General features: G+C 63.4%; 56 protein-coding genes, 1 pseudogene and 1 riboswitch (1 of these 58 only partly in view). Of the genes and pseudogenes, 15 read left to right on the forward strand and 42 right to left on the reverse strand.

Annotation, left to right across the window (positions count from 1 at the left end; all coding sequences use genetic code 11):
• The 6 genes and pseudogenes from NEK97_RS09980 to NEK97_RS10005 all read right to left on the reverse strand — a co-directional run.
• Nucleotides 1-818: serine dehydratase beta chain (locus tag NEK97_RS09980; protein WP_257369734.1), on the reverse strand; the 818-nt coding region annotated here is incomplete at its 3' end.
• Nucleotides 819-1,065: 247 nt separating this feature from the next.
• Nucleotides 1,066-2,385 carry a serine hydroxymethyltransferase gene (gene glyA, locus NEK97_RS09985; protein ID WP_257369735.1) on the reverse strand — a complete coding sequence of 440 codons (1,320 nt, stop codon included), beginning with the start codon at nt 2,383-2,385 and terminating at the stop codon, nt 1,066-1,068.
• Complete coding sequence (gcvH, locus tag NEK97_RS09990; protein WP_211711111.1) at nt 2,382-2,765, reverse strand: glycine cleavage system protein GcvH; 384 nt, start codon at nt 2,763-2,765, stop codon at nt 2,382-2,384. Before gcvH ends, glyA begins: the two co-directional genes overlap by 4 nt.
• Before the next feature lie 207 nt (nt 2,766-2,972).
• On the reverse strand, nt 2,973-4,109 hold the full coding sequence (gene gcvT, locus NEK97_RS09995; protein WP_257369738.1) for a glycine cleavage system aminomethyltransferase GcvT: 1,137 nt from the start codon (nt 4,107-4,109) through the stop codon (nt 2,973-2,975).
• 12 nt (nt 4,110-4,121) lie between these two features.
• Nucleotides 4,122-6,968 carry an aminomethyl-transferring glycine dehydrogenase gene (gene gcvP, locus NEK97_RS10000; RefSeq protein WP_257369740.1) on the reverse strand — a complete coding sequence of 949 codons (2,847 nt, stop codon included), beginning with the start codon at nt 6,966-6,968 and terminating at the stop codon, nt 4,122-4,124.
• Nucleotides 6,969-7,116: 148 nt separating this feature from the next.
• Nucleotides 7,117-7,215: riboswitch (glycine riboswitch) on the reverse strand.
• Nucleotides 7,216-7,289: 74 nt separating this feature from the next.
• Nucleotides 7,290-7,550: pseudogene (locus NEK97_RS10005) on the reverse strand (helix-turn-helix domain-containing protein); the annotation flags it as partial.
• 48 nt (nt 7,551-7,598) lie between these two features.
• Between NEK97_RS10005 and NEK97_RS10010 the strand changes: the two are divergent.
• The 4 genes from NEK97_RS10010 to NEK97_RS10025 all read left to right on the forward strand — a co-directional run bounded on the left by NEK97_RS10010 (nt 7,599) and on the right by NEK97_RS10025 (nt 10,847).
• Nucleotides 7,599-7,718, forward strand: coding sequence for a D-arabinono-1,4-lactone oxidase (locus NEK97_RS10010; RefSeq protein WP_257369743.1), 120 nt, complete (start codon nt 7,599-7,601; stop codon nt 7,716-7,718).
• A 124-nt stretch (nt 7,719-7,842) separates the two neighbouring features.
• The gene (gene mscL / locus NEK97_RS10015; protein ID WP_235518457.1) at nt 7,843-8,307 is read left to right on the forward strand and encodes a large conductance mechanosensitive channel protein MscL; all 465 of its coding nucleotides are present in this window, start codon (nt 7,843-7,845) and stop codon (nt 8,305-8,307) included.
• Between the two features lie 123 nt (nt 8,308-8,430).
• Entirely contained in the window at nt 8,431-9,030 is a 600-nt protein-coding gene (locus NEK97_RS10020; RefSeq protein ID WP_257369747.1) for a TetR/AcrR family transcriptional regulator, read from the forward strand.
• On the forward strand, nt 9,027-10,847 hold the full coding sequence (locus NEK97_RS10025; RefSeq protein WP_257369749.1) for an alpha/beta fold hydrolase: 1,821 nt from the start codon (nt 9,027-9,029) through the stop codon (nt 10,845-10,847). The genes NEK97_RS10020 and NEK97_RS10025 overlap by 4 nt, the downstream gene beginning before the upstream one ends.
• Before the next feature lie 157 nt (nt 10,848-11,004).
• On the opposite strand, the gene NEK97_RS10030 is transcribed toward NEK97_RS10025, so the two are convergent.
• From NEK97_RS10030 to NEK97_RS10050, 5 genes are all read right to left on the reverse strand, one after another.
• The gene (locus NEK97_RS10030; RefSeq protein WP_257369751.1) at nt 11,005-11,352 is read right to left on the reverse strand and encodes a hypothetical protein; all 348 of its coding nucleotides are present in this window, start codon (nt 11,350-11,352) and stop codon (nt 11,005-11,007) included.
• 105 nt (nt 11,353-11,457) lie between these two features.
• Nucleotides 11,458-11,712, reverse strand: coding sequence for a hypothetical protein (locus tag NEK97_RS10035; RefSeq protein ID WP_257369753.1), 255 nt, complete (start codon nt 11,710-11,712; stop codon nt 11,458-11,460).
• 91 nt (nt 11,713-11,803) lie between these two features.
• Nucleotides 11,804-13,177, reverse strand: a complete 1,374-nt coding sequence (locus tag NEK97_RS10040; RefSeq protein WP_257369754.1) for an NAD(P)(+) transhydrogenase (Re/Si-specific) subunit beta — start codon at nt 13,175-13,177, stop codon at nt 11,804-11,806.
• Nucleotides 13,174-13,506, reverse strand: a complete 333-nt coding sequence (locus NEK97_RS10045; protein ID WP_257369756.1) for an NAD(P) transhydrogenase subunit alpha — start codon at nt 13,504-13,506, stop codon at nt 13,174-13,176. The genes NEK97_RS10040 and NEK97_RS10045 overlap by 4 nt, the downstream gene beginning before the upstream one ends.
• Nucleotides 13,506-14,672, reverse strand: coding sequence for a Re/Si-specific NAD(P)(+) transhydrogenase subunit alpha (locus tag NEK97_RS10050; RefSeq protein ID WP_257369758.1), 1,167 nt, complete (start codon nt 14,670-14,672; stop codon nt 13,506-13,508). The genes NEK97_RS10045 and NEK97_RS10050 overlap by 1 nt, the downstream gene beginning before the upstream one ends.
• A gap of 185 nt (nt 14,673-14,857) precedes the next feature.
• Here NEK97_RS10050 and NEK97_RS10055 point away from each other — a divergent pair, with 185 nt between their 5' ends.
• Nucleotides 14,858-15,469 (forward strand): NADPH-dependent FMN reductase, encoded by a 612-nt coding sequence (locus NEK97_RS10055; RefSeq protein ID WP_257369760.1) that lies wholly within the window; start codon nt 14,858-14,860, stop codon nt 15,467-15,469.
• 123 nt (nt 15,470-15,592) lie between these two features.
• Nucleotides 15,593-15,982, forward strand: coding sequence for a hypothetical protein (locus NEK97_RS10060; protein ID WP_257369761.1), 390 nt, complete (start codon nt 15,593-15,595; stop codon nt 15,980-15,982).
• A 79-nt stretch (nt 15,983-16,061) separates the two neighbouring features.
• Here the strand turns inward: NEK97_RS10060 and NEK97_RS10065 are convergent, their stop codons facing one another.
• Together NEK97_RS10065 and NEK97_RS10070 are read right to left on the reverse strand one after the other, a co-directional pair.
• The gene (locus NEK97_RS10065) at nt 16,062-16,760 is read right to left on the reverse strand and encodes an HAD family hydrolase (protein ID WP_257369763.1); all 699 of its coding nucleotides are present in this window, start codon (nt 16,758-16,760) and stop codon (nt 16,062-16,064) included.
• On the reverse strand, nt 16,750-17,061 hold the full coding sequence (locus NEK97_RS10070; protein ID WP_257369764.1) for a hypothetical protein: 312 nt from the start codon (nt 17,059-17,061) through the stop codon (nt 16,750-16,752). Before NEK97_RS10070 ends, NEK97_RS10065 begins: the two co-directional genes overlap by 11 nt.
• An 83-nt stretch (nt 17,062-17,144) precedes the next feature.
• On the opposite strand from NEK97_RS10070, the gene NEK97_RS10075 reads away from it, so the two are divergent.
• A complete protein-coding gene (locus NEK97_RS10075; protein WP_257369765.1) occupies nt 17,145-17,786 on the forward strand; it encodes an NADPH-dependent F420 reductase in 642 nt (213 codons plus the stop codon).
• 230 nt (nt 17,787-18,016) lie between these two features.
• Complete coding sequence (locus tag NEK97_RS10080; protein WP_257369767.1) at nt 18,017-18,799, forward strand: VOC family protein; 783 nt, start codon at nt 18,017-18,019, stop codon at nt 18,797-18,799.
• Here NEK97_RS10080 and NEK97_RS10085 read toward each other — a convergent pair whose 3' ends face one another.
• The gene (locus NEK97_RS10085; protein WP_257369768.1) at nt 18,800-19,699 is read right to left on the reverse strand and encodes a PaaX family transcriptional regulator C-terminal domain-containing protein; all 900 of its coding nucleotides are present in this window, start codon (nt 19,697-19,699) and stop codon (nt 18,800-18,802) included. It lies immediately after the preceding gene.
• Between the two features lie 165 nt (nt 19,700-19,864).
• Here NEK97_RS10085 and NEK97_RS10090 point away from each other — a divergent pair, with 165 nt between their 5' ends.
• On the forward strand, nt 19,865-20,398 hold the full coding sequence (locus NEK97_RS10090; protein WP_257369770.1) for a hypothetical protein: 534 nt from the start codon (nt 19,865-19,867) through the stop codon (nt 20,396-20,398).
• 60 nt (nt 20,399-20,458) lie between these two features.
• Here NEK97_RS10090 and NEK97_RS10095 read toward each other — a convergent pair whose 3' ends face one another.
• Genes NEK97_RS10095 through NEK97_RS10125 form a run of 7 tightly spaced genes read right to left on the reverse strand, consistent with a single transcriptional unit; the run spans nt 20,459 to nt 28,602 of the window.
• Nucleotides 20,459-20,863: an acyl-CoA thioesterase gene (locus NEK97_RS10095; protein ID WP_257369772.1), complete on the reverse strand. Its 405-nt coding sequence runs from the start codon at nt 20,861-20,863 to the stop codon at nt 20,459-20,461.
• 7 nt (nt 20,864-20,870) lie between these two features.
• Nucleotides 20,871-22,229, reverse strand: coding sequence for an aromatic acid/H+ symport family MFS transporter (locus NEK97_RS10100; protein ID WP_257369774.1), 1,359 nt, complete (start codon nt 22,227-22,229; stop codon nt 20,871-20,873).
• 2 nt (nt 22,230-22,231) lie between these two features.
• On the reverse strand, nt 22,232-24,622 hold the full coding sequence (locus NEK97_RS10105) for a bifunctional salicylyl-CoA 5-hydroxylase/oxidoreductase (protein ID WP_257369775.1): 2,391 nt from the start codon (nt 24,620-24,622) through the stop codon (nt 22,232-22,234).
• Nucleotides 24,623-24,636: 14 nt separating this feature from the next.
• Entirely contained in the window at nt 24,637-26,331 is a 1,695-nt protein-coding gene (locus tag NEK97_RS10110; protein ID WP_257369776.1) for an AMP-binding protein, read from the reverse strand.
• Between the two features lie 57 nt (nt 26,332-26,388).
• Complete coding sequence (locus tag NEK97_RS10115; protein ID WP_257369777.1) at nt 26,389-27,261, reverse strand: acyl-CoA thioesterase II; 873 nt, start codon at nt 27,259-27,261, stop codon at nt 26,389-26,391.
• Between the two features lie 3 nt (nt 27,262-27,264).
• Entirely contained in the window at nt 27,265-27,747 is a 483-nt protein-coding gene (locus tag NEK97_RS10120; protein WP_235518381.1) for a cupin domain-containing protein, read from the reverse strand.
• A gap of 18 nt (nt 27,748-27,765) precedes the next feature.
• A complete protein-coding gene (locus NEK97_RS10125; protein WP_257369778.1) occupies nt 27,766-28,602 on the reverse strand; it encodes a fumarylacetoacetate hydrolase family protein in 837 nt (278 codons plus the stop codon).
• A gap of 136 nt (nt 28,603-28,738) precedes the next feature.
• On the opposite strand from NEK97_RS10125, the gene NEK97_RS10130 reads away from it, so the two are divergent.
• Nucleotides 28,739-29,137: a RidA family protein gene (locus NEK97_RS10130; RefSeq protein ID WP_257369779.1), complete on the forward strand. Its 399-nt coding sequence runs from the start codon at nt 28,739-28,741 to the stop codon at nt 29,135-29,137.
• 33 nt (nt 29,138-29,170) lie between these two features.
• Here the strand turns inward: NEK97_RS10130 and NEK97_RS10135 are convergent, their stop codons facing one another.
• Nucleotides 29,171-30,577 (reverse strand): DUF2252 domain-containing protein, encoded by a 1,407-nt coding sequence (locus NEK97_RS10135; RefSeq protein WP_257369781.1) that lies wholly within the window; start codon nt 30,575-30,577, stop codon nt 29,171-29,173.
• 45 nt (nt 30,578-30,622) lie between these two features.
• On the opposite strand from NEK97_RS10135, the gene NEK97_RS10140 reads away from it, so the two are divergent.
• Nucleotides 30,623-30,967, forward strand: coding sequence for an iron chaperone (locus NEK97_RS10140; protein WP_257369782.1), 345 nt, complete (start codon nt 30,623-30,625; stop codon nt 30,965-30,967).
• Between the two features lie 2 nt (nt 30,968-30,969).
• Here NEK97_RS10140 and NEK97_RS10145 read toward each other — a convergent pair whose 3' ends face one another.
• The 12 genes from NEK97_RS10145 to NEK97_RS10200 all read right to left on the reverse strand — a co-directional run bounded on the left by NEK97_RS10145 (nt 30,970) and on the right by NEK97_RS10200 (nt 42,444).
• Complete coding sequence (locus NEK97_RS10145) at nt 30,970-31,773, reverse strand: IclR family transcriptional regulator C-terminal domain-containing protein (protein WP_257369784.1); 804 nt, start codon at nt 31,771-31,773, stop codon at nt 30,970-30,972.
• Between the two features lie 107 nt (nt 31,774-31,880).
• Entirely contained in the window at nt 31,881-32,546 is a 666-nt protein-coding gene (locus tag NEK97_RS10150; protein ID WP_257369785.1) for a 3-oxoacid CoA-transferase subunit B, read from the reverse strand.
• 2 nt (nt 32,547-32,548) lie between these two features.
• Nucleotides 32,549-33,232: a 3-oxoacid CoA-transferase subunit A gene (locus NEK97_RS10155; RefSeq protein ID WP_257369786.1), complete on the reverse strand. Its 684-nt coding sequence runs from the start codon at nt 33,230-33,232 to the stop codon at nt 32,549-32,551.
• Nucleotides 33,233-33,237: 5 nt separating this feature from the next.
• Nucleotides 33,238-34,458, reverse strand: coding sequence for a thiolase family protein (locus NEK97_RS10160; protein WP_257369787.1), 1,221 nt, complete (start codon nt 34,456-34,458; stop codon nt 33,238-33,240).
• A 31-nt stretch (nt 34,459-34,489) separates the two neighbouring features.
• Nucleotides 34,490-34,957 carry a 4-carboxymuconolactone decarboxylase gene (gene pcaC, locus NEK97_RS10165; RefSeq protein ID WP_257369789.1) on the reverse strand — a complete coding sequence of 156 codons (468 nt, stop codon included), beginning with the start codon at nt 34,955-34,957 and terminating at the stop codon, nt 34,490-34,492.
• A complete protein-coding gene (locus NEK97_RS10170) occupies nt 34,954-35,757 on the reverse strand; it encodes an alpha/beta hydrolase (RefSeq protein WP_257369790.1) in 804 nt (267 codons plus the stop codon). Before NEK97_RS10170 ends, pcaC begins: the two co-directional genes overlap by 4 nt.
• Entirely contained in the window at nt 35,750-37,165 is a 1,416-nt protein-coding gene (locus tag NEK97_RS10175) for a lyase family protein (protein ID WP_257369791.1), read from the reverse strand. The genes NEK97_RS10170 and NEK97_RS10175 overlap by 8 nt, the downstream gene beginning before the upstream one ends.
• The gene (pcaG, locus tag NEK97_RS10180) at nt 37,162-37,761 is read right to left on the reverse strand and encodes a protocatechuate 3,4-dioxygenase subunit alpha (RefSeq protein WP_257369792.1); all 600 of its coding nucleotides are present in this window, start codon (nt 37,759-37,761) and stop codon (nt 37,162-37,164) included. Before pcaG ends, NEK97_RS10175 begins: the two co-directional genes overlap by 4 nt.
• A gap of 4 nt (nt 37,762-37,765) precedes the next feature.
• Nucleotides 37,766-38,635, reverse strand: a complete 870-nt coding sequence (pcaH, locus tag NEK97_RS10185; protein WP_257369794.1) for a protocatechuate 3,4-dioxygenase subunit beta — start codon at nt 38,633-38,635, stop codon at nt 37,766-37,768.
• Between the two features lie 42 nt (nt 38,636-38,677).
• Nucleotides 38,678-40,549 carry a bifunctional sugar phosphate isomerase/epimerase/4-hydroxyphenylpyruvate dioxygenase family protein gene (locus NEK97_RS10190; RefSeq protein WP_257369796.1) on the reverse strand — a complete coding sequence of 624 codons (1,872 nt, stop codon included), beginning with the start codon at nt 40,547-40,549 and terminating at the stop codon, nt 38,678-38,680.
• Nucleotides 40,549-41,466, reverse strand: a complete 918-nt coding sequence (locus NEK97_RS10195) for a shikimate dehydrogenase (protein WP_257369798.1) — start codon at nt 41,464-41,466, stop codon at nt 40,549-40,551. Before NEK97_RS10195 ends, NEK97_RS10190 begins: the two co-directional genes overlap by 1 nt.
• 207 nt (nt 41,467-41,673) lie before the next feature.
• The gene (locus NEK97_RS10200) at nt 41,674-42,444 is read right to left on the reverse strand and encodes an IclR family transcriptional regulator (RefSeq protein ID WP_257369799.1); all 771 of its coding nucleotides are present in this window, start codon (nt 42,442-42,444) and stop codon (nt 41,674-41,676) included.
• 203 nt (nt 42,445-42,647) lie between these two features.
• Here NEK97_RS10200 and NEK97_RS10205 point away from each other — a divergent pair, with 203 nt between their 5' ends.
• The gene (locus NEK97_RS10205; protein ID WP_257369801.1) at nt 42,648-43,985 is read left to right on the forward strand and encodes an MFS transporter; all 1,338 of its coding nucleotides are present in this window, start codon (nt 42,648-42,650) and stop codon (nt 43,983-43,985) included.
• Between the two features lie 124 nt (nt 43,986-44,109).
• Here the strand turns inward: NEK97_RS10205 and NEK97_RS10210 are convergent, their stop codons facing one another.
• The gene (locus tag NEK97_RS10210) at nt 44,110-46,776 is read right to left on the reverse strand and encodes a VCBS repeat-containing protein (protein WP_257369802.1); all 2,667 of its coding nucleotides are present in this window, start codon (nt 46,774-46,776) and stop codon (nt 44,110-44,112) included.
• Between the two features lie 307 nt (nt 46,777-47,083).
• The gene (locus NEK97_RS10215; RefSeq protein ID WP_257369803.1) at nt 47,084-47,215 is read right to left on the reverse strand and encodes a hypothetical protein; all 132 of its coding nucleotides are present in this window, start codon (nt 47,213-47,215) and stop codon (nt 47,084-47,086) included.
• 323 nt (nt 47,216-47,538) lie between these two features.
• Between NEK97_RS10215 and NEK97_RS10220 the strand changes: the two genes are divergently transcribed.
• Nucleotides 47,539-47,901 carry an MEMO1 family protein gene (locus NEK97_RS10220; RefSeq protein WP_257369805.1) on the forward strand — a complete coding sequence of 121 codons (363 nt, stop codon included), beginning with the start codon at nt 47,539-47,541 and terminating at the stop codon, nt 47,899-47,901.
• 591 nt (nt 47,902-48,492) lie between these two features.
• Nucleotides 48,493-49,008, forward strand: coding sequence for a hypothetical protein (locus NEK97_RS10225; protein WP_257369807.1), 516 nt, complete (start codon nt 48,493-48,495; stop codon nt 49,006-49,008).
• Nucleotides 49,009-49,136: 128 nt separating this feature from the next.
• On the opposite strand, the gene NEK97_RS10230 is transcribed toward NEK97_RS10225, so the two are convergent.
• The 6 genes from NEK97_RS10230 to NEK97_RS10260 all read right to left on the reverse strand — a co-directional run bounded on the left by NEK97_RS10230 (nt 49,137) and on the right by NEK97_RS10260 (nt 55,033).
• Nucleotides 49,137-49,595 carry a GNAT family N-acetyltransferase gene (locus NEK97_RS10230; RefSeq protein WP_257369808.1) on the reverse strand — a complete coding sequence of 153 codons (459 nt, stop codon included), beginning with the start codon at nt 49,593-49,595 and terminating at the stop codon, nt 49,137-49,139.
• Between the two features lie 331 nt (nt 49,596-49,926).
• Nucleotides 49,927-50,436, reverse strand: a complete 510-nt coding sequence (locus NEK97_RS10235) for a barstar family protein (protein ID WP_257369809.1) — start codon at nt 50,434-50,436, stop codon at nt 49,927-49,929.
• Between the two features lie 26 nt (nt 50,437-50,462).
• On the reverse strand, nt 50,463-52,181 hold the full coding sequence (locus NEK97_RS19850; protein ID WP_306672970.1) for an IS30 family transposase: 1,719 nt from the start codon (nt 52,179-52,181) through the stop codon (nt 50,463-50,465).
• A 201-nt stretch (nt 52,182-52,382) separates the two neighbouring features.
• The gene (locus NEK97_RS10245; RefSeq protein ID WP_257369811.1) at nt 52,383-52,883 is read right to left on the reverse strand and encodes a GrpB family protein; all 501 of its coding nucleotides are present in this window, start codon (nt 52,881-52,883) and stop codon (nt 52,383-52,385) included.
• 729 nt (nt 52,884-53,612) lie between these two features.
• Nucleotides 53,613-54,047: a hypothetical protein gene (locus tag NEK97_RS10255; protein WP_257369813.1), complete on the reverse strand. Its 435-nt coding sequence runs from the start codon at nt 54,045-54,047 to the stop codon at nt 53,613-53,615.
• Between the two features lie 212 nt (nt 54,048-54,259).
• The gene (locus NEK97_RS10260; RefSeq protein WP_257369815.1) at nt 54,260-55,033 is read right to left on the reverse strand and encodes a class I SAM-dependent methyltransferase; all 774 of its coding nucleotides are present in this window, start codon (nt 55,031-55,033) and stop codon (nt 54,260-54,262) included.
• Between the two features lie 161 nt (nt 55,034-55,194).
• Here NEK97_RS10260 and NEK97_RS10265 point away from each other — a divergent pair, with 161 nt between their 5' ends.
• Nucleotides 55,195-55,371, forward strand: the 5' portion of a protein-coding gene (locus tag NEK97_RS10265) for a hypothetical protein (protein ID WP_257369816.1). 60 nt of this gene lie beyond the right edge of the window; the window shows 177 of its 237 coding nt (coding positions 1-177); it begins with the start codon at nt 55,195-55,197; the stop codon falls past the right edge of the window.

The following is a 55,371-nucleotide window of genomic DNA, read 5'->3' on the forward strand; positions in this document are numbered from 1 at the left end:
GCGATCAGGTTCACCCACTCCTGCCAGTACTTCGGATCGTTCCGGTCCTTGTCCTCCTTCAGGAGCCGCTCCAACCAATCCGGCGCACGACGACGGACCTTCAACCCACCCGGCAACACACCCTCACGCTGCAAACTGGTTTCAACACAAGCCTCCATCACAGCCCAAATATGCAGCAGACCCTCCCGGATCTCCTCCTCGGACCGGGACGCCCGCTCATTGATGAACATGATGTCGCTGATCCCCAAACCCTTGGACGCGCACCGGCCCAACAACTCCGCCGCCGTCCGGAACGGCAACGGCAACTCCTTCTTCGACTCCTCCAACTCCGCCTGCGCCGCGGACTCCTCACCCTCCCGGACAATGAACCCGCCACCGACCGAGAAGAACGTCGCCTCTTTGAGAACATTCCCCTCGGCATCGGAGACAGCGAACTTCATCCCGTTCGTATGCCGCGGCAACACCGTCAACGGATGCAAAACCATGTCCTCCACCGCATAATCCAGCAGCACACCACCAGCCAGGTTCAGCTTCCCCGTCTCCGCAATCGACGCCAACCGTTCCTCCACCTCATCGGGAAGGATCAACTCCGGCTCGTAGCCCTCCAAGCCAAGCAGGGTCGCAGTGAACGTCCCATGCCCACGACCCGTCGCCGCCAACGACCCATACAGGTCCACCCGCAAGGACGCCACCGAATCAAGGACACCAGCGTCCTTCAACTCCTGCGCAAACACCGCCCCGGCACGCATCGGGCCCACCGTATGCGAACTCGACGGGCCAATACCCACGGAGAACAAATCGAAAACACCAACAGCCATAGCCGTGATCCCTTTCAGGGAGGAGAAGAAAACAAACAACAAGGTGGGGGCCGGACCAAATCCCGAGCCAAGGCCGGCCCGGCCCCCCGTGGAGGTCCCAGTGCGAACCCCCAAACCCGGTAGTGATGTGTGGCATTCGTTCCCAGCAAATGCCACACCCGGGAGATCAATGTGCGTTAGCCCTGCCCAACACTCGCGCCCTGAACCTGGCCCCAATGGCCAACGCAGCGAGACCACGAAATGGGCGCTAGCCCAGGTTCGCCGTGCCCGGGTACAGCGGGTGCGCCTTCGCGAGGACATCGACGCGGTGACGCAACCCCGAAAGGTCGGTGTCGGCGTCGGCCATAAGGGCTTCGGCGATGATGTCCGCAACTTCCCGGAACGCTGCTTCCCCGAATCCGCGCGTTGCCAGCGCAGGGGTGCCGATCCGCAGTCCGGAGGTGACCATGGGCGGGCGCGGGTCGAAGGGAACTGCGTTGCGGTTGACGGTGATGTCGATCGCGGCGAGGCGGTCTTCGGCCTGCTGGCCATCGAGCTCGCAGTTGCGCAGGTCCACCAACACCAGGTGCACATCGGTTCCGCCGGACACCACGGAGATGCCCTTGGCGGCAACGTCGTCCTGGACCAGGCGCTCGGCGAGGATCCGGGAACCAGCCAGAACGCGTTCCTGGCGCTCACGGAATTCCTCCGAGGCAGCGATCTTGAACGCAACAGCCTTGCCCGCGATGACGTGCTCCAGCGGCCCGCCCTGCTGGCCCGGGAACACGGCAGAGTTGATCTTCTTGGCGATGTCGGCGTCGTTGGACAGGATGATTCCGCCGCGCGGACCGGCGAGGGTCTTGTGCGTGGTGGAGGTGGTGACGTGGGCGTGCGGAACGGGCGAGGGGTGCAGCCCCGCGGCTACCAGGCCAGCGAAGTGGGCCATGTCCACCATCAGGTACGCCCCGACGGAATCAGCGATCCGGCGGAATTCAGCGAAGTCCAGCTGCCGCGCATATGCGGACCAGCCAGCTACGATCAGTGCCGGCTTGTGCTCCTGGGCCAGGCGTTCCACCTCGGCCATGTCCACCGTGTGGGTGTCCTCGCGGACGCCGTAGGGGACCACGTTGTAGAGCTTGCCGGAGAAGTTGATGCGCATGCCGTGCGTCAGGTGGCCACCGTGAGCGAGGTTCAGGCCCATGATCGTGTCGCCCGGCTTGATGAGCGCGTGCATCACCGAAGCGTTGGCCTGCGCGCCGGAGTGGGGCTGAACGTTCGCGTACTCGGCGCCGAACAGTGACTTGATGCGGTCGATCGCGAGCTGCTCGATCACGTCGACGTGCTCGCAGCCACCGTAGTAGCGCTTGCCCGGGTAGCCCTCGGCGTATTTGTTGGTCAGCACCGAGCCTTGCGCCTGCATCACGGCCACAGCCGTGTGGTTCTCGGAGGCGATCATTTCCAGGCCGTCGCGCTGGCGACCCAGTTCGTCGTCGATCTTTGCCGCAATCTCAGGGTCCAGCTCGGACAGCTGGGCATCCAACGACGCCGATACAACCTGCTGGTATTCAGTGACAGTTACAGGGTTCATAGTTCTCCACCGTTCGTTGCAGCGTATTCCTCGGCCGACATAAGCGGCCCTTCCTCGGTGGCGGCCACCTTGAACAGCCAACCTGCACCGTAGGGATCGTTGTTGATGAGGGCGGGGTCGGAAACAACGGCGTCGTTGATTTCGGTGACCTCGCCGGTGACGGGCGAGTACAGGTCGGAGACCGACTTGGTGGACTCGACCTCGCCACAGGTTTCGCCTGCGGTCACAGTGGAACCGACCTCGGGCAGGTCAACGTAGACGATGTCGCCCAGGGCGTCCGCAGCAACGGCGGAGATCCCAATGCCTACCGGCCCGCCACCATCGGCGGCAACCCACTCGTGCTCAGCCGAGTATTTCAATTCAGCAACTACTTTGCTCATAAGATTCCTTCTCTCACTAACTGAAACTTTCAAGATCACTCGCGGCAGGTTGACACATCAACCAGCGCTTAGGGGTTCAAACAGCGCCACCATCCACAACGGTTCGGGTCCGGCGACCGGCAGCATGCGTCCAAGGGAGCGTCGCGTCCGCCCAGCGGGCACCCGTGCGACCGAGCATGCAGAGGTCGGCGGTCCCGAAGATCCGGGCTACTTGGTGCGCTTGTAGAACGGCAGCTGCACGACTTCAAACGGCTCGGCCTTACCGCGCAGGTCGACGTCCACCACAGTGCCAACGACGGAATGTTCGACGTCGACATACGCCAACGCGACCGGGTAACCGAGCGTCGGGCTGGGCTGCCCGGAGGTCACCTCACCGATCAGGGAACCGTCCTTGAGTACCGAGTAGTGCCCACGGGCGGCACGACGGCCGGCTCCCTTGAGCCCCACGAGCTTCTGGCCGAGAGTGGCTTCGACACCCGCAGCCTTGATCGCGGCGAGCGCTTCCTTGCCCACGAAATCACCCTCCTTGGCCAGGGAAACCACGGGTCCCAGTCCGGCGGCGTAGGGATTCATGTGACGGGAGAGCTCGTTCCCGTAGAGGGGCATTCCGGCTTCGAGGCGCAGGGAGTCGCGGGCGGCGAGCCCTGCCGGGATGAGTCCCTGGCCTTCACCGGCTTCAAGAAGGGCTTCCCACAGTACGGAAGCGTCGACGTTCGGGACATAGATCTCGAAGCCGTCTTCGCCGGTGTACCCGGTGCGTGCCAGCAGCAGGTCCTGCCCGTTGATGCTCACGTCAACGGCTGCGTAGTACTTCAGCTCGGTGACCAGCGCGTGCTGTTCGGCGGGGACCAGCTCCAGCAGAATGCCCTCGGAGTTGGGTCCCTGCACGGCGATCAGTGAGGTTTCGGCAGACGCATCCTCCACGGAAACGTCAAATCCGGCTGCACGTTCGCGAAGTGCCTGCGCGACGATCTTGGCGTTGCCCGCATTGGGAACCACCAGGTACCGGTCCACGCCTTCTTCGGGCGAGGGGCGCCGGTACGTGATGAGGTCGTCGATGATGCCGCCGTCGGTGTCGCAGATGAGCGAATACTTGGCCTTTCCCACTGCGATCGCGGACAACTTGCCCACCAGCGCGTAGTCCAGGAACGCTGCAGCCTCCGGCCCGGTGACCCAGACTTCGCCCATGTGAGAGAGGTCGAACAGGCCAGCGGCGTTGCGGACTGCGTGGTGCTCGGCGAGCTCGGAATCGTATTTCAGCGGCATCTGCCAGCCACCGAAGTCGGTGAAGGAGGCGCCCGCCTTTTTGTGTTGCTCGTACAGAGCCGTGTAGTTCTCAGTCATGATCGGGATCCTTTAGTTCTCGAATGATTCGATCGGAGGGCAGGAGCACACCAGATTGCGGTCGCCGGCTGCGCCGTCGATGCGGCCCACTGGCGAGAAGTACTTGTCCTGCTTCAGGTGGTGGACGGGGAAGGCGGCCTGCTCGCGCGGATACTGGCGGTCCCAGTCGGAATTTACGACGGCGGCAGCGGTGTGCGGCGCGTTGCGCAGCGGCGACTCCTCGACAGTGAAATCACCGCTGGCCACCTGCTCGATCTCGGCACGGATAGTGATCATGGCTTCGATGAAACGATCGATTTCGGCAAGGTCTTCGGATTCGGTGGGCTCCACCATCAGCGTCCCAGCAACCGGGAAGGCGAGGGTGGGGGCGTGGAAGCCGAAGTCAATGAGGCGCTTGGCCACATCTTCAGCCGTGACTCCGGTGCGGGCCGTCAGCTCGCGCAGGTCCAGGATGCACTCGTGCGCCACCAGTCCGCCCTCTCCGGTGTAGAGGACCGGGAAGTGCTCATCCAGCCGGGAAGCGACGTAGTTCGCGGCCAGCAGCGCCGACTTGGTGGCTTCAGTGAGGCCGTGCCCACCCATGAGCTTCACGTAAGCCCAGGAGATCGGCAGCACACCAGCGGATCCGTAGCGCGAAGCGGAAATCGCCACGCCATGACCCGGTTCGTGGGCTGCCTTGTTGGCATCGCCCGGCATGAACGGAGCCAAGTGGGCTTTTGCTGCAACGGGTCCAACACCGGGACCGCCGCCGCCGTGCGGGATGCAGAACGTCTTGTGCAGGTTCAGGTGGGACACGTCGCCGCCAAACTTGCCCGGCTGCGCCAAACCAACCAGCGCGTTCAAGTTCGCGCCATCGACGTACACCTGGCCGCCAGCCTGGTGGACGGCGTCGCACACCTCAACGACGTCGGCGTCGTACACACCGTGCGTGGACGGGTAGGTGATCATGATGCAGGACAGCACGTCCTTGTTGGCTTCGATCTTGGCGGTCAGGTCCGCGTGGTCGATCGTCCCGTCAGCAGCCGTCGCCACCACAACCACTTTCATGCCGGCCAGCACTGCGGAGGCAGCGTTGGTGCCGTGCGCGGAAGCGGGAATCAGGCAGACAGTGCGCTGCTCGTCACCCCGGGAGAGGTGGTAGCCGCGGATTGCCAGGAGCCCGGCGAGCTCTCCCTGGGAACCGGCGTTCGGCTGGATGGAGACCTGGTCGTAGCCGGTGATCTCGGTCAGGTCCGCTTCCAGGTCCTCGATCAGTTCACGCCAACCCGCCGTCTGGTGGTCCGGTGCGAACGGGTGGATGGAGGCGAACTCCGGCCAGGAGATGGCTTCCATCTCAGCGGTCGCGTTGAGCTTCATGGTGCACGAACCCAGCGGGATCATGGTGCGGTCCAGCGCGAGGTCCCGGTCGGACAGCTTGCGGATATAGCGCAACAGCTGCGTCTCGGAACGGTGCGTGTTGAACACCGGATGCTGCAGGAAGTCGCTTGTCCGGACCACGTCAGAAGGCAACTCGAATCCGGCCGCGTCCTTCACCGGACCGGCACCAAAGGCGACGGCAACGGCGGAGAGGACCTCCGGCGTCGTGGTTTCATCAATGGAGACGCCCACGGTGTCGGCGTCGATGAACCGCAGGTTGATGCCGCGGGCTTCGGCGGCGGCGATGACTTTGTCAGCCTTGCCGGGGACGCGGACGGTGAGTGTGTCGAAGAACGCCTCGGTCACGAGCTCGCGGCCGGCCGCCTGCAGAGCCGTCGCCAGCGTGCGTGCGTGACCGTGAACGGTTTCGGCGATCGACTTCAGGCCTTCCGGGCCGTGGTAGACGGCGTACATCGAGGCCACGATGGCCAGCAATGCCTGGGCTGTACAGATGTTGGACGTGGCCTTTTCGCGGCGGATGTGCTGCTCGCGGGTCTGGAGGGCCAGGCGGTAGGCCGGAACGCCCGCATTGTCTTTGGAGACGCCGACGATGCGGCCCGGGAGCGTGCGCTCCATGCCTTCGCGGACGGCCATGTACGCGGCGTGCGGGCCGCCGAAGAACAGCGGGACACCGAAACGCTGCGCGGTTCCGACGGCGACATCGGCACCTTGCTCGCCCGGGGGCGTGATGAGGGTGAGCGCCAGCAGGTCGGCCGCGACAGTGACCAAGGCGCCACGTTCCTTGGCTTCGGCGATCACCGGGGCATGGTTGAAAACGCGGCCCGAAACGCCCGGCTGCTGCAGGACGATACCGTTGATGTCGCCGTCGGGCAGGCCGGCCGAGAGGTCCGCGATCTCGACCTCAAAGCCCAGCGCCTCGGCACGGCCCTTCACGATTGCGATGGTCTGCGGGAGGAGGTCGGCGTCCAGGACGGTCTTGCCGTCCCTCACAGCCTTGTTCGCCCGGCGCATCAGCAGCACTGCCTCGGCAACGGCGGTAGCTTCGTCCAGCAGCGAGGCGTTGGCCACGGGAAGTCCCGTGAGGTCCTGGACCATGGTCTGGAAGTTGAGCAGCGCTTCGAGGCGGCCCTGGGAAATTTCCGGCTGGTACGGGGTGTAGGCCGTGTACCAAGCCGGGGATTCGAGGATGTTGCGGCGGATGACGGGCGGGGTCACGGTGTCGTAGTAGCCCTGGCCGATCATCTGCACGGCGGTTTTGTTCTTGGAAGCCAGCTTGCGCAGCTCAGTGAGGACCTGCACCTCGGTGAGGGCGTCCTGCAACTTCAGCGCAGTGTCCTGGCGGATGGAATCTGGGACAGCAACGTCCACCAGGCCGTCGACAGAGTCATAGCCGATGGCCTTGAGCATGGTGTCAACATCGGCCTGGCGGCGGGCGCCGATATGCCGGTCCGCGAACGCGGTGGGGGTTGATTGAACAGTCAAGAGGAACTCCATGATTCAGGCGCCTGCTGAGCGCCACGATGATGTGGGTTCCTCCCCGCTCTGTATTGGACCTGAGAGATTCCGCAGGAATGGTTGCCTGCTTGCACCGTCGGTGAGCCCGGTTTCCCGGACTGCTTTCCAGAGTTGCCTAACCGCGGCGGTACATGGGCCTGAGAGATTCCTGGGGAGGATTTGCTCCTACGGCGCCTGACTGGATGTACCGGCAGGACTCTCCCGCCGCAGATCAAAAGCGTTGCATCACGTGAGTGACACGCTTCACACCATAGCGGGTCACTTTGTCGTTCCGCAAGGCAGCTTGGCCTACTGATGCATGGCCTCATGGGGCTGGAGCGCGAACCACAACTGCGCAACCGTGGACGTTTCGCCCATGTCCAGCCCCGTCAACTCACCGATTTTCCGGATCCGGTAGATGATGGTCTGCCGGTGCGCGAACAGCGTCGCCGCCGTCTTTTGCCAGGAACGCTGGGAGTCCAAATATGTCCGCAGGGTCAGGATCAGATCGCCGTCCTGGCTCTGCTCATAATCAAAAACCGGGCCCAGCAAGCGGCGCACCAACGCCGCGTGCTGCAGGTATTCGAGCCCCGGGCACACTGGGGGAAGATCCACTTCATGACCCGCAGCCGGCTGGAGCGCCTCTACCCGGAGCTCTACACTTTCCTCCAGGTCCGCCGCGAATTCGATCCCCGCGGAATGTTCCTGAACGACCACACCCGGTCGCTGTTTGGCTGAGGTCATGACGGGGCAGGGTAGTGCGCGTGAGGCACTCCCCTACCCCGTTACACCGGGTTGAAACATGGGGATGGTAGTTTGTTCACTGCTGAGGCAGACATCCGCACCGAGCTGAGGACACTCCATGTTTAAGGGTTTCAAAGACTTCATCCTTCGCGGCAACGTGATTGAACTGGCCATCGCCGTGGTGATCGGCAGTGCTTTCACCGCACTCGTCGGGGCCTTCACCACCCACATCATCAACCCGGTCATCGCCGCGGCCGGTGGCATGAACGCCGAAGGCCTGGGCTTCAAGATCTGGGAAAACAACCCCGCCACGTTCGTCGATTTCGGGGCCGTCCTGACCGCCCTGGTCACGTTCGTCATCACCGCTGCCGTGGTCTACTTCATCTTCGTGGCGCCCATGAACAAGATCAACTCCCTGGTCAAGGACCGCCTCTCCACCGAGGAACCCGAGGAAGAGCCGCTCCCCGCCGATACGGCACTCCTCGCCGAAATCCGCGACCTCCTCAAGGACGCAGCCGCGGCCCGCAACGCAGGTACCGCTTCCGCGCTCGACCCAGGGCTCGGCTCCGACCCCGTCCGTTAGGGCCAGCACAGCCTTTACAAGTAGCTCGACCCAAAACCCGGCTCCCTCACACGAGGGGCCGGGTTTTTGCGTTGGGCTTTCGCGGATTTACAAAAAATATATAGACCGGTCTATTATTTCCCTATGGCTATCAAAGGAAACCTGACGAAGGCACGGCTTACAGAGTCGATGCTGCAGCTCATCCAGACCAGCGGCTACAGCGGCACAGGCCTGAACGCTGTGATCGAACACGCCGCCGCGCCCAAGGGGTCTGTCTATTTCCACTTCCCCGGCGGGAAGGAGGACCTGGGAGTCGCAGCGGTCGACCTCGCCGCGACGCAATTCCAGGCCCTGATCGCGGAGGCGGCATCTTCCGCGGGCGGCCCGGCTGAAGCTGCCCGCGCCGCCATTGAGGCTTTGGCGACGATCGTCAGCGAGGGCAACTTCCAACTGGGCTGCCCTGTCTCCGTCGTCACCTTGGAGATGGGCGCTGAGAGCGAGCGGCTGCGGCAGGCATGTGCCTCTGCCTTCGAGTCGTGGATCGTACCGACGTCCGCGCTGCTCGAAGCAAGCGGCATTGACGCAAAGGAGGCACGGTCCTTGGCGACGGTCATTGTGTCGACAATCGAGGGCGCGGTGATCGTCTCCCGCGCCATGATGAGTACCCAACCCCTGGCTTCGGCCGCTGATGTCGTGGCAGAGCTCATCAACCAGCGCCTCGAGACCACTGGGAGGACCCGATGACAATACTTGAAGGCCCCCGCCACGCCCTGGTCTTCGGGGCCTCGGGATTGGTTGGCAGGCATCTCGTCCTGGCCCTGGCCCAAGCTGGCGCGAACGTCACGGCGGCTGTACGGACCGCCGAGTCCGGTGCCCGTGTCGAGCGATGGGTGCGGGAGCACGGCCTGACACGGAGCATCAACACGACGATCGTCGATTTCGATTCCCCCGGGATCGTCACTGGAGGCCCCTCGGCATTCCCGGACGTCACCGAGATCCACAACTGCGCCGGGACCTACCGATTCGGAATGACCGCCAAGGAGGCACGCAGCGCGAACGTCGGCATCGTCGAGAAACTGATGGACTTCGCCACGGATCTCCCCAAACTGCAGCGCGTCGTCCATGTGTCGGGATACCGCGTCGGCGGACAGGACCCAACCACCATTCCATGGTCAGAGGATTACCGCGCTGCGGCCTACAAGGAACTTGGCGCCTACGAAGCCTCAAAAGTGGAATCCGACGCGATCTTCCAGGCCTTGGCCATGGAACGCGGAATCCCCTGGACCATCGTCAACCCGTCCAGCCTGATCGGCGACAGCGTGGCTGGGGAATCCGACCAGCTCATCGGGCTGCCCACCACCATCGGACAGATCTGGGAAGGCAGCGTTGCGGCGTTGCCAGGAGACGAAACGACGTTCCTCCCGGTCGTTACGGTCGACTATCTTACGGCGTTCATGACGGCTGCCGCGGTCGACCCGGCTGCTGCGGGCAACGCGTATTGGATTCTCGACGACGCCACCCCGCCACTGGCGGACCTGCTCACGCATGTCGGCCGGCATCTTAACGCGAAGGTCCCACGGCTAAGGCTGCCGGTTGGTGTCATCAAGCGGCTCCCGGAGCGGATCACCAAGGCAGATCCCGAGACGCTAACCTTCATGTCCTCCGACCGCTATCCAACGCAGCCAGCAATCGAGTTCGCCGACAAACACGGAATCCGGATGCCGGACGTGCTGCTGTCCTTGGAACGGTGGGCCGATTACCTGGCCGCGCGTCGGTTCGGGGCCATCATGGCCGAGGACCGTCGGTTTGTGGACGTCGGCGGCATACGGACATTCGAACTGGGCGTCGCCGGGTCCAACAGGCTGGCCCTTCCCGGCCTGCCGGTCAACGCAGACACGTGGGCTGGAGTGGCGGCTGAGATCGGGGCGCGCGTCGTGGACCTCCCCGGCCTCGGACTCAGCGGAGGAGCGGGCGTTCAGGACTGGGAAGGGTGGCTGCCCGCCCTGCTGGAGGGGGAACCTGTCGACCTTATCGGCCATTCGATCGGTGCCGCTGCAGCAGTGCTCGCAGCAGACCGGGTGCCCGCGAAGGTCATGTCCCTTACGTTGATCGCGCCATTCTTCCTCCAGCCGGCGACACCCGCGTTGTCCAGGCTTCGGCCGCTGGTCGGTTCCTACCTGCGACGCGTCGGACCGGCAAGGTTGTCACAGCAACTGACCGGCACGGATGCGAGCACGGATGCCCTCCGATCCAGCGTGGCCGACCTCAAGCGAAGCAGTGCCACGAGGGTGGCCCAACATCTCGCCCTGACGGGATCCAAGCAGTGGCGCAGCGAACTCCAGGATGCCCTGGGGCGGTTCAGCGGCCAGGTCCGGATCATCACGGGGAGCGAGGACCCGCTCGCCGCCGATGCGGCCGTGCAGCTCAAGTCCCTTCCCAACGTCGAGCTGATTGTGGTTCCGGGCGCCGGGCACCACCCGCAGTTGACCCACGGCGACGCTCTCGCCAGCCTCCTCAAGAATCCCTCACGCGAGCAGGGCACCCGCAGCTACAGCTGCTAACGACGGTCGGCAACCTCTACGGCGCAAACATCACGGCGGAGGTGGAGGCCCGCACCGGAGTACCCGTTCTCGATTCCGTGGCGGTCACCCTCTGGCACGCCCTGAGGCTGGCCGGCGCGCCGCTGCTTGACCCCGCATGGGGCAGGTTGCTTGCCGGCTAGTCCTTGTCGATCCGGTCCAGCAATTTTCCCAGGGCATCGCGGATGTCATCGTAATCGTTCTGGCCGGCGCGGCTTTCGGCGGCGATGACACCGCAGCGGTGGATCTTTGTGAAGTCTCCGATGGGGAACTTGTAGTGGCCCTTCTGGTCATCCGGGTGTTCGTCGTCGACGCCGAGGAACCACTTGGAGTACTCGGCATGGCCATGCTTGTCCAGGAACGCATTCTCGTCCTTGGTTGAGGGGGCATGCTCACTCCAGTCGTCCCGGGTGTCCCTGGCCACCTTGCCATCACGGATCAGGGCCTTGGCGTGCTCGAAGGCCTTCTTGTTGAGCTTCACGGTCATGTCGCAACCTCTCAGTTAAGGCTTTGGGCTGGTACGCCCCAGCTTAGGGCGCGGACGGACGGCCCGGAATACCCGACGGCGAGCGCACAGGGCGAGCCTCTGGGGTCAGTTCATGAGCTGGACCCAGAGGCCCGTGCCGCGCTCCTTCGTGACCATCCGGCGTCCGATCGCTCCCCGTTGGGTCAGCCACAGGACGCTGCCGTCAGCAGTGACGGCTTCCACCTGGCCCTGGTCAACGATCTCGTTCCCACGCCAGATCTGGACGGCCTGGCCCACCAGGAGTTTCCAGTTGGACACCCGCTTTCCCCGCGCTGTTTCGAGGCGTGATCCAAACAACGATTCGTTCCCACGGTCTTTCACTCGATGACTCCTAGCCTGGTGTACACAGTTCCTGTACATGACGTGTGCCATCAACGGCGCATAAATGACGCGTTTATGCTGTCCGCATTCATCAGAGTGCTTTTACGGCGCCCAACACCTTGGTCAGCGAGTCTTTCGCGTCCCCGAACAGCAACGTGGTCTGCGGTTCATAGAGCAACTCATTTTCGACGCCGGCGAACCCCGGCCTCATGGAGCGTTTCAGGAACACAACCTGCCGGGCGTCGGCCACCTCCAGGATGGGCATTCCATAAATGGGCGAGCCGGACGTGGTCTTGGCCGCGGGGTTCACGACGTCGTTGGCACCCACCACCAGCGCGACGTCCGTGGTTTTGAACTCGGAGTTGATGTCCGACATTTCCTTCAGCGACTCGTAGGGAACGTTAGCCTCGGCGAGGAGCACATTCATATGCCCGGGCATGCGCCCTGCAACGGGATGGATCGCGAAGTCCACGTCGATCCCCCGGGCCTCCAAAGCCAAGGCAAGTTCCGCCGCGGTGTGCTGCCCCTGGGCGACGGCGAGTCCGTAACCGGGAACGATGATCACACGCTGCGCGTAGCCGAGCAGCACTGCGATGTCCTCCGCGCTGGAGGAGCGGACCGGCCGTTCGCTCACTGTCGTTGAACCGGCGGTGGAGCCACCCTTGAAGGCACCGAACATGATGCCGGCAACACTGCGTCCCATGGCCGATGCCATGGCGCGGGTAAGGATGGTGCCGGATGCTCCCACCAGTGTTCCGGCAACGACCAGGAGGACGTTCCCCAGCACCAGGCCCGACGCCGCGACCGCCAGGCCCGTGAAGGCATTCAGGAGCGAGATGACAATCGGCACGTCAGCGCCTCCCACCGGCAGCACCAGGAGGACGCCTGCCCCGAGCCCGAGGACCAGCAGCACCAAAGCCCAGCCGGGCGCGCCGCTGGCGATAACCACCACACCGGCAGCGACGGCGGCCAGGAGCACCACAGCCATGAGGACGGGCAGCCCGGGAAATGTCACGGGCCGTGTGGTCATGAGCCCTTGCAGCTTGGCGAAGGTGACGGCCGAACCCGCGAAGGACACAGCACCCACCAACAGGGTGAACACGATGGCCAAGCGAACCCAGGCGTCCTCCGTATGCGGCAGTTCCAGCAGGGCAACCAGGGCCGCCGCACCACCGCCCACACCGTTGAACAAGGCCACGAGTTGCGGCATCTGGGTCATCTGCACCCTGCGCGCCACGGGGGCAGCAACGCCGGCACCCACCACGATCGCCCCCAGGATCCAGGGAATGTTGTCCAGCTTCACGGACAAAAACACCGCCACCACGGCCACAAGCGCCCCGAACGCCCCGATCAGGTTGCCGCGGCGCGCGCTCTTGGGCGAACTCAGCCCCTTCAGGGCAAGGATGAAGCAGGCGGCAGCTGCTAGATACAGCAGCGCAGTCCACGTGGGGTTCAGAAGGGTCATCGACGCCCCTCCCTGCCCGTGGCTTGCCCGGCATCAGCGCTCGACGGCGGCCGCTGCCGTCCCCGGAACATCTCCAGCATGCGGTCGGTCACCACGAACCCACCCACCAGGTTGGCCGTGGCAAGGACGACAGCCAGCAGGCCGACCGCCAGGACCCACGGATCAGAAGCCTGCCCGGCGACGATGATGGCACCCACCAGGATGATGCCGTGAATGGCGTTCGCCCCGGACATCAGGGGTGTGTGGAGGGTGCTGGAGACTTTGGAAACAACCTCGAAGCCCACAAAGACAGCCAGGACCGTGATCGTCAACAGGCTCATGCCGTCCATCAAAGGGCTCCTTCAGATCCGGGGGAAAGTGCTGCAAGTGCTTCCGCGGTGGGCGCGTGCCGGATGGCGCCGTCGTGCGTCAGGCACGCCCCCGCCACCACCTCGTCCGAGAAGTCGGGTGAAACCACGCCCTCGCGGGTCATGAGCGCCAAAAGGTTGGCCACGTTCTTGGCGTACAAGCGCGAGGCGTCCGCCGGCATGGCGGAGGCCGGATCCTTGATTCCCACCAGGGTCACCGTGCCCTGGCCGTCGCCAGTGGGGACGGGGATATCCTGCCCCGGAATACTCCCTTCCACATTGCCGCCGGACTCTGCCGCCAGGTCAATCACCACCGACCCAGGCCGCATGCCCTGGACCATCTCGCGGCTCACCAGGAGCGGTGCCCGCCTTCCGGGAACAGCGGCGGTAGTAATCAGGACATCGGCCTGGGCAACGTGTGGAGCAAGGAGTGCCCGTTGCAGGGCTCCCCTGTCGGCGCTCAGTTCCCGGGCGTAGCCACCCGAGGCTTCCGCCGTTTCGAGGTCAAGCTTGATGAACGTTCCGCCCATGGACGCTACTTCGTCTGCCGACGCGGGCCGGATGTCATTTGCGGAGACGCGGGCGCCAAGCCTTTTGGCTGTTCCGATTGCCTGCAGTCCAGCCACGCCAGCCCCAAGGACCAGCACCCGGGCCGGCGGGATGGTTCCGGCCGCCGTCATGTAGAGCGGGAAGAACCGGGGCAAACGCATCGCTGCCTCGAGCACGCACCGGTACCCGGCCACGAGGGCCTGGGAAGTCAGTGCATCCATGGACTGGGCCCGCGAAATCCGGGGCACCAGCTCCAGCGCGAACGATGTGATGCCGCCAGCGGCGAGGGCCCGCACGGTTGGCAACTCCGACGACGGCGACCCCAGTCCCACGGTGACCGCGCCACGCTGGAGGGATCCCGCCGTCGTCGGGTCCATGGGGCGCACGTGGCAGTAGATGTCGAGTGTCCCAAGGTCCAGGGCCTGGACGACGGCCGCTCCGGCGGCCCGGTAGTCGTCGTCGCTGTGGCCGGAGGCAGCGCCGGCGCCTGACTCGATCTCAAGGTCGAGTCCAAGGCCCGCCAACTGCTTGACCGTTTCCGGCGTAGCGGCCACCCGCCGCTCACCGTCGAGCCTCTCGCGCCCAATCCCTGCTTTCAACGCCACCCCTCTCCGGAACTCGCCAGAAACCAGTTGGCATGAGTCTATGACCGCAAGGGTCCGGGCGGGAGTAGGGGGCTGCGCTATGTGCACAAGTCCACTAGGGTCGGTGGAAGCTGGTGGCAACCAGCCACCACACCGTCGACGAGCCGGTTCCGGCCGTGCCGTCGGGAAGGAACGCCGCTATGGACACGTTCAAAATCGGCTATTTCGTAGGAAGTCTTTCAAGTACCTCCATCAACCGGACCCTCTCCAAGGCGCTGATCAGCGTGGCGCCGCCGGAACTCGAGTTCCATGAGATCGAAATCAAGGACCTCCCCCTCTACAGCTCCGACTACGACGACGACTTTCCGCCCGCCGGCAAGGCGTTGAAGGATGCCATCGGGGCCTCGGACGGCATCCTGTTCGTCTCGCCGGAGTACAACCGCTCCATTCCGGGCGCGCTGAAGAACGCCATCGACTGGGGCTCCCGCCCGTGGGGCACCAATTCCTTCGCCCGGAAGCCCACCGGAATCATCGGAGCGTCGCCGGGCGGCATCGGCACTGCGGTGATGCAGTCCTCGATGCGGAGCGTGCTGAGCTTCCTGGACGCGCCGCAGTTGAACGCACCGGAGGCTTACATCCGTTTTGTCGCGGACGCTTACGACGACGACGGTTCCGTTAAGGACGAAGGCACCGCAGGCCTCCTGCGGCACTACATGGAGGAGTACAGCGCGTTCGTGCAGCGCGTCCTTGCCGCCAACGCACCGGGCCACATCGGCGACCCGGAACCGGATGCCGACAAGTTGAACCGCTAGGACCGCGTGTTGGGTGTCGCCCGGACCTGAACGGGCGACACCCGGTACCCCTCGGACTGCGATTTAATCAGTATGCTTACTACTGCGAGAATTTACGAACAGGCCCTACCCCAGGAGAAGAAGATGCTTCGCAGAGTAGCTATGACCGCCTTGGCAGTGACCCTTTTCGCCGGCACCGCCGCCTCCACCGCGGGAGCCGCGAACGCGGCCACGAGCCTTCAGGGTAGCGTTGCCGCAACCACGCAGAGCCCATCACCCGAGCCGAGCAACCCAACCGGCCCTTCCACCGCAACCCCCACGGCGGAGCCAACGTCCGACGCTCCAAACCCAGCGGGCACAGGACCGGCCAACCCCGGCACCAGCGAAACCGGCCAGCAACAGCAAACCCGGACAGACGTTGTTCCGTGGGTCCTCGCTGGGGTAGCCGCCGTCATCATCATCGCGCTCATCATCTGGACGCTGCGCAACCGCCGCGGTCGGGACAAAGGCATCCAGCACGACGACGTCCGGTAACCGGGCGGGGCGCCTCGCCCCAAGGAGCCAGGCGCCCCCTGCCGGTCAGGTGATTCTGGCGGTCAGCTGGCCCGGCTGCTCAACTGGCCCGGCCGCTCAACTTCCCAATAAGGCTCGTCTCCAAGTGTTCCAGCAGTTGCTGCGGATTGTCGTAGACTTCCGAGGCTCCTGCGTCCCGCAGTTCCGCTTCGCTGATTCCACCGCAGGTCAGGGCGACCACCGGCACCCCGATCGCAGCGCCGGCCTTCACGTCCCACACGGCGTCGCCAACAAAGACGGCATCCTCGGGGTCCACGCCGAGCTTCTCCAGGCAGGCCATCAGGATGTCCGGGGCGGGCTTGCTTTCCTCGGCGTCATCTGAGCTGGTCCAGGCGTCGATGGAGGAACCTGCGTCGAGGAGGTGGCGGCTCACGTCGAGGTCGCGTTCCTGCGCCGATGATGCCAAGCCGACCGCAAGACCGGCGTTGGAGCATGCCGCCAGAAGGTCACGCGCGGAATCGAAGGGCCGGAGCGTCGGCCAGAACGTCGAAAATACGGCACCGTGGGCCGACTTCAAGTCTTCCTGCATTTCGTCGGTGCAGTCCGGGACCAGGCTCTGGATCAGCTTGTCGCCTCCCATGCCTACGCGGCGGTGGATGGCCGACATTTCGATGTCCAGCCCTTCGCGCCTGAACGCCTGCCACCAGGCCATTGCATGGAAGTAGCTGGAATCGATCAGCGTACCGTCCACATCAAAGAGGACTGCGCGCTTCTTTTGGGACTTCACCTCAGCTGCCACAACCCACCACTTCCGATGCCGTGCGGGTACCTTGCGCCGCGAGCGCCGAATCAATGGCGGGCTCTTCCAGCATCAGTACCGCGTACCGATCAGAAGAGGCTTGCCGCAGCAGCCCAGTGCCGGCCACTTCCCGTATGGCCTCCACGCCTTCCACCGCCTCATCCACCGAAGAGAACCGCTTTGAGAGACCCATGAGGGCGTCACTGCCGTCCACCATCAGAATCCGATATCCCCCGTCGGGCGTTTCAACCATCTCCAAGTGCCCGGCCACGCCAACCTCCTCGTCATCGATGAAATGCATAGTAAGACTACTTAGTATAGGGCACCTAAGAAATGTGGCGTAACGCGGGAAATACGCGCCTGCAACATCTTGTTGGCACCTACATGACAACAATTGGAATCATCGGTGCAGGACACATTGGCAGCCAGGTTGCACGCAAGGCCGTGGAACTGGGCTACGACGTCGTGATCAGCAACTCGCGGGGCCCCGAGACGCTGGGCGATCTGGTCGCGGAACTTGGGCCGAGGGCCCGGGCCGCCACGGCAGCCGAAGCAGCAGCGGCAGGCGACTTCGCCGTCGTGACCGTTCCCTTGAAGAACTACCAGAGCATCCCCACGGAGCCGCTTGAGGGCAAGGTGGTCATCGACACGAACAACTACTACTGGGAGCGCGACGGCCGTATCCCCGAGCTGGACAACGGCGAAGCAACCACATCAGGCCTCCTCCAGAAGCACCTCCCCACCTCCAAGGTAGCCAAGGGCTTCAACCACATCTTTGCCAAGGACATCACCACTGACGGCACACCCGCCGGGACGCCGAACCGCCGCGCCCTGGCGACCGCCAGCGACTTCCCCGAAGCCGCAGAACTTGTCACCAGGCTCTACGACGAATTTGGCTTCGACACCGTCAACATCGGCCCGCTGGAAGACAGCTGGCGCGTCGAGCGCGACCGCCCCGCCTACGTCATACGGCAGAATGCGGACGAACTCCGCGAGAACCTCGCTAAGGCAACCCGCACCGTCTAAACCCGTTACGCACGACGGCGGGCAAGCAGCTGATGCTTGCCCGCCGCCTTTTGTCATGGGTGCTTTTGGTTCCGGCAATTGGCCCCCTGGAGGCCGAAAAAAGGACGGCGAAACGGTGTCACGAATCGGCGGCGGCGCGCACATTATGGGTGGCTGCCTCTCCGTCAGGCCCGGCGCATGGGCTTACGGGGAGGCAGCTTCGCCCTAAAAGCCCCTACGCGAGGAGTCCCATGTCCACACGAATCTCGAGCTGGCCTGCAGCAACCCCCATGTGGGTGGACCTGGGCGCAAATGATCCCAAAGCGGCGAAATCCTTCTATTCTGGCCTGTTCGGCTGGGATTTCATCTCCGGTGACCAGGACGCGGGCGGCTATGTCCTGGCCTGTGTTGGCGGGCGTGCCGTGGCAGGACTGGGCCCCAAGCAGGATCCGTCCATGCCCACCACGTGGACAACGTTCCTCGCATCGGACGATGTTGACGTCACCGCGAAGAAGATCAGCGCAGCGGGTGGACAGCTGATTGCGCAGCCGTTCGACGTCACGGACTCCGGCCGCATAGCCTTGGCCGTGGACAGCGCCGGCGCAGTGTTCGGAGTCTGGCAGGCAGGCAACCACATCGGCGCGGAGCGGGTCAACGAGCACGGCGCACTGTGCTGGAACGAGCTCCATACCCGCGACTACGCAGCGGCCCGCGCTTTCTACTCCGGAGTCTTCGACGTCAGCTACCAGGACGTTACGGAGGATGGCTTGGTCTACTCCACTATCCGGAGGCCCCTGGATGGCCGCGAAGTAGCAGGGGTCCACCATGACACCGGGCTCTCCGGGACCACACCCAACCATTGGATGACCTGGTTCGCCAGCGACTTTGTGGAGGGCTCTGCCACCCGGGCTGTGGAACTGGGTGCGACACTCCTGGAACCGGTCACGGACAGCCCGCTGGGACGCATGGCCGTGGTGCGGGGTCCACAAGGAGAGGTGTTCGGCCTCATCGACGCACCGCGAACCAGCGAATAGTCAGGCCGCTGCCGGGTCCAGCGCTTCGGCGATGATCTCGTGCGCATGGGCGGCAGCCAAGGGCGCGGCCAGGCGATGCACGGCCTGGAAAGTCCTGCGGACAGCCGGGCCGTGCCATTCTGGCGGCAGGTAATCCGTCGGCAGGTTCGGGTCCCGGTATGGAAACCGGCGCCACATAGTCAGCATGGGGATGTAGTAGCGGAACGCGTCACGCCGCAACTCCTCTGTGGACTGGGCCAGGGCAACGTTCGGGTCCTCGCCCACGCGCTCAATCCATTGCTGCTCCGCGTTCCCATAGAGTCCAAGGAACTCGGTGAACTGTTCATCAAGTTCCTTGAGGTCCCACCACTCGGAGATTTTGGGGCGCATGGGTCCATCAAAGACGTAGTCGCTCCGGAACAGGTCCACGAACTCGATCAAACCATTGGCAGTGAGACGCTCCTTGGCCTGCTCAAGTTTGTGGGCCGGCGCTATCCACACGCCGTTGGCCACCGAGCCGAAGCCCAAGCCAGACAACGCTGAACGCAGTTGATGCCGCCGGTTCCGCATGGACTCAGGCACCGAGAAAACGGCCAGCACCCAGGTATCCACCGGCGCAGGCTGCTCAGGGGCGAAGATCCGGCGGTCACCTTCGCGGAACACGTCGCTGACCGACTCCGAGATTTTGTATTTGGCAATCCCGCCTTCGCGAACGCTCTTCAGCACGCCTTTTGCCTTGAGCCTGGAGACAGAGGACCTCACGCCCGGAGCGTCGTAGCCGAGTGAGCCCAACATGGAAATCAGCGCGGACACCGGCAGGGCATCACCTGCGTTCCGACCATAGAGCCCGAAAATGGTAACGAGCAGCTGTTGGTGGCGCACCGGGGGTGCCGGGACGGCGAACATCGGAAGGATCCTCATTTCCGCGCCCCGCATTGGGCGCCAGTCCAGTTCATCATAGGTCGGCGCCGCACCTCGCCCGAGACTAGCCGAGCCATACTAAGCATGCTTACTATAGACGGACGCTGTTCCAGGGCTGTTACTGCCCCGGAGAGATCTTTCCGTTCAAACGATAGGAAGCACATCATGGCAGGAAACCTGGTAGCACGCTCCATTCACGACCTTACGGCCGCGGCCTGGTTCGGCGGCTCACTGATGGGGGCCATTGGGCTGAATGGAGCCGCCGCGGAAGCCAAAGATCCCACGGAGCGTACCCGGTTGTCGAGCAAGGGCTGGGGCAAGTGGGCTCCTGTGCAGACAGCAGCCTTCGCCGGGCACCTCGCCTCAGACCTGGCAATCGCTTGGGAGAACAAGGGCAGGATCGCGAAGCAGGACAGCGTCGCCGCCAACACCATCTACAAGACCGTGGTGACATTGGCCGGAGCTGCCGTCACGCTCTACGCGGGCGTTGTTGGCAAGAAGGTCGATGAGCTCTCCGAAGAGGGCGCAGAAGGAGCCACCGAGCCCCGCGCGGGCGCTTCCGACGAACTCAAGTCAGCCCAGACCCAGCTGAAGGCTCTGCAGTGGGCCATCCCCGCATTCGCGGCCTGGGTCATCATCCTCGGCGCCAAGCATGGTGAGATGCAGCGGCCCAAGAACATCCTGAAGGGTCTCCGCTAAGGCTCCAAAATCCCCCGCCGAGATGGCACTAAATGACAATCCGGGGCCCTGGCATTGTCATTAAGTGCCATCCCGCGCGGTGATCCTGCGGACGAAGTGCTCCGGCCACGGTTCCGCTGAGGTGGCTCCGCTGGGTACGTGGACGGTGGTGACCGTACCGAAAGCCGCCACGTCCCCGCCGTCGGACGTCACCTCGAATGCCATGGTGAGCGAGGTGCGCCCCAGCGCGCTGATCTTCACCGTCGCGGTGATGCGCTGGCCGAACCACAGCTTGGCTTTGTAATTGATGACCTGCTGGACCCTGGGCGCGCTGGGGAAATACTCCGGCAGGTCCAGTGACCGGAAGAGTTCAGCTTCGGCGGCTTCCACCCAGCGCAGAATGGCCGAATTGTGCTGGTGTCCGGAGGCGTCGGTGTCCACCCATTCCACCGTTCGCTCGACGCACGCCTCCGGAAGCCTTTCCACGATGTTCCTAACGGGCGCTGACTGCGGCGTCGTCGGGGTCGACGTCGACGGCGGATACCGGCACCTCAGGTTGTGGCTTGGGAATCAACGCCACCGCACCGGCCGCCAGCACTGCGATACCGGCGAAGATCGCGAAGTTCGCCTCGAAGGGCAGCTTCGAGCCGGCAATCCAGCCACCGATCAACGGTCCCGAGATGGCACCAAGCCGGGCGAAGCTTAACGCCCAGCCGGTTGCCGTTCCACGGACCTTCGACGGGTAGTAATCGGCGATGTAGCCGGTCAAAACCAGAGAGGTTGAGATTGACCCAATACCAGCGAAGGCCACGAAGAGCAGGTTGACCACCATGGTGTTGGGGAAGACCAACAGCATGATGCCAAGGCCGCCCAGAATGTAGAACACCACCAGGATGAGCTTCTTGCCGTACTTGTCCGCGGCCCGGCCCAGAAGCAGGCCACCGATCGCGGAAGCCAGGCTGAAGACCAGCAGGAATGTCAGCGACGAGCCGAGGTCATAACCGGCCTTCTTCATGATGCTGGGCAGCCACGTGTTCAGGCCGTAAACCAGCAGCAGGCCCAGGAACAGGGAAATCCAGAAGAAGACCGTAGAGCGCAGGTACTTTCGGGAGAACATCGTGGTGATCGTCCTCCACCACGGTTCCGCCTGGGCGCCGGGCACGGGAGCGGCAGGAACCACCGGCCGGTAGTCGGAGATCTGCAGTTTGGCCGCCAGCGCCTTGGCCTCAGCCCGTCGCCCCTTGGACTCAAGGTATTCGAGGGACTCGGGGAGGAACTTCCAGATGATGGGGAGCAGCACCACGGGCGCGGCGCCGATGGCGATCACTGCACGCCACCCACCGATCGGGAGCACGAACAAGGCAGCAAGGGCCGCCACTACGATGCCCAGGGAGTACCCGGAGTACATGAGCCCGTAGTTGAAGGAGCGCTTGTTCGGGGCCGAGTATTCGATGGTCAATGCCGCCGCCACGGGGATGACACCGCCCATACCCAAGCCGCCGATCAGGCGGAACAGGCCGAACAGTTCCGGTGTAGGTGCCCACGCTGCGCCTGCCTGGGTGAGCGTGAAGATGACCATGGAGGCCAACAGCATCCTCTTGCGGCCCACCAGGTCACTCAGGGTGCCGATGAAGAGCGCTCCAATAAGCATGCCGATCAGGGCATATGAACCTAATCCGCCCAGTGCCAGCGGCGAGAGGTTCCATTCCTTGTACTCAGCCAGGGCCGGGAGCACTGCGCCGAGGACTCCGACGTCGTATCCCTCTGCGAGGATCGCGATCCAGCAGCAAAACAATACCAGGCCGGTTGTTTTAGTGGGTACATTCCAGTCATTGACGGGTGCGGTTGCCATGACTACTTCACCAGGACCGATGCTGCGTCGGACCGGGGAGTCCAACGAAGGTGCGTGGTGGCCTCTTCAATGTCCACTTCCTTGAGCAGCGACAGACGCGGACGGACGGCGTCGGTGCGTGAGCTCGGCGGCTTGCGGCGTCCGGCGCGGAACTGCGGAATCCACTGGGCGCCCGGGCCCTGGTATTCCTGTTCAGCCGCAGCGTGCAGGGTCCACTGGGGATCGTAGAGATGCGTGCGGCCGAGCGCGATGAGGTCCGCACGGCCGGCGAGGAGGATGGAGTTGACGTCGTCGTAGCTGGAGATGGCGCCGACGGCGATCACTGCCACGCCTGCCGGAGCGGCGACTTCCTGACGGATGCGGTCGGCGAACGGGGTCTGGTAGCTGCGACCGAACGCGGGCTTCTCTTCCTTGGCGACCTGGCCGGTGGAGACATCCAGGCCCGCGGCGCCGTGCTCAACGAACGCCTTCGCGATCGCCACGGAATCATCGGAGGTGTTGCCGCCCTCGATCCAGTCGGTCGCGGAGATGCGTACCGTCATCGGCTTGCCGGCAGGCCACACCGCGCGAACGGCGTCGAACACTTCCAAGGGGAACCGCAGCCTGTTCTCCAGGCTGCCGCCGTATTCGTCGGTCCGCTGGTTGGACACCGGCGAAAGGAAGGAGGAGAGCAGGTAGCCGTGGGCTGCGTGGATTTCAAGGAGGTCGAAGCCGGCCTCCTCGGCACGGACGGCAGAAGCGACGAATTCGGCCTTGATGGCGTCCATCCCAGCACGGTCCAGTTCCACAGGCGTCTGGTTTTCGGCGCTGTACGGCAAGGCAGAAGGGCCGACGGCGGTCCAGTTGCCGGACTCAAGCGGCTGGTCGATGCCCTCCCACATGAGCTTGGTGGAGCCCTTGCGGCCGGAGTGACCCAACTGCGCGCCGATCTTGGCGGTGGAACGGCCGTGGACGAAGTCAACGATCTCCTTCCAGCTATCGCGCTGGGCATCCGTGTAGAGGCCGGTGCAACCGGGGGTGATCCGGCCGGTTTCCGAGACGCAGACCATCTCGGTCATGACCAGCCCGGCACCACCCAGGGCCTTGGAGCCCAGGTGGACCTTGTGGAAGTCACCGGGAACGCCGTCCGTGGCTGAATACATGTCCATCGGGGAGACCACGATGCGGTTCTTCAGCTCGAGGCCGCCAATGCGGAACGGCTGGAACATGGCCGGGGCAACCTCTGCGAGTCCCTGCGACGAAGCGAAGTCGCGGTCCACGGCGTCGGCGAATTCGGGATCGCGGAGGCGCAGGTTTTCCTGGGTGATGCGGCGGCTGCGGGTGAGCAGGTTGAACGCGAACTGGGTGGGGTCCTGGTCCTTGTACTGGCCGATGCGCTCGAACCACTCCAGGGATGCCTGGGCTGCGCGCTGCGTGGATGCCACCACGGGCCGACGTTCGGTTTCGTAGGCTTCCAAGGCTTCCTGCACCGTGGGGTGCTCGTGCAGGCAGGCCGCCAACGCGAGGGAATCTTCCATGGCCAGCTTGGTGCCGGAGCCGATGGAGAAGTGTGCCGTGTGGGCGGCATCGCCCAGGAGCACCACGTTGTCTTTGCGCCAGCTCTGGTTCCGGACCGTAGTGAAGTTGATCCACTTGGAGTTGTTGGTCAGGACGTCGTACCCGTCCAGCTCTTCGGCGAAGATTTCGCGGATCTTGGCAATCGACTTTTCGTCGGAAACACCGGGAGGGAAGACCTCGTTGGCGGTCTCGTCAAAGCCGGCGGCGTGCCAAACATCCTGGTGCATCTCCACGATGAAGGTGGAGCCCTCATCCGAGTACGGGTAGCCATGGATCTGCATGACGCCCCACTCGGTTTCCTTCACGAAGAACTTGAAGGCTTCAAAGACCTGGTTGGTGCCGAGCCACATGAACTTGTTGCTGCGGGGGTCCAGATCCGGCTGGAACGCGTCGGCGTACTTGGCGCGGATCTGCGAGTTGATGCCGTCGGCCGCAAGGACCAGATCGTAATTGGCTTCGAGCTCCTCCACCGGCGGAGCCACCGTGCTGAACCGAACGTCCACGTTGAGTTCGATGCAGCGGCGCTGCAGCAGCTCCAGGAGTTCCTTGCGGCTCATGGCAGCGAAGCCCTGGCCGCCAACGGTGATCGTCTCGCCGCCGAAGTGGATGTCGATGTCCGACCAGCGGGCAAAACGACGGCTCATGTATTCAGCCACCACAGGATCGGCGTTGCCGATGCCGCCCAGGGTCTCATCGGAAAACACGACGCCGAAACCGAAGGTGTCGCTGGCAGCGTTGCGCTCCCAAAGGGTGATGTCGTGGGACGGATCCAGCTGCTTCATCAGTGCTGCGAAGTACAGGCCGCCCGGGCCGCCTCCAACGATTGCGATTTTCATGGTGTTGCTCCTTCTCAGGCCTGGCTCTGGCCGGCAGGGGTAAGTTGTACGTTCTTGTCAGCGTCTGCCGCAGCGTCCGGCTTCAGGAGGCCGTCGCGGAGCTTGAAGTGCTGAAGTTTTCCGCTGGGATTGCGCGGGAGTTCGGTGACGAAACGGACATCGCGCGGGTACTTGTACGGGGCGATGGTCTGCTTGACGAAGTCCTGGATTTCCTTGCGCTTGGCGGCGTCTCCTTCGACGCCGTCGCGGAGGACCACAAACGCGCAGACGATGCTGCCGCGCTCCTCATCCGGAATTCCGATGACCGCGTTTTCCACCACGTCCGGGTGCTGGTCGATGGCGGTTTCGACTTCCGGAGCTCCGATGTTGTAGCCGGAGGACACGATCATGTTGTCCGAACGTGCCTGGTAGGTGAAGTACCCGTCGGCGTCCATGGCGAACGTGTCACCTGTGACGTTCCAGCCGTTCACCACGTAGTTCGCCTGCCGGGGATCGTCCAGGTAGCGGCATCCCGTAGGACCAATCACTGCCAGCCGTCCGACGCTGCCTGGGCCAACCTCGTTGCCGTCGTTGTCCAGGATGGTCGCCCGGAACCCCGGTACTGCACGGCCCGTGGTCCCGGGGCGGATGTCGTCACCGGCAGCGGAAATGAAAACGTGCAGCATCTCAGTTGCACCGATTCCATTGACCAAACGCAGCCCGGTGGCCTGGTGTACGGCTTCCCAGGTTTCCTTGGACAAATGCTCACCGGCCGAAACGGCAATCCGCAGGCTACGCAGGAGGTCCCCGCGCTTCTCCTTGAGGATGGCGCGGTAGGCCGTGGGTGCCGTGAAAAGGATCGTGGCCCCGGCCTTCGAGGCGTGCTCGGCCAGTTCAACGGGTCCGGCCTTCTCGGTCAGGAGCGATGACGCGCCAAACCGCAGCGGGAAGACCACCAGCCCCCCAAGCCCAAAGGTAAAGGCCAGCGGAGGCGAACCGGCAAAGACATCGTCCGCGGTGGGCTGAAGGATGTACCGGGCGAAGGTGTCGGCGTTGGCCAGGATGTCCCGGTGGAAGTGCATGGTCACCTTCGGCACCCCCGTGGTGCCGGACGTCGGACCCAACAGCGCAACGTCGTCGGCGGCCGTGTCCACAGCCGTGAACTTCCCGCTCTTGTGCCCGCAGCGGGAGGCGAGGTCGCCGTCGTCGTCGAACCCGTTGCCGGCTCCATAGGTCAGGACGGTGACGTCATTCCCGGCGGCGATCGCGAGTTCATCCACGAACCGGTGGTCCGAAATGGCCACTACGGGCTTGGTGAGCTGGATGAGCGTGGAAACCTCGGTGGATCGCAGCATGGGCATGGTGGTGACCACCACGGCGCCTGCTTTCAGGACACCCAGCCACGCTGCAACAATCCACGGGTTGTTGGGGCCGCGCAGCAGCACACGGTTGCCGGGAGCAACACCGAGATCTTCGGTGAGGACCTGCGCCACCTGGTTGGAACGCGTCTGGAGCTGGCCATAGGTCCAGACGGAGCCATCGGGTGTCCACAGGGCGGGACGGTCTGAGCCGAACTGTTCGACAGCGTCGTCGATCAGCACCGCGGCAGCATTGAGCCGCTCAGGGTATTGGAGTTCAGGAAGAGTGAATTCAAGCGCCGGCCAGGTGTCGGCGGGCGGCAGGTGGTCGCGGGTGAACGTGTCCACGTGGGCCGATGGCGTCATGCTCATGGCCGTTCCTTTCAGTGGTGCGTCGTTGAAGCTGGTGGTTGGGGAGGTGGGAAGTTGCTAGGCGCCAGCCCGGATCATGCCTTCTTGGGCAACCGTGGCAAGGAGCCTTCCTTCCCGGTCGAAGAAGCGGCCCATGGCGAGGCCCCTGTTGCTCTGGCCGGAGATCGCGTCCTGGGCGTAGAGAACCCAGTCGTCGGCGCGGCCGTCCCGGTGGAACCACATGGAGTGGTCCAGGGACGCGGTAGCGAGTCCGGGGCTGGACCAATTGAGTCCGTTGACCCGGAGCAGGGGCTCCAGGATGGTGTAATCGCACACGTAGGCAAGAGCCGTCCGGTGGAGGTCGGCGTCGTCAGGCAGGGCGTCGAAAGCCTTCACCCAAATGGCCTGCTGAGGTGCAGAGCCGCCTTCCAGCTCGATATATACCGGACCGGGAATATGCCTCATGTCGAAGCTGCGGCCCGTGGACCAGTACTCAGCTGCCTTGCCGTCCACGCCGTCCAGCGCCTCCGCTGCTGTCCGCAGCGATTCAGGCTCGACGGCGGCAGGAGCCTGGGGCTGGAAGTCCGGACCGTCCTCGGGAACCTGGAAGGAACCCATGGCGGCGTAGACGGGTTTGCCGTTCTGGAAGCCGCGCACTGTCCTGGTGGAGTACCCGCGCCCATCGCGCAAGCGCTCCACCTCGTAACGGACGCTGGAGCCGATATCCACCGGGCGCATGAAGTAGCTGTGCATCGAGTGGAGTTGCCTGTCAGCATCCACCGAGCGCATCATCGCAGCCGCAGCCTGCGCCACCATGTCTCCACCATAGGCTTTTGGCCACGGCACGTACTGGGTGGTTGCTTCATACGCTTCGTCGAAGACCTCTGCGGCCACGGGGGTGAGCTCCACGGCCTTAAGGAACGTCTCCGACGTAAGGATTCCAGTGATCATTGCTTATGCCCGGCGGTAGTCGGCGAGGGTTTCGTCCGGGACGTCCTCGAGGTTGACCACGAGGTTTTCCGGCGTGCGAGCCGTCAACCAGACGAGTTCTTCGGTGATGGACATGTTGGCTTCGACGTGGGGCATGAATGGCGGCACGAACACCCAGTCGCCGGCCTTCATGTCGATGAACTCGGAGTAGTTCTCGCCGAAATAGATGCGGCCGTGGCCGCGGAGGACGTAGCCGCCGGTCTCAGCCTCGCCGTGGTGGTGCGGGAGGGAGCGGTACCCGGGGGTGTTGGATACCTGGCCGAACCAGATCTTGGTTGCCGGGGTGTGCTGGATGCTGACGCCGGAAACCCGGATGCAGTCGCCTGACTGTGCGGTGTTTGTGTCCTCGGCACCGGCGCGGGTAACGACCGGTACTACCTTGCCGTCGGGCTGGGCGTAGATGGAGTTGTCGCCTTCGAGGCGGTATTCGGTGGTGGTCTGGCTCATGGGATTTCTCCTTTGTTGTTAGACGGTTGCTTCAGCGTGTGCGTGGATCCGGAACTGGTTCTCCAACCGGCCGATTCCATCGATTTCGGTCACCAGGGTGTCGCCGTCCGCCAGGAAGCGCGGCGGAGTCATCCCCATACCCACTCCCCCGGGCGTTCCCGTCAGCACCAGGTCGCCGGGACGCAGGATGGTGAACTGTGAAATGTAGGAGAGCAGCTGTGCGGGGCCAAAGACCAGCGTGCTGGTGTTGCCGTCCTGCACCAGTTCCCCGTTGACGTAGCCGCGGACCTGGAAATGCTCTCCGGCTTCGTCCGCTGTGACCATGACCGGACCAACGGGAGTCGTACGGTCCCACGCCTTGCCTTGGAACCACTGCAGCGTCCGGTTCTGCCAGTCGCGCATGGAGACGTCGTTCGCCACCGTATATCCTGCGATGCCCTGCCGGGCTTGGTCCTCATCGGCGTGGAACAGCTCAGAACCAACGACGACGGCGAGCTCGGCTTCCCAGTCGACGCGGCCGCTGCCCTGGACTTCTACAGCGTCGTTGGCACCCACCAGGGTGTCCGCGTACTTGGCGAACAGGGTGGGGTACTGGGGGAGTTCACGGCCCATCTCCTGGATGTGGTCACCGTAGTTCAGGCCGCAGCAGATCACTTTGCCGGCGTTTGGCAACAGCGGTGCGAAATCCGGGTTGCTGATGGCCGCTCCGTCCGCAGCTTCCACCACGGCCCGCCAGTTGGCCTGGCCCAGGAGTGCGCCCACATCGCCGGCCGGAAGCGCCAGGTAAGAGTCGGCGCCCGTGGCGAGTGCCGCCGTCGTACCTCCGTTTGCCGTGCGCAAGGTGGCAAGTTTCATTGCTGGTTCCCTTCGAGATTTTTCGATGTGTCGACTTTTTTACGATCGTCACATATGCTCAACGTAGCACGGCAGAAATGATCTGCACAGAGGCTTTCCAAAAGTTTTTGCAGTTGCCATTACGAGGAGGAACAGCATGAGCCACCAGACGATCAACCCGGAGTCCCTGCCCAAGCCATCGGGCTTTGCGCACGGCATTCTGGCCGGCAACACCGTGTTCCTGGGCGGACAAACCGCGCTGGACAAGAACATGAACATCGTTCCCGGCGGCATCGTGGAACAGTTCACGCAGGCATTCACCAACGTGCTGACTACCCTGCGCGAGGCCGGCGGTCAGCCTGAGGACCTGGTCAGCGTGACCATCTACCTCACGGACGTGGACGACTACATGGCCAACGGCCGCGAAATCGGACGCATCTGGCGTGAAATGGCCGGATCGCAGTACCCGGCCATGGCCGGCATCGGCGTCACGCGGCTGTGGCAGAAAGAGGCCTTGATCGAAATCCAGGGCATCGCGGTGATTCCGGAACGCTAAGCCCGGAAGGCCAAGTCTGTGGGACGTGCGGGTTCAGATGCCGTTTTCGGCACCGAGGCGGCCCGCGCGGACTGCGCGTGCCAACTCCGCATGGTCCTTCTCGGTCTGGTCAGCGTAGTGTCTCGCCCATCCCCCCATTGCTTTTTCGAACAGCTCTGAGCGGCCGAGGTAGCCCGCGATGAATGCGGTGCCGGGAGTCTGGGAGTGGGCGCGGGCGAGCACACCCCCGCAAAGCTGGGCATAGTCGGCCAGGGCCCCCGGGCCCAACTGATCCACGGCGAAGGACCCCTTCATGTCGCGGAATTGACGGACGAAGTAGTCCCGAGGCTGACCATCGGCCTCCACCGCGTTGCCCACCCATCCGAGGAACGGATCGGATTGTGCCTGCATGATCCTCTGGCCAGCCACGGTTCGGTAGCCTTGGCCGAAGCTGGTCAGCAACCGGACAACATCTGAGGATGGTCGGGAGCCTCCGTGACTCTCCAGCACGGAGCGCTGCACCTCTTTTGCTTGCAGGAACAAGGGCTCCTCCGATGGGCCCAGCATCAGGATCACCCAGCAACGGGTTCCGACGCTACCCACTCCGACCACCCGCAACGCTACGTCCACCAGCCGGTATTGGCTTACCAGCACTGCAGTATCGGCGCGCAACGAATCCCGATACTGGTCAAAAAGTGCGCTCACCCGATCCAGCGTCGTAGTTTCAGGGTGGTAGACCAACGGCCACTGGTCGACGATCCTCCGCTCCCCCTGGACCGTCTCCGTAGTCATCTTGGCCAGAACCTGTTCGGAGGTCCGCCTCTTGGCCTTCTCGACGTCCTTCTCCAGGATGTTTTTCCTGGAAAGCCTCCCGGACGACATGGTTGCCATGAGCACGTCCATATCGACGTGGAAGTAGTACCTCTCTGCTGCCGTACCCTCGAACAACCTCCGCATCGCCACCCGGTACCCCCTCGCCGAAGCTTCAGCAGCCGTTTGGCATTGTTCCTCAGAGTGGCCGCTGTTGCGTCCGCTCAGCCAGATACTCGCGGTGAGCCTCTTGACGTCCCATTCCCATGGCGCCGGGAAGACCTCGTCGAAGTCGTTGAGGTCGAATACCAAGCGGCGCTCGGGAGACGCGTACAAACCGAAGTTGGCCAAATGGGCGTCGCCGCAAGCCACCACTTGGTGCCCGGTAGTCGCCTCCGTGGACAGGTCACCGGCCATCACGGCGGCGGCTCCCCTGAAGAAGGCGAAGGGCGTCTGCAGCATTCGCCCAACCCGCACGGGAACAAGGTGCGGCAATCGGGAGGCGTGCTGCTCCTCAAGAATCGATACCGGGCTGCGGTCCGGCGTCGAGAACTTTCCCTGGGCACTCCGCGGCAAGGCCTCCCGGGCGGCTTTACCCCTGGCGCGGTCTTGGTCGACTGGACTCCACGTACCACTGACGAGTGGGCTCATGCCCCAAGTGTGGCATCCAGGTCTTCTTGGGTGAACCATGTCCCTATGGGAACCGTCACTGAATACCTGGAGAGTGTTAACGCCGACAACCGCGCCATCCTGGAACGGATCGTTGGGATCGCCCGCGAGTTGGCCCCCGACGCCGAAGAAGGAGTCAGCTACGGCATGCCCGCGCTGCTGGTGGACGGCAAAGGCTTTGTGAGTGTCATGGAAACCAGGAAGCACCTGGCCCTGTACCCGTTCAGCGGGCAGATCCTGCCGGAGATGTCGGAGGAGCTGGGTGGATATTCGTGGTCTCCCGGCACACTGCGGTTTTCCGCGGACAATCCTGTGCCCGACTCGATGATCCGGCGGATCCTGGAAACGCGGTTGGCGGCGATCCGGAAGTAGCTTCAGTGCTTCGCGGAGACGTCCTGTGAGATGGCGTTGGCCGCGGCCACGACTTCCTGCCGCACGGATTCAAGGTACTTCTCCGGGTCCTGCTGCGCTGCAACCGCCTGGGCTTGCAATGACACGTTGATGGCCGCGACGTTGTCGCCGTTGTTGTGATTAAACACGGGCGCCGCGATGGACATCAGCCCGAGTTCGAGCTCCTGATCGAGCAGGCACCAGCCTTGCGTACGGACACGCTCGACGGCGGCCCTCAAGTCTGGCACGCTGGCGACGGTCCGCGGTGTGAGAGGGGTGAGTTCCGCCGTCGAAAGGTAGGCCTCAAGCTTGGCTGGCGGCAATCCGGCGAGCAGGACGCGACCCATGGACGTGGCATACGCCGGAAATCGGGTGCCGACCGTGATGCCGACGTTCATGATCCGGCGGGTAGCAACGCGTGCCACGTAGAAGATGTCCGGACCGTCCAGAACCGCGGCAGAGGTGGACTCCCCCAGCTTCAGGCTGAGCTGCTCGAGGTGGGGCTGCACCAATTGCGGAAGGGAGAGTGCCGACAGGTAGGAGTAGCCCAGCTGCAACACCTTGGCCGTGAGCGCGAAGGTTTTGCCGTCGGTGCGGACGTAGCCGAGCTCAACCAGGGTGTGCAGGAAGCGCCGGGCCGTGGCTCGCGTCAGGTCCGTACGGGCAGCGACTTCGCTGAGTGTCATCACGGGGTTGTTGGCGTCGAACGCCCGGATCACGGCGAGCCCGCGGGCCAGTGACTGGACATACTGGTCGCTGGCCTGAGGGGTTACTGCGGAATCGGTCATGGTTACCAATCCTAGGGTGCGTTGCGGGGCCTGCTCTGCGGGGTTCACGCGCGAAATACCCTGCAGAGCGGGCCCCACAACGGGAGCGGTGCGACTTGCGGGGCCTACTATGCAGCCTTCAGCGGCAGGGGAACCAGTTCCTGGATTTCCTCGAACGTGCAGCCAAATGTTTCACGGACTGTGACGCCTTCGGGGCCAGTGAGGAACACCGCTTTGTCCGTGTACACGCGGGTCACGCAGCCGACGCCGGTCAGCGGGTAGGTGCACTGTTCCACGAGCTTGGACACGCCTTCGCGCGTCAGCAAGGTCATCATCACGAAGACGTCCTTGGCTCCGGTGGCCAGGTCCATGGCACCTCCGACGGCGGGGATCGCGTCCGGGGCGCCGGTGTGCCAGTTCGCGAGATCTCCCGTGGCCGAGACCTGGAAGGCGCCGAGGACACAGATGTCCAGGTGACCGCCGCGCATGATCGCGAACGAGTCAGCGTGGTGGAAGTAAGAGGCGCCGGGGAGTTCGGTGACGGGGATCTTGCCGGCGTTGATCAGGTCACCGTCGATCTCGTCCCCCTCAGCAGCCGGGCCCATTCCGAGCATCCCGTTCTCCGTGTGGAGGGTGATGTTCTGGTCCTCGGTGAGGTAGTTCGACACCAGGGTCGGCTGGCCAATGCCAAGGTTCACGAACGAACCCGGGGCGATGTCACGGGCAACCAGCTGGGCGAGTTCATCGCGTCCCAAGGGCTTCTCGGACGTCTGGATGCTTGTCTGCGTGCCCATGATCAGGCCACCTTTCCTTCAGAAACGGCACCAACGCGAACAACCGAATTCACGTAAATCCCCGGGGTCACTACGTTCTCCGGATCCAAGGAACCCGTGGGCACGATCTCCGAAACCTGGACAATCGTGTGCTTTGCGGCGGCGGCCATGATGGGCCCGAAGTTACGGGCGGTCTTGCGGTACACGAGGTTGCCCTTGCCGTCTGCCTTGAGTGCCTTGATCAGTGCGACGTCTGCGTGGATCGGGGTTTCGAAGACCTGCCACTTCCCGTCGAGGAACCGGGTTTCCTTGCCTTCGGCGAGCGTGGTGCCGTACCCGGTGGGAGTGAAAAACCCGCCAATTCCGGCCCCGGCTGCACGGATGCGTTCGGCCAGGTTTCCCTGCGGCACGAGCTCCAGCTCAATCTCCCCGGCGTGGTATTTCGCGTCGAAGTGCCAGGAATCGGACTGCCGCGGGAACGAGCAAATCATTTTCCGGACCCGCCCTTCCTTGATCAGCAGCGCCAGGCCTTGGTCACCCTGGCCGGCGTTGTTGTTCACCACGGTCAGGTCCTTCGCGCCACAATCCATGAGCGCATCGATCAGCTCGAACGGCTGCCCGGCATTGCCGAACCCGCCGATCATCACCGTGGAACCGTCCTTGATCCCGGCCACGGCCTCGCCAACAGTGTCAATGAAATTCAACATGGCCCTTAGACTCCTTCCGAAACACCAGAGGTTACGTTTTCCAGCACCACGGCCAGGCCTTGACCCACACCGATGCAGATCGCCGCCACACCCCAGCGCTGCCCGGAAGCCTGCAAGGACCGGGCCAGCGTGCCCAGGATGCGAGTGCCGGAAGCACCGAGCGGGTGGCCCATGGCGATCGCACCACCATGCCGGTTCACGATTGAGGGGTCGATCCCCCACGCATCAACGCACGCCAGCGACTGCGCGGCAAACGCTTCGTTAAGTTCGACGGCGCCCACCTGGTCCCAGCCGATGCCCGCCTTCGCGAGCGCCTTGTTGGCTGCCTCCACCGGGGCGTACCCGAAGAACTGGGGGTCGTTGCCATGCGCGCCGCGGCCGGCGATACGGGCCAAGGGCTCCAGGCCAAGGATCGAGGATGCGGCTTCGGAGCCTATCCACGCCGCCGACGCACCGTCGGACAAAGGTGAGGCGTTCCCGGCGGTGACCGTGCCGCCGTCGGGCCCGTCAGACTCAGGCCGGAATACTGTCTTCAAGCCTGCCAGCTTCTCCGCGGAGGAACCTGCGCGGATGCCTTCGTCGCGTACAAGATCCGTGCCCGGAACGGCAGACACAAGGTTGTCGTAGAACCCTTCGTTCCACGCAGCATCGGCCAGGTTGTGCGAGTCAGCCGCAAAAGCATCCTGGCGTTCCCGGGTGATCCCGTACTTCTCCCTGAGCCGCTCGGTGGCCTCGCCCAGGGAAATGGTCCAGTCCTTGTTCATGGCCGGGTTCACCAGCCGCCATCCCAGCGTGGTGGACGCCAGGGTCATGTCGCCGGCGGGGTAGGGCTTGGACGTCTTGGGCAGCACCCACGGCGCGCGGGACATGGATTCGGCGCCGCCCACCAGCATCAGCTCGGCGTCGCCGGCGTTGATCTGCCGGGACGCGATGATTGCAGCGTCCAACGACGAACCACACAGGCGGTTGACGGTGGTCCCGGGAATCGAGACCGGCAGGCCAGCGAGCAGCGTGGCCATGCGGGCCACGTTGCGGTTCTCCTCGCCGGCACCGTTGGCGTTGCCGAACACCACCTCGTCGATCCGCTCAACATCCAGCCCGGGCGCCCGCTTCACGGACTCGCGGACCACGTGGGCGGCAAGGTCGTCGGGACGGACAGCGGCAAGGCCGGAACCGAACTTACCGAAGGGCGTGCGTACGGCGTCGTACACGAATGCCTGGTTCATGGGTTTCTCTTTCTGCTTGCCCAACTAAGAGTTAGTTGGGGGTGGGGCTGTCGGCAGAGGAGGCGTCGATCTCGGCGAACACCTTTTGGGCCGTCTTGAACGCTGAATTGGCCGACGGCACACTGCAATAAATCGCCGTCTGCAGCAGGATTTCCTTGATCTCGTCCCTGCTGAGTCCGTTGTTGAGGGCCGCCCGGACATGCATGGCGAGCTCCTCCCAGTGACCGTGCGCCACCAAGGCCGTGAGGGTGACCGCGGAACGCATCTGCCGGCTCAGGCCGGGCCGCGTCCAGATGCCACCCCAGGCGATCCTGGTGATCATGTCCTGGTAGTCCTCGGTGAAGGAGTCCTTGTTGGCGTTCGCCCGGTCCACGTGCGCATCGCCCAGCACTTCGCGCCGGACAACCATGCCGGCGTCGTAAATGTCCTGGGCGGTGGCATCCGGTTGGACGGCACCGTTCCGCGCTGCGCCGATGCCCTCGGGGTTTACAGAATTCACAGTCCGTTCTCCTTCATGAAGGTCCGCATCAGCCCGGCCACCACGGCTGGTGCCTCAGCCGGAGCCAGGTGCCCCACGCCGTCGAGCGCTTCCGCCACGGCGAAACCGCCACCCGCCCGGATCCCGGCAACGGTCTCTTCCGCCATGGACGGCGGTGCCACAGTGTCCTCGACGCCGGCGATCGCCTGCGTGGGGACCGTGATGCTCCCGAGCTGCTCGCGGACATCGAAAGCAGCCAGGGCTTCGCAACAGAATGAGTAGCTGAAGCGGTCGGCATCGCGGAGGGCGTGCAGGAGCCGGCTGCTGATCTCCGGCTGGCGGTCCATGAATCCAGGGCCGAACCAACGCTCAGCAGAACCCTGGATCATCACCGGCGTGCCAAGTTTGCGGACAGTTTCCGCGCGTTCCAGCCAACCCTCGGGCGTGCCGAGCTTGGGTCCGGAGCACTGGACGGACAGGCTGCGGAGCCGGTGGCCGTGCTTGATGCCGAGCGGCAGCCCGGTGGCCCCACCCAGCGAGACGCCAGCGTAGTGGAACTTTGATCCGGGCGAAACTGAATCGACAAGATCGACGACGGCGTCCGCGAGTTCCGCGACATCAAACCCTTCGGTGGTGGTCGGCGAGATGCCGTGGCCGGGGAGGTCCCAGCCGATGACGTCGTACTCATCGCCGAGAAGGGCTGCGGTTTCCGTCCAGAGCACGGTGGATGTGCCCAGCGACGGGCCAACCACCAGGAGCGGTTTGGCTCCGAGGTCCCGCTGCGGAGACAGCAGCACTGCCTTGACTGTCGGCTTAGCCACGGGTGGCTCCTTTCGTGGAAGTGTCATCGGAGTAGGCGGCGAGGATCCGGCGGCTGATCTCGCGTGCCTCGCCGAGGTAGCTCGCGGGGTCCAGGAGCGCCTCCAGCTCAGCGTCGGAGAGCTTGTCCGACGGCACGGCCTCACGAAGCAGCTTGCGGTAGGTGTCCGCCTGCTCTGCGGCAGGTACGGTGAGGGTTTCGTCGACGACGGCCTGCAGCTTTTGCTTCCCGTCCTCGCCCAGGAGAGGCGCGACGGCGGCCGCCACACCTTCGCTGAGCAGCAGCGGACCCGAAATCCCCAGATTCCGGCGCATGGCGTCAGGGAAAACGCGCAGGCCTTCCGTGAGTTCGCGGACGTGGCCGGCCGCACCGGCGGCCAGTGCCAGCAACTGGCGCAGTGCCGGCCATTCACTGTGCCAGGCGCCGTCCGGGCGTTCGTCGTTGAAGGTGGCCGCTGCGAGGTGCAGCTGCGACGCGAGGCCGGGAGCCTGCAGCGCCGCACTGCGTACCAGCACTGACAGCACAGGGTTCTGCTTCTGCGGCATGGCCGAGGAAACGCCGCGCCCGGCAGCCAGAGGTTCGCCGAGTTCGGCTACTTCGGGGCGGCTGAGGAACAACAGGTCCGCGGCGATCTTGCCGAAGGAGTCGATCAGGGCGGCGAGCCCGTCTCCCAACGACGTGATAGGCAGGCGGTTGGTGTGCCAAGGAGCCGGAGCAGGTGCCAGACCGAGCCGGGCAGCCAGCGCATCCGCGAGAGCGAAGGCCGTTGTGCCCGAACCCGCTGTCAGCTTTGCCCCGGAAGCAAGCGTTCCGCCGGCACCGCCGAACTGGACCGGCAACTCCAGCGATTCCAACCGCCGGGAAGCTGCGGCAACCCCCTGGAACCACTGTGCTGCCTTGAGCCCGAACGTGTACGGGAGGGCATGCTGCGTCAGGCTCCTCCCGACGCACAGCGTGTCCGCATGCTGTTCTGCCAAGGTGGCGAGGGCCGTCGTCGTTGCTCTGACATTAGCCAGCAACGCAGAGACGGTGCGGCTGGCGAGGAGCATCAGGGCGGAGTCGAGGACGTCCTGGCTGGTCAGCGAGGTGTGGACGGCTTTGGCGGCGCCACCACCCGTGATGTCCAGGGCTTTGACGCGGGCACGGAGTTCTCCGAGTAATGGAATGACCGGGTTTCCACCACCCTGCGCGCGTTGGGCGATGAGGGCGAGGTCGAAGTGACTGGCGTCGGCGGCTTCGGCCACCACAGCGGCGGACCCTTGCGGGGCCAGCCCGGCGTCCTCGAGGACAGCCGTCCAAGCCGCTTCGACGTCGAGGATTGCCGCGATCACGGCACGGTCACCCGTCAAGGCCGTGACAGCGGACGACGCCGAAACGGGGCTGAGGAGGCCGAAGTCGCCGTCGGTCATGGGGTTGCCTGATCCCCGGAAGCCAGATCCAGCGAGCCGTCCTGCTGGAAGTCCAGGAACACGGTTTCGTCGCCGCCCTGCAGGCGGATGTCCCAGGTGAGGCCGCCGTCGGGGTCGCGGCGCGCGATCAGGGTCTTGCGGCGTTCGGGATCGAGGGAGCTCAGCAGCGGATCGTTGGCCAGCGCTTCCTCATTTTCCGGCAGGTACACGCGGGTGAAGAGCCGGTTCATGAGGCCGCGGGCAAAGACCGCCACGGAGATGAACGGTGCAGCTCCAGCCTTAAGCGGCCCGGGGTTGACCGTGGTGAACGTGTACACGCCGGAGTTGCCCACGGCCCCGCGGCCCCAGCCGGTGAACGTGTAGCCGTCGCGGACCAGGGAGCCCGTGCGCTGGACAATGTTGCCATCGGAGTCGGGCTGCCAGATTTCCAGGATGGCGTCCGGGATGGTGTTGCCCGCGCCGTCATAGACAGTTCCTTGAAGCCGGATGCTGCCCGGGCTGCCCGGTGCCAGGAGTTCGTTGTCCTTATTAAAGGGAAGGGCGTAGCCGTAGAACGGGCCTACGGTTTGGCCCGGTGTGGGTGCCAGCTTGCTCATGCGCTTACTCCTCGTCCCCGGCGTCGCCGTATGCTTCGTTTTCCGTCCAGGTCCGCTTGGACCCGGTCAGGATGATGTCCCACTTGTAGCCGAGGGCCCACTCGGGGCTGGTCAGCTCGTGGTCGTACTGGGCCACGAGGCGGTCGCGGGCGTCCTGGTCCACGATCGACTGGTAGATGGGGTCCAACGGGAAGAGCTGGTCACCCGGGAAGTACATCTGGGTGACGATGCGCTGGGTGAACTCCGAGCCGAACATGGAGAAGTGGATGTGGGCCGGGCGCCAGGCGTTCAGGTGGTTCTTCCACGGGTACGCGCCGGGCTTGATGGTGGTGAAGCTGTAGGAACCGTCCGCGCCGGTGATGCAACGCCCGACGCCGGTGAAGTTCGGGTCCAGCGGGGCGGGGTGCTGGTCGCGCTTGTGGATGTAGCGGCCTGAGGCATTGGCCTGCCAGATTTCCACGAGCTGGCCGGCAACCGGGCGTCCGTCGCCATCGAGGACTCGGCCGGCAACGATGATGCGCTCACCCTGGGGTTCGCCGTTGTGCTGGATGGTCAGGTCCGATTCCAGCGCGTGAACATCTTGGTGGCCGAACGCTGGCGAGTAGAGCTCGATGGTCTCCGGGTCCGCGTGGTGCAGGCTCTTGGTGGGGTGGCGCAGGATGGAGCTGCGGTACGGCGCGTAGTCCAGCCGGGGCATGGTTTCGGGGCCCTTGCCGTCCTTGACGGCCTGGGCGTAGCGGTTGCCGATGGCCTGGATCTCAGCACTGAGATCTGCCTGGGTTTCCACCTTCTTGGTGTCGTGCGCGGCGTGTGGCTCAGCTGGCGGCACGAGTTCCTCGGTTTCGAGAGCTTGTACGGTGTGGTCTTGCGGCACAGCCGGCTCCTTTCATTTGTGGTTTCGGTTTAGTCCGGGCGGCTATGCCCGGTGGAGCGAGTCGTATTGGACGGCGTGGCGCACCGGGGCGTTGGGCGCACCGTAGCCGTCGTAGTTGCCGCGCCGCTCCACCATTTCGAAGAACACACTGCCCACTGTGGCGGTGTAGAAGTGGAGGAATTCGCCGCTGGCGTCCCGGTCATACAGGAGGTTCAGTTCCTTGAGGGTGGCCAGGAATCCGGGTTCAAGATCGAACCGTGCATCCAGGTCCTCGTAGTAGTTGGCCGGAATCTGCAGGAACTCCAACCCCCGATCGCGGGCGGACCGGGCTGTTGCTACGAGGTCGTCCACGGCGAAGGCGATGTGTTCCTGGTACGTTTTGCGTGCCTTTTCGGCCTGCTGCGCCGGCGCGAGGTTCAGCACCAGCCGCACGGCTTTGTTGCCAGTCTGCATGACTTGGGAGCGGACCAGGCCGCTGGGGCTCGGAACCTCGGCGAAGGGCTGCGGTTCCAAGGCCAACGCACTGGTGTAGAAGAGGACAGCCTCATCGAAGTGCTGCCACGGCTGGGCCAGGTTCACGTGGTCGATGACCGCTGTTTGGCCGGCGCCGGCGTGCTCCAGCCCCTCACCAAATTCGTGCGTCCACGCGGCGGTCCCGTCCGGGCTGCCTTGGCAGAGGAAGATCTCCGTGGAGTCCGGCGCTGAGATGCCCTGGAACACCTCTTCGTCGGCCTGGACCTTGCGGGCCACCACAGGGGCCTTGAGTTGCTGGGCGCGGGCGGAGGCAATCACTGGCGAATCGACGTCGAACCCCAAAGCGGCGATAGCCGGTTCCGCGTGGTGCGGTGCTTGTTCGTTGATGATCACGCGCGCCTGGCCCATGGTCCAGAGCTGGACGTCCTTGGTGCGGTGGCGGCCCTCGAACTCGAAGCCGAGTTGACCCAGGAGCTTCTCGAGCTGCGCGGTGTCGTCAGCCTTGACCTCGGCGAAGTTGAATCCTGCGGGTTCGTTCACCTTGGGCAGCGTGGCAAGTTCCATGGGATAACGACGGCGGGTGGCGGCTTTGTCTTCCGGTGCCGCTGCTGCTGGGGTGCTGGCGAGCCATTTGGCGCTCTGCTCCTCCAGCCAGATCAGCGAGCGCATGGCATCCACTGCGGTCCGCTCGGTGTCCGACTGGCGGAAGACGTCGTTGAACACTTCCAGGGAAACCGGACCCGTGTAGCCTGCCCGGACAACGTGGCCCATGAACTTGGCGAGCTCGAACTGTCCCTCCCCGGGGAAAACCCGGTAGTGCCGGCTCCAGGAGAGTACATCCATGGACAACTTGGGGGCATCGGCAACCTGGACGAAGAAGATCTTCTCCGCATTGATGTCCTCGATGGGCGCGGTGTCCCAGTCACGGGAAAGGATGTGGAACGAGTCCAGGCAGGTGCCAAGGTTGGGGTGGCCCACCATGTCCACCAGCCGGTACGCGTGCTCGTAGTCGTTGACGTACTTTCCCCAGGCCAGGGCTTCGTAGGCAACCTTCACACCGTGGTCCCCGGCCAGCGCCGCGAGTTCGGCGAGCTGTTCAGCCCGCAGCTGGTCGTCGTCAATGGTTGCCGTGGCCACGTTGGAGCACACCAGGATGGTGTCCATGCCCAGGCGTTCCATCAGGTTGAACTTTGCCTCGGCGCGCTTGAGGTTGGCCTTCAGCAGGTCCGGAGTAACGCCGTCGAAATCCCGGAACGGCTGGTACAGGTCAAGGCCCAAGCCGAGGTCTGCGGCCATTTTCCGCACTTCCTCCGGGCTGAGGGATGAGGTGACCAGGTCCTGCTCGAAGATCTCGATGCCGTCAAAGCCCGCAATGGCGCAGGCCTGCATCTTCTCTTTCAGCGTGCCGGACAGGCAGACGGTGGCGATTCCGGTGCGCATCAGCGGGAAGCCTTTGCCAGGGTGCCCTCGTTGAGGGTGGCGGCGGTGTCTTCCAAGGCGATCAGCTCCAGGAAGTGGGCGCGCATCCGCTCACGGTCCGCAACGCGTCCGGTGATGAGTTGGAAGGCGTCCGCGGCTTGACCGACCGCCATGCGACCGCCGTCCAGGACGGCGCAGCCCTTGGCCCGGGCTTCGCGGACCAGTTGCGTTTCGATGGGGCGATAGACGATGTCCGCAACCCAGTGCCGCGGCTCCAGGAGTTCGATATCCAACGGCAGGCCCGGGTGGGCGGCCATGCCAATGGGCGTGCAGTGAACCAAGCCGTCGGCGCTGGGCATGAGCTGTGGGAGTTCGTCCGGCGTGCGCGGCGTGGCGCTCGCTTCCGGAAAGAGCTCGCCGAGTTCCGCGGCGCGCTCAGCCGCCCGGTCCGCATCCATGTCCACCAGGTCCAGTTCCTTGACGCCTGCCGTAAGCAGTGCGTAGGCGACGGCGGACCCGGCGCCGCCAGCGCCCAACTGGACGACGCGGTTGAGTTTCGCGTCCGGAAGTCCGTCGGCGAGCGCCGAGCCAAAGCCGGAGAAGTCCGTGTTGTGTCCGATGAACCGGCCGTCCTGAACCAGGACCGTATTGACGGCACCCAGGCGCGCGGCGTCGTCGGAAATTTCGTCGAGGTGCTTCATCACCAGCTGCTTGCAGGGGTGCGTGATGTTCAAGCCGTTGAAGCCCATGCGCTGGGCGGCGGTCAGGAGATCCCCGACGGCGGTGGCCGGCAATGCGAGTTCAAGCAGGTCGACGGGGCGGTACAGCAAGCGAAGGCCCTGCAGGTCGGCTTCGCGTTCATGCATGGGCGGAGTGAGCGAGGGCATGACGCCTTCGCCTATCAGGCCCACCAGAACGGATTCGGCTCGGTTGCTCATCCTCAAGCTCCTTCTAACTTCAGCACCGCGGACAGGTGGCGTTTTTTGGGCGCCGCGTGCCGGGTGTTATTTACGTTACTACAGATGTTCATATTCCGCACGCTTGTTCTTATCGCGAACAAAGACTGATTGCGGTTCGCGTTGTGGGGCCCGCCCTGCGTGGTATTCCTGGGATTTAGCGCGCAAAGCTGGCCTCACAACGAGGGATCAGCGCCTCGGCAGGCGGGCCGCGAGTTCGGCCGCGGCCTCTTGCAATGTGGGGACGTGCGCGATGAGCTCCTCCATGGTGAGCCGGAAGACCGGCACGGCCGTGGCCAAGGACGCGAAAGCATGGCCCTGGGAATTGAGGACGGGAACGGCGACGGCCCGCATGCCGATCTCGTTTTCCTCATCCATCACCGCATAACCCTGGCGGCGCACCTGCTCGATCTCAGCGCGGAATGCGTCACGATCTGTGATGGAGTGCTCGGTGAGCGCATCCAACGGAAGCTCCTCCAGGAGTCGCTTGCGTTCGATTTCCTCCTCGAAAGCCACAATGGCCTTCCCCACCGAGGTTGTGTGCAGCGCACCCAGATGGCCGGGGTCGCTGGTGACGCGGAACGTCTTGGGTCCGTCCACCTTGTTCACGGTCAGGTGATGATTTCCATCCCGGACAGAGAGGATGGTGGCCTCATGGGTGCGCTCGGTGACCCGCTGGAGGACCGGCAAGGCTGTGGCCGCGAAGCCGTGGTGGTTCGATACCCGCTGGCCCAGCTGGAATACCCGCAGGCCCAGGTGATACCTCCTTCCGTCGGCTTCGTAATCGACGAAACCGTCGCGGGTCAGGGATCCCAGCAGGCGGTAGGTAGTGCTGAACGGGAGGCCCGCACTCCTCGCCAAATCCGCCGCACTGGCCCCTCGGGGTTCCTCGCCCAGCAATACCAACAGGCTCAGGGCCTTGCCGACCATGTCGGTCTTTGTGTCGTCTTTCACACTCATGTTTTGATGCTCTCACATAGTGAGAGCCATTTCTAGATGGTGGGGACATCTCTTGACAAGTGACCGTACTCACAGCCACTATTGCTGTATTGCACAAGTAGCTCTCACCATGTGGTTACTTTGAGGGATGATCTGGCCGCACCTCGCTCTGGTCTCCCACAGACGCTAGATCCGCGACATCGTCGTCACAGAAGGAACTCCCAATGAGCCAAACAATGCCGTCAGCGACGCCAGGCACTGAAACCATCACCGGAACACCCCGCAAAGCAGCCCTCGCCAGCTTCCTGGGCAGCGCCGTCGAATACTACGACTTCTTCATCTTCGGCTCGGCGGCAGCACTGATTTTCCCGCACGTCTTCTTCCCGGACGCCGACGCCAACGCATCCATCATGTCCTTCGCGACCTTTGGCTTCGCCTACGTCGCCCGGCCCATCGGCGCCATCATCCTGGGCCACTTCGGCGACAGGATCGGCCGCCAAAAAGTCCTCATGTTCACCCTGGTGCTCATGGGTGCGGCAACGTTCGTCATCGGCTGCCTCCCCGACTTCAAGACCATCGGCTGGTGGGCTCCTGTCCTTCTGGTCCTCGCCCGCCTTGCCCAAGGTCTTTCGGCCGCAGGTGAGCAGGCTGGCGCATCATCGATGACCCTTGAGCACGCCCCCGATAACCGCCGTTCCTTCTTCACCTCGTGGACCCTGACCGGTACGCAGGGTGGCCAGATCCTTGCGGCCCTCGTCTTCATTCCCGTGGTGGCATTGCCGGACGAGATCAAGTACGGCATCGGCTGGCGCATCCCCTTCTGGCTCAGCGCCGTAGTGGTCATCGTGGCCTTCTTCATCCGCCGCACCCTGCACGAGCCGCCGGCATTCGCCGAGGCCAAGAAGAACAACCAGATCTCCAAGCTTCCCGTCGCCGACCTCCTTCGCCTGCACTGGCGCGACGTGCTCCGGGTCGTTTGCTGCGCCTTCATCGCCGCCGTCAGCACCGTGTTCGGCACCCTCGCCATCAAGTACGCCCAGGACGTGGCGCACGTCAACAGCACCATCACGCTGTGGTTGGTTGTTGCGGCCAACGTCGTAGCCCTCGGAACCCAACCATTGTTCGGTAAGCTCGCGGACAAGATCGGCCGGAAGCCCGTCTTCATCTACGGAGCCATCGCCAGCGCCATCATGACCCCGGTGTTCCTGCTGACCCTCGAAGGCGGCAATGTTCCACTCATGTTCCTGGTCTCCGTGGTCTACTTCGCCTTCGGATACGCAGCAGCGAACGCCGTATGGCCTTCCTTCTACGGGGAAATGTTCAGCACGAAGGTCCGCTTCTCGGGCCTGGCTATCGGCACCCAGCTCGGCTTCCTCATGGCAGGATTCGCTCCGGCGATCGTGACTGCACTTGGCGGGACCAAGCCCGGCGGATGGGTCCAGATCTCCATCTTCACCGCAGTGATTTGTGCCATCGCAGCAGTCTCCGCGATGACGGCCCGCGAATCGGCCAAGACGCCTACCTCCCAGCTCGGCCTGCACAAGCAAGCCCAGCCTGTGTAGTCGGGGAAGTACCTTCCGGACGCTTCGCAGACAGGAAATGCCCGGCATGTTTCGCAACATGCCGGGCATTTCGCTGCTCAGGGACGAGTCAGCGCCTGGGTTGCCGCTGTCGGCACAGGAGCGGTTAGCGCGGGTTCAGCGAGACCGGCTTGAACCGGCCCGCACCGGTACCGGAGTAGAGCAGCAAGGTCCCGTCGCCGGCTACGCCCACCACGGACGGGTCCCCAGTGCCTGTGAATCCGTTGCCCAAGGCCGCGATATTGGAGAACATGTTCCATCCGGATCCCAGGTACGAACGCGCGAGGAACCCGCCCGAGCCATTGCCCGGATAAAGCCACAGTCCACCATCCGGGGCACGTCCAAGGAGGTCTTCCTTGCCGTCGCCGTTGAAGTCGCCGGCCTGCAAGACCAGGTTGAACATGTCCCAGCCCGTGCCGATCTGCTTGCGGGCAAGGAATCCGCCGGCACCGTTCCCGGGGTACACCCACAAAACGCCGTCGGCAGTCTGCCCCACAATGTCCGCGCGGCCATCACCCGTGAAGTCCCCAGGTGCCAGCAACTGCGTGAACCCTTGCCAGCCCTCGCCGATCTGCTTGCGGGCCAGGAACTGGGCTTTGCCGTCGGTCGGATACAGCCACAGTGAACCGTCCGAGGCCCGTGCCACAAGATCAGGGTGGCCATCGCCGTCGAAATCTCCTGCACTGACCACGGAAGTGAAGACGTTCCAGCCGGATCCCACCTGCACGCGCGGCAGGAAGCCACCCGAACCGTTCCCGGGATACAGCCACAACACACCATTGGTGGCGCGGGCAAGAATGTCCGCAACCCCATCGCCGTCGAAGTCGCCCGCCTCCCACACCTGGCTGAATTGGTTCCAGCCGATGCCAATGGTCAGGCGGTCGGCGAAGCCGGAGCCGTCGCCTGGATAGAGGGTCATCGCGGAACCATTGCCGAGGACATCTGCGATCCTGTCACCCGTAAAGTCCTGCCCGCCCATGATGTCGCCTGCCAGGTTCCAACCGCTCCCGACGGCGGAACGCGGCAGGAAGCCGCCCTTGCCATCCCCCGGGTAGGAAAAGAGCGTTCCATCAGCGGAGCGGGCGAGGAGCCCTGCCGAACCGCCGCCGAAGGTGCCGGCCGGGGCGAGGCTGGTGAAGACGTCCCACCCTTGACCGATCCGAATGGGCGGAAGGAAACCACCCGAGCCGTTGCCTGGATATAGCCAGAGCAGGCCTTCGCTGTCGGCGGCGATGACGTCGCTCCAGCCGTCACCATTGAAATCGCCCGGAGCAACCAACTTCGTGAAGCCCTGCCAGCCGACACCGATCTGCGCCCGCGGCAGGAAGCCACCCTTTCCGTTGCCCGGATAAAGCCAAAGCGTGCCATCGCTGGCGCGCGCCATGATGTCCGCGAAACCGTCACCGTTGAAATCGGAAGTGCCGAACACCGAGTTGAAAATGTCCCAGCCGGTGCCGATCCGCACTGGATCCTCAAGGCGGTTGCCGGGGAGGCCCGCGAAGAGGACCAGTGACCCGTCCGCTTCGCGGGAAACGACGTCGGCCAGCTTGTCGCCGTCAAAATCGCCAGCAGAGAAGCTGATGCGCGTTTTCAAGTTGACGTCAGCGTTGATGGTCACCGACGCCGATGTCTTACTGACCGCATTAATGGTCACCTGGGTCCCGGTGTACGTCGTGAACGTGCTGCCCGCCTGCCATGCGTGGTTCTTGGCGTAGTAAGGCTCGGTAAAGGGCACCGTTGACGGCATCAGGATCAGCGACGAGGCAATGGTGGCACCGCCCCGCTGGACAACCTTTACGCCCATGTTGCCCTGCGGCCTGCCGGCGTCGCCCAAATAGCTGTCGTAGCCGGCTGGTTCCCTCAACTCCAGGTAATAGACCTCTTTGCTGATGGGGTCGGTGAACTTGATGGCACGCTGCGCGTCGGTGCCGCCCCAGGGCTTCAGCGTGTAGCTCTTGACGCCTGTGGCCACTCCGACGTCACGGATTTCGTCGCCGCGTCCCAGCCGCGCATAATCCCAAAACGTTGAACTGACTACGGGTTGGGCGTACTGCGCTGCGCCCATGAGGTCGGTGGTGTCGCCGTACTCGCGGATGTAGCAGGAGGGGTCCGTAAAACGTCCGTCGCTGTTAACGCCGACGTCGGATGCGCCGCTCCCGCACTGCAGTGCGTCTGCGTGCATCAGGCCGATGACATGACCGAACTCGTGGCTCATCACGTTGTTCGAGAAGTTGCTGAGCTGCGGCATGAGAACCCGACCACTGTAGGCTCCGCTGCTGTACCCGGCCCCCAACGCGTTGCCGGACAGCGTGGACGTGGGGATGAAGATGACCAGGGCGGTGTACGGACTGGCCGACCATTGAAGCTCGCTGGTGATCGTGGAGATGATGGTGCCGTAGCTGTCCGTTGAGCGGGCCTTCGACTGGAAGCCCTCCACCCTGCTGTTGACGGTCATGGAGAGCTTGTTGTTCGTCATGGCCTTCCAGTAATTACTGGTGGACACCACGGCATTCTCGGCGCCGGCCATGGAAACGGGGTTGCCGTTGTCTGCCAGCTTTGCCGTCACCAACCGCACCCGGATGTCGCCGCTGGGCCCGGTGGCCGCCACCGTGTTGTCCGGCGCGGTGTCCGACGGCGAAGTGTCGGGTCCTTCGAAAGTATGGTCCGAGTGCGGCGTCCCCTCCACGAACCGGACATTCGGATTGTCCGGCCCCGGAACCGGCACGGCCGTGGCCGGAGCCTGAACGAAAAACAGGCCAGTGGCAAAAACCATTAGACCTGTGGACAACGCGATGGATCGCCGCAAAACTCCCATTGAATCTCCTGGGGAACGGAGCCTGTGGTTCCTGTGAGTCTCAAGAACCACAGTCAGGTTACAGGCGGCTCGACAGTACCCTGCGCACATGCGGGCGTAACGTCGGCGAGTCTTTGTAGCTTGGGGCGGCGCGCGGCGCCGTCGCACCTGCAGTCGCCGTAGGCGACAAGATCTTCGAGCACATCCCTGATGATCCTCGACTCTTGGATGACTTGGGGTCGAGGTTGCTTTGAATCACTGTTCGCTACTTCGCGGCCGAGGAGTTTCAACTCCCTCGGGTCACCGAGAAGTAGTACAGGTTGTCACCAGCCTCGTTGAGCACTTCACCGACGTCTGAATCGAACTCCGATGTTTCCCAGCGCGGCTCGTCCTCGCCCTCTCGCAGCTGTGCGTGCATCCATTTATCAAATGTAGAACCGATGGGTTCGCCGACGATAACCAGATCCCGCGGTGTCCCAATTCTTTCCTACACGCTAGGCAATCACGCTAAGCGGGCCTCCCTGCTCTGGCGCGGTTTCGCTGTCCCACTTCCTTTGAACCGGGACGCCGTGCGGCATTGGAACAAACCTCTTGGACGTAATTGCTAGGCAGGACTTCGTTGATCACGTTTCGATGTGGCACAAGTGTCCGCAAGGGGATCGGCGGATTCTGGGTAGCGTGACAGACTTCCAGCCAGTAGAGATGAGTTTCCGCGATTGGTGGACTGAAGGAGGAACTTCTATGGTGTCGCAGGATCAAAGACGCGAAGCGCTCTATGACCTCATACAGTTGCGTCGTCCCTTAGCCGAGTTGTCAGCTCGATTGTTGACGTTTGAATGGTCCTCCCAAGAGGAGCTGGCCACTGCTTTCGCTCAGGATATCGGCCATGCCCTGGACGAATTTTCGGCTGGGAAGATCAGTGCGGATGATCTTTGCGCATGGGCGGAGGAGCTGCAGGGGCGCGAAGATATTGCACTGAATCCGCGGGACCGGGATTTCTTGGCGGATGCACTCTTCCAGCTGTCCACGCCCGAGATTTGTGGTCCCGCCGATGAGGTGGCCGTTGCCCTTAGGCTGCGGCTGACTGAACGCTCAGGCCATTAGAGCAGAACACCAGAGCGTTCGTAGGAGGATCCTTTAGCGGGTGCTGCTTGGGTGGTCGAAAATGTTTACCGAAGTCCGTTCCTGCTGCGCTGAGGATTGCGGAACCATGCTCCACCGGGCTGGCTCGTTGAAAATGGAAGAATGTGGCCATGATTAGTACCAGCCGTGGGCTGATGGTAGCGGCTCTCCTTTCTTATGGAGAGGAGAAAGCAGCCGGATGGGCGCGCGAAGCATCTGTCGAGGAACTGCAAAGAACTCTCACCGTCGCCGAGTGGATTCTGCACTTCGGGCCCCACCCGAAAAGTGGGGCAAGCATGCTCATAGACAACGCAGTCGCCCTAGCGGGGGTGTATGTTCACGAAGGCTTTCCGCGTGATCTCAGCCGGAAGCGACGAGACCTCAGAGCCTGGAAGCAGGCGAGAGACGACGACAGCGGCGTCATGGGCCAAGCGGTGAAGGGAGCGGATAACTACGACGCGGTGGGTTCAGACGCTCGGAGCTTTTGGTCACGGGAATAAGTGTCCGGTGAGGGATCCTTCATGGGCGCCATGGTGTTGAACCGAATCCCCCTTGTGAGAGAGGCAAAGATCAATGAAAACTGGCAACTTAATTCCTGCGCGGGCTGAGCTGCAGGAATCCCAAGTTGGCCGCCGGCAGGTACTGATAGGCCTCGGCGGCGCAGTTCTCGTCGCCACGGTAAGTGCGTGCGCATTGTTGGAGCTCCCCGACGAGGTAGAGCCTTCTGACATTGTTGGCGAGTGGACATCGAAGCCGAGGAAAGGCCACACCACACTTTTGAAGCTTGTCGCTGACGGTATCTTCGAGTGGTCTGGAGTGCCCGAGGGAACCTTCGGTGAATGGACCTCTTCAGAGAAGCTCGACTGGGAAAAGTTAGAAACCTATTCCGGCCAATGGTCGATCGAAAAGGACCTCGTCAGCAAAAAGGCCACGAACATCAGGCTCAGGCCTGAGACATCACAGGACTTGGCAATCTTTCCCTTGTCTGTCTGGAAACGTGGCTCAGATCAGTTCCTCACCTATACGCTAGGCGATCCGGACGGGGGCGACAGGTTCGAATTCCATCTTGCATCCCGCACATATGGCTAGAAACTTTCATGTAAGAGCGCCGGCCGGCAGAGTTCCTACAAATAGCGAGATCACCAAACCCGGACTCGCCTTCTCAGGGCTCTCCACCCGATGGCGACTCCCAATCTCCACGCACGGTGCAGGATCCCTTACCGGGAGGCCTCGAAAAGGATCAGCTCTGACTGACCGTCGTCAGCGGTCACTCCGCGAATCTCCGAGAATCGGGCGGCCGGCCAGAAGTTGAGAGCCTCATGCATCCTGATGGATGCCGTGTTGTGTTCGTTCGTGAAGTAGTACGCAGTCGAATCCCGGGACCAGATCCATTCCAATCTCGCCCGGGTTGGTGCAGAACCGATTCCTCGCCGACGGAACCCCGGAGCGACTTCCACGCCACCGAGATAGTGGCCCGCTGGAACGTTGCCTTCGGGATTCGGGTGCAGATGTGTCTTGGCCACGCCGACTACTTCATCCCGCGTTACAGCCACCAGAACAATGCGGTCGCTCCTTGCAGCGATCAACTCGCTGGTCCAGCGTGCTCGTCCACTGGCATCACAGACCGCCGCATTGACTTGTCCTAGGTCATCCATGGTGGCTTCTCGAACCTGCATAGGCACAGCGTAACGGGAGAGCGGAACCTCTCCGTAGTTCCCGCCCGTAAGCCGGTCCCTCACCGGCCGCCGCTACCTTGCGCCAAACGTTCCCGCGGTTTCAGGACTACTGGATTCCCGTAAGACCCGCCCGCAAAATGCCCGGTGAAGGTGCGGCGGATTCGAGCAGTCGACGCAACAGTGGCCTATTTTTGGGGCAGTTTTGCCATCCCTAACCGAGATTAGCGGCCGTTGGAGTATGCCGTGAAACGCCTTTGTGGAGGAGGGCGCCAGCTAGGATCGTCGCCTCGGAGTCAGAGCTCCCAGAGGTGTCGGTTTCTGAGCTTCTAGATCATTCCCGGTGATTCCACGTGACTGAAGTGCCTCCGACTTGAGGGACTTCAATCCGGCGGTCGTCGGTTCGAACGAGGCACATCATCCGGTTTCCAAAGAGGGCAGCGTATGCGGCCTGCCTGGCATAGATGTCCAATAGAAGATGAGCCGTTCTCGCATCCCTTTTGGCGAATTTGTCATATCCATCAATCACGACCACCAAGCCCGCAGCTGCGTTGGTCCAGCCGTAGGACTGCGTTGCTACATCACTTAGGCAGTCGTTAAGGGCATCGAGGTTATGCCCGTAATACGCGGGAAAATCTAGTGCCTCAGCCATGTCCCGGTGCATGTCCGCGCTCAATCGCCATAAGGCGGCGTCTAGGTAAATCACCTTGTAACTGCGTTGCCCGAGCCAAGTCATCGCCTCGTCTAGTATCGTTCGCTGGCAAAACAGACTGACGAACCCGTTCTGGATGAGAAGGAAGTCGAGAGGATGATTTAGCTCGTCAGCCGGGTCCCAAGTCGCCATAGGCATCACTCTAGCCCGGTGCTGATTCAGTACTCAGCCCGGAGGGCCGCTGCTGGGCTACGGTAGTCAAGACTTTTCCGTGGCCTTGCTTTGAGCTCGTCGCAGACTTGCTTGACGTGCTCGTCTGCGTGCACCGAGAGATCCGTGCCCTCCGGGAAGTACTGGCGAACTAGGCCGTTGAAGTTCTCGTTAGCTCCGCGTTGCCAGGGGCTGGATCGTTCAGCGAAGTAGATCCTCAGTCCGGTAGCGGCCGCCAATTCCTGATGACGGGCCATCTCCACGCCTTGGTCCCAAGTCAATGTCTGCTTCAGGTGAGCCGGCAAGGCTGCGAAGGCAGCGATGATTGCCTGGTTAGTCTGCGCAGCGGTGTGCCCGTGCGGAAGGTTGATGATGATACCGTAATGGGTCTTGCGTTCCCGCAGGGTCACCATGGCCGACGCCGAACCAATGCCCACGATGAGATCACCTTCCCAATGACCGGCCTCTGTTTTGGTCTGAACGCCGGCAGGTCTTTCATTGATCATGGTCATGTTTTGCACGACCGATCCGTGTCCCGATCCAGTCCGCCACCGGTGCTTGCGGATCTTTCGCCCTGTGCGAAGCCGTGGCCTGCCGTCCGTTCTTAATCCGCCATGGTCGCCGAAAAATAGGGCCTGGTAGATCGTCTCCGGACAGAGCCGCAGCCCCGGTTCGGCGGGAAACTCCAAGGCTAACCACCCGCAGATCTGCTCCGGCGACCAGTGACTGGTTAGCTTGGTCTGCACCAATGAGTGCAGGCGTGGATTAGTCTGCAATTTCCGCTCCCGCGGCCGACGTCGCTGGCTGCGCGCATCGTGATCGGCTGTATGCGGCAAGTATCGCCCCCGAGGATCGCGGTGCCGGTCAAGCTCCCGCTTGATGGTCGAGGCATGCCTCCCCAGCTCCCTGCCAATTTGCCGTAGGAAACAGCCCATGCGGAGCAGGTCCGCCATATGCAGCCTTTCCCGCAGGCACAAGTACCTGCCCGACGGAGGTTTGAGGCTGGCCCGTGGCTGTTGCGCCCCCTGGTTCCGAAGCCTTGTCCCGATAACCCTGCTCACGCCCAACATCCTGCAGGCGGCAGCATTGGGAGCACCGGAGCCCACCAGTTCCGAATATCGTGTCCCCCGTAGCAAGCGTCGCTTTTGTGCTGGAGACAAGGGAACTGCCGAGCGCTCTGCAACGATCCGCGCAGTGCGGATCGCGTCCCACTCGGACTTCTGCATGCGTGCTTTCTCGGCTTCCAACTCCTTCCGACGCTGGGTCTCCCACCTGACGGAGGTCCCCGGCGCGAGCCATAAGCCCTTTACAACCTCCGCCAAGGGAAGCTGGCTTCGAAAAACAACGAAACGACGATAGACCCACCGGTAACCGGTCGTATGCTTTACGCCTGCTGATGCGGCAGCAGCCCATACGCTCAAGCCGCTGGAATAGGAGGACCAGAAGGTTTCCTCAACGGCTGGGTCGACTTGGAAATGATGGCGCCCGGTTCCGCTTAGGAAGCCTTCATTCCATTTCTCGGCATTGCGCGATGTGAACCCCAGTTCAGCCTGAGCTGCCGCATGATCGAAGTCATTGCTGCGGAACCGGAGGTACTCATCACGCAACCACCGATAACCGGTCTCCTTACCGACTCCGGTTACCCGTACTGATTCTCTGAAACTCTTGCCCTCCTTGATCAGAGCAAGAAATCTGAGACCGGTAGGCGAATCGAACCGTTGATACATCGAAGGAACTCCCTGGATTGGGTGTTGCTTCGATCAACAGAATTCGGGGTGCCCTAAACGCTACACAGTTTCCTGTCCCATTTCCTTGGAATTGGGACGCTCAGTGGCTGTGCCTCTCTCCCACCGTGGATTTGATAGTTGGACGACGACAATTCTGCAGTGGGCGTCCGTGAGTGAATCCTTGCCGGACGCCGGTAAGTGCTAGTCGGATTCTCCGGCGCCTTCGAGGATCGCATCCACGACATCGGCTTTGTACCTGGTGTGAGCCCCCCAGTCCTTGGTGTTGACAGTGGCTTCGCGTTTGACCGTCAGATAGCGGTCTCTTGCTCTGATGTCCTTCCGCAAGATGTCGCGGAACTTTATGCGTCGGTGCCATTGATGTCCGTGGATTTGGACAAGATGGATGACGATCTCTCTGTTCGTCCTGTCAGGCAGGCTAAACCAAGCGTGTCCTTCTCTATGGCCTTCGCAGTCGAATCCATCCGAGCTGAGCGAGCCCATGGCGGTCGTCCATTGGTGTACGTTCACGCCGACCAATACGTCGACCACGTCCTTGGCAGGAAGTTCCGGAATGGACGTCGAACCTATGTGTTCGACCTCTGCGTCCGGCAGCAGGGAAACCAGCCGTGCGCGCACGGCTTCAAATCTTGCTGCCCATCCCTCTGGGTCAGCTGGGACAAGCTCGATGATGTCGGATCCCATAATCCCTATCGTGGTGGTTTGGAAGGATGACCGAAGGCGGGGGCTCGGCTTCTCGGACGAAGCCACAATCGACCCTTAACCTGATGCCAGACCTCGGCGTTATCTTTTTTATCCCAGATGTTTTCCCAAATCATCTGCGGTGAACAGCAGTCACAAAACTACTTCGGGGACAGTTACTCTGTGGGTCAGGATTCCATACTTAGGTATCGGTAGACAGTGGCGCGGCTGGCTCCGATGATCTTTCCGATGTCCGTCGGCTTGAGACCGCGAGCTTTCAGTTCATGTGCCCTTTTGACCTTATCGTGGTCTGTCGTGATTTCCCGGCGGCCTGCTTTGCGTCCGTTAGCAGCAGCAGCCATGCCGGCCTTGGTGCGTTCGGAAAGCTGGTCTCGTTCAAGCTGCAGGAGGAGTGTTCCGGGCCTTCAGTGACGGACCCCGCGATCGACGCGAACTCGCCGAAAAGATCGGGGCTCAGAAACTGCCCTGGATACCGGCCGAATACTCAGCCACCTACTCAGATAAGGCCAGGGAAATGACACCGATGGCCGTCGCCACCGTTATTCCAGAAGTGCTGCGCAACCGCGAACCCCTAGACCTTCCGCCAGGTATCTATAACCCACCACGGCATACCTGAGAACGCTTGCTGTGGGCACAAGCGCCAAATAGCGCTGTGAAAACCCCCGCCGTTTAACGCCGACGATCACAAACGGTCGTTTTGACGTCGTCCAGTTATGGAACGGACGGCCGAGGGGTCGGCCCGGGAGTCGCTGAGTCCGGTAGGCAGAAGCTCAGCCCGTCTCCCCAGAATCCGTTGTTGGTGCAGTAAAGCGGCACATCCTTGTCGCCGACGTGAAGCGTTGGATCCTTCAGACCGTATTTGGAATCATTGAAGGTCAGTTCAACCGTGCCGTCGGGTGAGGTGCAGCGGTAGGCGACGTTCCACGGGCTTGTGTCTTCACACCGTTCAAGATTCCTCAGGTCGCCTTCCTCGTCTACGTACGCCCAGTCCTTATCTCTGGCCTCCCCGACCTGAATGGCAGAGTTCGGAACGGCCAGTGCATCGTCGCGGGTGAAGGGCCTCTCATCGCACGCCGCGGCCGTCAGCGTGAGCGAAGCGATGAGACCAAAGCCAATACTTGTTGCAACACGTTTTTGGTTCACCATTCGTACCTTATCCGTTGCTGTTGCTGACACCTCATGGCTGGCGAATGGGCTTTCGTTGCACCGGTCCCTGGGGCTGCGGCGCCGGGTTGTTGGGGGAATGATGCGTTCATGAGTCGTTGCATCTTCTCCAGGAGTGGGTCAACGCTCCTACAGCAGCTGCGCTTTTTCCTGGGAGGCTGGGATTCAGGACCCCGCGCCCGTCCTCGCAGCCCCTACCCCCTGAGGCAGAAGTACGCCATCCCGAGCACGCCCCGGTACCCCTCTTCATAAGCAGCGCGCTGTTCCTCACATTGCCGACGGACCTGCTTTGCTGCGGGATGGTCGGCATCGTGTGCTTCCAACCAGCGGGTAAACCTGCCACGGAATCCGGCCTCGAAGACGTCCCACTCCTGAATGCTGGCCTGGTCCTCGTCCACCACTTCGAAACCAGCGGCCCGGATCTGCTCCCGCAAGGCGTCGTGTGTCAGGAACTCGTCATCGCGTCCCGCCAGAGGGGCGGTGGCGGCCGGATGAGGCGGTGACGACCAGATCGCCTCGCCGTAGACGAGCCGCCCGCCGGGAAGCACCAGGGCTCGAAGTGCGCGCAACGCGGCTGCGTAATCGAGCGGCTGTGCGTCCTCCACAGGCGGCCCCCAAATCTGGCTCGCACCGATGCAGATGGCAGCGTCTGCCCGGCGATTCCGGACCTCCAGCCCGGGCATCGAATCGAACGTCGCCCTGTCGAGGAGCCCACGTTTCAATGCTTGTTGCCTCGCGCGGTCGATGGACTTGGACGAGGCGTCCACTCCGTGTCCCCGCGCCTGCGGGGCCGACGCCAAAACCCGAAGGAGCAATTCACCCCAACCGCACCCCATATCCAGGACCTCAGCGGGCGCGGGGTCGGACAGGAATGCCACAAGGTGCGCGGCGCGTTCCTCGGAGAGCGGAGTAAGCCAGGTCAGTGACTCGTAAAGGGGCGGCATTTCAGGCGAAGTAACGTCGGTCACCCCAAGATGCTCTCACGCGAAGGCTCGCCACCAACCCCGAAACGCAACTACCCCGGAAAGCTAACCGGACCCTAACCACGCGGAAATACGGTGGCAACATTGCCGCGCCACACTGGAATAGCCGGCAAGTGCAGGCGCCCAGCTCCAGCCAGGAGGACACCATGCTGAAGGAAGTCCCAACTCACACAACACGTATACGCGCGATCAGCCAGCTCCACCGCGGAGACGAGATCGAAGCCCGCCTGTCGGTCGGCCCCGCCTACGATGACGTGGTCATCCGCCGCGGACGGGTCCAGGAAACGGCGCCGGGAATCGGTGTCGTTTGGATCATGGATCAC

Origin of the sequence: Paenarthrobacter sp. UW852, assembly GCF_024608385.1 — a bacterium.
In the GTDB taxonomy this organism is placed as follows: Bacteria; Actinomycetota; Actinomycetes; order Actinomycetales; family Micrococcaceae; genus Arthrobacter.

Bases quoted from the DNA above. Each gene is read 5' to 3' on its own strand.
- glyA (WP_257369735.1), bottom strand. From the start codon at position 2,385: ATGAACCCTGTAACTGTCACTGAATACCAGCAGGTTGTATCGGCGTCG.
- NEK97_RS10195 (WP_257369798.1), bottom strand. From the start codon at position 41,466: ATGAGCAACCGAGCCGAATCCGTTCTGGTGGGCCTGATAGGCGAAGGC.
- NEK97_RS10105 (WP_257369775.1), bottom strand. From the start codon at position 24,622: ATGAAAATCGCAATCGTTGGAGGCGGCCCGGGCGGCCTGTACTTCGCA.
- NEK97_RS10115 (WP_257369777.1), bottom strand. From the start codon at position 27,261: ATGATCACTGGAATCCTTACGTCGGAGACGTTCCTTAAGGCCGTGGAG.
- NEK97_RS19850 (WP_306672970.1), bottom strand. From the start codon at position 52,181: ATGTATCAACGGTTCGATTCGCCTACCGGTCTCAGATTTCTTGCTCTG.
- NEK97_RS10120 (WP_235518381.1), bottom strand. From the start codon at position 27,747: ATGAGCCAGACCACCACCGAATACCGCCTCGAAGGCGACAACTCCATC.
- NEK97_RS10220 (WP_257369805.1), top strand. From the start codon at position 47,539: ATGGTGTCGCAGGATCAAAGACGCGAAGCGCTCTATGACCTCATACAG.
- NEK97_RS10235 (WP_257369809.1), bottom strand. From the start codon at position 50,436: ATGGCGACTTGGGACCCGGCTGACGAGCTAAATCATCCTCTCGACTTC.
- NEK97_RS10075 (WP_257369765.1), top strand. From the start codon at position 17,145: ATGACAACAATTGGAATCATCGGTGCAGGACACATTGGCAGCCAGGTT.
- NEK97_RS10205 (WP_257369801.1), top strand. From the start codon at position 42,648: ATGAGCCAAACAATGCCGTCAGCGACGCCAGGCACTGAAACCATCACC.
- NEK97_RS10020 (WP_257369747.1), top strand. From the start codon at position 8,431: ATGGCTATCAAAGGAAACCTGACGAAGGCACGGCTTACAGAGTCGATG.
- NEK97_RS10135 (WP_257369781.1), bottom strand. From the start codon at position 30,577: ATGAGCCCACTCGTCAGTGGTACGTGGAGTCCAGTCGACCAAGACCGC.
- gcvH (WP_211711111.1), bottom strand. From the start codon at position 2,765: ATGAGCAAAGTAGTTGCTGAATTGAAATACTCGGCTGAGCACGAGTGG.
- NEK97_RS10200 (WP_257369799.1), bottom strand. From the start codon at position 42,444: ATGAGTGTGAAAGACGACACAAAGACCGACATGGTCGGCAAGGCCCTG.
- NEK97_RS10175 (WP_257369791.1), bottom strand. From the start codon at position 37,165: ATGACCGACGGCGACTTCGGCCTCCTCAGCCCCGTTTCGGCGTCGTCC.
- NEK97_RS10210 (WP_257369802.1), bottom strand. From the start codon at position 46,776: ATGGTTTTTGCCACTGGCCTGTTTTTCGTTCAGGCTCCGGCCACGGCC.
- NEK97_RS10255 (WP_257369813.1), bottom strand. From the start codon at position 54,047: ATGGTGAACCAAAAACGTGTTGCAACAAGTATTGGCTTTGGTCTCATC.
- NEK97_RS10225 (WP_257369807.1), top strand. From the start codon at position 48,493: ATGAAAACTGGCAACTTAATTCCTGCGCGGGCTGAGCTGCAGGAATCC.
- NEK97_RS10055 (WP_257369760.1), top strand. From the start codon at position 14,858: ATGGACACGTTCAAAATCGGCTATTTCGTAGGAAGTCTTTCAAGTACC.
- NEK97_RS10245 (WP_257369811.1), bottom strand. From the start codon at position 52,883: ATGGGATCCGACATCATCGAGCTTGTCCCAGCTGACCCAGAGGGATGG.
- NEK97_RS10040 (WP_257369754.1), bottom strand. From the start codon at position 13,177: ATGACCCTTCTGAACCCCACGTGGACTGCGCTGCTGTATCTAGCAGCT.
- NEK97_RS10070 (WP_257369764.1), bottom strand. From the start codon at position 17,061: ATGCATTTCATCGATGACGAGGAGGTTGGCGTGGCCGGGCACTTGGAG.
- NEK97_RS10060 (WP_257369761.1), top strand. From the start codon at position 15,593: ATGCTTCGCAGAGTAGCTATGACCGCCTTGGCAGTGACCCTTTTCGCC.
- NEK97_RS10025 (WP_257369749.1), top strand. From the start codon at position 9,027: ATGACAATACTTGAAGGCCCCCGCCACGCCCTGGTCTTCGGGGCCTCG.
- NEK97_RS10215 (WP_257369803.1), bottom strand. From the start codon at position 47,215: ATGCACGCACAGCTGCGAGAGGGCGAGGACGAGCCGCGCTGGGAAACA.
- NEK97_RS10150 (WP_257369785.1), bottom strand. From the start codon at position 32,546: ATGGGCACGCAGACAAGCATCCAGACGTCCGAGAAGCCCTTGGGACGC.
- NEK97_RS10190 (WP_257369796.1), bottom strand. From the start codon at position 40,549: ATGCGCACCGGAATCGCCACCGTCTGCCTGTCCGGCACGCTGAAAGAG.
- gcvT (WP_257369738.1), bottom strand. From the start codon at position 4,109: ATGACTGAGAACTACACGGCTCTGTACGAGCAACACAAAAAGGCGGGC.
- NEK97_RS10140 (WP_257369782.1), top strand. From the start codon at position 30,623: ATGGGAACCGTCACTGAATACCTGGAGAGTGTTAACGCCGACAACCGC.
- NEK97_RS10010 (WP_257369743.1), top strand. From the start codon at position 7,599: ATGACCCGCAGCCGGCTGGAGCGCCTCTACCCGGAGCTCTACACTTTC.
- NEK97_RS10100 (WP_257369774.1), bottom strand. From the start codon at position 22,229: ATGGCAACCGCACCCGTCAATGACTGGAATGTACCCACTAAAACAACC.
- NEK97_RS10085 (WP_257369768.1), bottom strand. From the start codon at position 19,699: ATGAGGATCCTTCCGATGTTCGCCGTCCCGGCACCCCCGGTGCGCCAC.
- NEK97_RS10160 (WP_257369787.1), bottom strand. From the start codon at position 34,458: ATGAACCAGGCATTCGTGTACGACGCCGTACGCACGCCCTTCGGTAAG.
- mscL (WP_235518457.1), top strand. From the start codon at position 7,843: ATGTTTAAGGGTTTCAAAGACTTCATCCTTCGCGGCAACGTGATTGAA.
- NEK97_RS10230 (WP_257369808.1), bottom strand. From the start codon at position 49,595: ATGCAGGTTCGAGAAGCCACCATGGATGACCTAGGACAAGTCAATGCG.
- NEK97_RS10145 (WP_257369784.1), bottom strand. From the start codon at position 31,773: ATGACCGATTCCGCAGTAACCCCTCAGGCCAGCGACCAGTATGTCCAG.
- pcaG (WP_257369792.1), bottom strand. From the start codon at position 37,761: ATGAGCAAGCTGGCACCCACACCGGGCCAAACCGTAGGCCCGTTCTAC.
- NEK97_RS10155 (WP_257369786.1), bottom strand. From the start codon at position 33,232: ATGTTGAATTTCATTGACACTGTTGGCGAGGCCGTGGCCGGGATCAAG.
- NEK97_RS10090 (WP_257369770.1), top strand. From the start codon at position 19,865: ATGGCAGGAAACCTGGTAGCACGCTCCATTCACGACCTTACGGCCGCG.
- NEK97_RS10130 (WP_257369779.1), top strand. From the start codon at position 28,739: ATGAGCCACCAGACGATCAACCCGGAGTCCCTGCCCAAGCCATCGGGC.
- NEK97_RS10110 (WP_257369776.1), bottom strand. From the start codon at position 26,331: ATGAGCATGACGCCATCGGCCCACGTGGACACGTTCACCCGCGACCAC.
- NEK97_RS10080 (WP_257369767.1), top strand. From the start codon at position 18,017: ATGTCCACACGAATCTCGAGCTGGCCTGCAGCAACCCCCATGTGGGTG.
- NEK97_RS10045 (WP_257369756.1), bottom strand. From the start codon at position 13,506: ATGGACGGCATGAGCCTGTTGACGATCACGGTCCTGGCTGTCTTTGTG.
- NEK97_RS10125 (WP_257369778.1), bottom strand. From the start codon at position 28,602: ATGAAACTTGCCACCTTGCGCACGGCAAACGGAGGTACGACGGCGGCA.
- NEK97_RS10030 (WP_257369751.1), bottom strand. From the start codon at position 11,352: ATGACCGTGAAGCTCAACAAGAAGGCCTTCGAGCACGCCAAGGCCCTG.